Origin of the sequence: Acetobacterium sp. K1/6, assembly GCF_034438075.1 — a bacterium.
GTDB classification, from domain to species: Bacteria; Bacillota; Clostridia; order Eubacteriales; family Eubacteriaceae; genus Acetobacterium; species Acetobacterium carbinolicum.
In genome coordinates this window covers 230,687-279,321 of sequence record NZ_JAXQGA010000002.1, presented here as the reverse complement: position 1 = coordinate 279,321, position 48,635 = coordinate 230,687, and the positions used below count along the sequence as shown (strand labels likewise).

Sequence of the window (48,635 nt, the reverse complement as noted above, 5' to 3'; positions counted from 1 at the left end):
AGTGCCTCAAATAATGATGTCATCAGTATATCAGGTTTAGATCAAACTTGCTATACGTCATCTTTTGAGGCACTTACAGATATGTCGAATGTATACATGGTTTTCCTTCCCTTTTTCAAGTTTAGTTGGATCAGTCTCCGCGAAAAAAAAACAGTTCCGTCGACTTATTTCTTTCACTTCAAAATAAAACATTTTTCGTTTTCCAGCATTTGTTCAATCTTCGACCAATGTTCGAATGGGTAAAATCTTACTTTTAAGTCATTCGATGTAAGTTAGATGTACCTGGAACCAGTAGCAACTGCATTTCAAAAACGGCTCTGGTTCTGATTGACACAATGTCAGTCCTTGAGAGCTCCTTACGCCATCGGTTCGATCCAATCACCGCTTGAAAAATTCATTTCTTAATTTTTCATCATTTTTACTTCTTTGATTACGATACAAATTTAGAATTTTCATGTTTTCAATATCCCAATTTTTGTTTGTAAAATAATTAAGCCATTCTGGCGTACAGCATTGCATCCCTCTCACTCTAAGACTATAATCAAAAGGAACAAATAACTCATTTTTCCCACTTAAAGGGTCAATGATCCATACTTTTAAATTTTCATTCTTTAACATTGCATTATATAAACGCGTATCGATATGGTAGTCACAAAAACTATACCCAACAATTGTTATTTCATCTAACATATCCAATATTTGTTCAAATAAAACCATCTTTTCTTCCCTTGATTTGGGATTTATCGTTTTACTGAACTTATTTCCACCTGTTTTAATTGTGTGACTTAAAAATTGCATTTCACCATTCATATCACTTACAGCTATATCTTTTCCAAACCTCATTGAATTCCCATTGATTTTGTACTCCATTTTATGCATAACTTTTGAAACTCTTTTTAAATAGTCCATTGGTTTATCCGTTTCATTTACGTTTACATAAGCAGTTTTTTTATTACCGTCATAAGTGTATTCATTCAGCGCACCATGTAATTTTAAAATATTTGCCCCTTTACCAAATTTCAAATAATCCATACTGTCTAATTTGAGATTAGCACGATCATTAACACCAAATTCCACAAGATTTACAAAATCATCATTGAAAATTGGAAAATCCGTGCTTGAAACTGCTCCAAATTTGATTGGAATACCAGAATCCAGACATAAAAATTCAATAAGTAGATCGTGATTTAGTGTCATAATCCACAGAGGTTCATCCCCGATAAATTTATCAAACTCTTTGTAAAACTGCTTGCAATTTTCGTAAATATGAAAATTATGTTCATGATATATGTAGAACATCTCTGTCAATACGTCCTCAAATTTACTTAACGCATATTGATAGGATCTAGCAGTCGCACGATCAGTAGTATTTTTTATTAGTTCTTCAATTTCTTTCAAAAATCCTTCATAGTTTAACTCAGGATCTCGCCTATATTTTTCAACTAATCTTACTAAAATTGGAAATGCCATAGGTTCAATTGGATCATCTACTCCATAAGGTTCGTTTTTAGACCATAAATCTATAAAACTTTTCAACCGTTTTTTACTAAAAAAAGAGAAGAAATCTTTAGTCAGAGTTTTGACTAGAGGCATCCCTAAATCATAAGAAAAACCGGCACCTAATAAAAGTCCTTTTCGCATCAAATTACCCTCTTCCAATAAATCGAATATTTCTTTCTATAACTTCTTTCAACAACACCACCGTACTCTCTTCCCCCGCCTCATTCGTCCCAGTTCTCCGCGAAAGGCTTGGACTAGGATGTTTTTTTCATGGTTTCATCTGGTCGATGAGGGCTTTGGCGTCGTCAAAGCCGTCGTAGCCTTCATGAACCGCTCGGTTTCGGGCTTTGCGCAGGGCGTAAAAAATGTCATCAATGGCCGCCGGAATCAGGCCTTCCCGTTTCAGCGTTTTGATCCGGTTGGCGTGGGTATTCTCCCCTTCTGGCGGGGTCACCCCATCCAGCGCCATCATCAGATTGACCATCGTTTCGCCAAAAAGACCCAGCTTAATCAGGCAGGAATTACCGTCGGTATACAGATAGTCCTCGGCCAGACTGCCCATCCCGGCCAGGGCTGGAAAGTGATCATTTAAAAAAGCGTAGTTTGACTTCATCTTACATTACCTCAATGCCTGTGTAATCGGTGCGAATGGATTTATTGTATCATTTAATGGCGCGGTGGGAAAGATTTTTAAGTGTTTGAGCAAAAAATTAAACTCACCGGATTAACACCTGTGAGTTTTAAAAAATGGTTTGGGCTATATCGCTAATTCTAGGATGGTTTTCTTCCGATACTGATTGCTACATGTGCTCCAGCAACTGAATCTTCAACCATTAGGGTCTCGGTATAAAACCGGATTGATGGAGTTGGCGGCGAAAAAGTAATCGAGACGCTAAAAACAATCGCCCCCGACTTGGACAACTATATTATTGAATTCGCCTTTGGCGATATTTACTCCCGACCGGGGCTGACCCTTGAGGAACGGGAACTAATCACCATCACCAGCCTGCTGACCGTTGGCGGCTGCGAACCCCAGCTGGACGTACATATCAATGGCGCCTTAAATGTCGGGATTTTACCAGATAAAATTATTGAAGCATTTATTCAGTGCATCCCCTACACCGGATTTCCGAAAGTTTTAAATGCGGTTGCGGTTGCCAAAAAGGTCTTTCCCGCCCGTGATGCACTTGCCCATGACCAACAAGCTCCTGACATGAGCTAAGCGTACCTAGCTACTGGGGCCTGAAGTAGACCTGGTGGCGACGCTCCCTACCGATCTAAGTTAAGTGTGCCTGGCACCCGGGATATGCGAAGTGGTAGTGAGAAATTTGAACGCTCGGTGAGCAAATTTATATACCCTTTAGCAGAAAAATAGTCATTGTTAATTTGCGTTGCTTGTCGCAACGGGCAAATATCTATTATAATTAAGTAGCAATCAAAGGAGGTATTTGCTATGTTAAACGAAAACATTAAAGCTATTAGAAAATCAAAAGGACTTTCACAAGAAGAACTTGCTATCAAGCTGAATGTGGTGCGACAAACCATCTCAAAATGGGAGCAAGGATTGTCAGTTCCTGATTCTGAAATGTTAATCTCCATATCGGAAGTGTTTGAAACACCCGTAAGCACTTTGCTTGGAGATACTGTTATTGAGTCGAAGGTTGATGACTTGAAAGTAATTTCCGAAAAACTGGAGATTATAAACTTACAGCTTGCACAAAGGAAGACCGCGAGAAGAAAAACACTTCACTGCCTACTTATCTTATTGTGTGCGATCTTAGTAACGATTTTGGCTGTTTTAATAGTATTAAATAGTCCTTACTTAGGTTGGGATTATAATGACCCTGAAACTGCCGTTGTCGGAGTAGCTTTTCACGCGTTTGAATGGCTGTTTGTCAGATTAGCACCAATTGTCCTTATAGGGGCAATCGTCGGAATTTTCTTGACACGAAAGAAAGTATAAAACGACTCTGATTTTTGGATGCAGTTCATACTTCAAAATTCCAATTTGTCAATGAGATTATGAGCATTCGCTTGATATGAGCCTTTTAGCTCTTGCTAAAGCTAATCTTGATTACTTCGAAAGTATGGGCAACCTCGCCATTATCGGCTTGGTTGCCCTCTTTCTATTTTCACCGTCCTTCACAATCAAATCATAATCAGACACTGCCGGGATGATGTCGGCTTCGTTATAGAGAATTCGTTTGACGAGACTTTGCACCGTGGCGACATGGATTTTAGTTTCCCGGTCAATGTCCCGTTCATACTGTTCAAATGCCGCCCGCATTTTAATCGGTACAATCCCATGCCACGTTCTCGAAAACATTGATAACTCCTTTAAGACGATATTTTTTCCAGATCGAAATTCAGACAATGATGACTTCGAAGAAATAGACCAAATATGACCGCCAGTTTCAGAGCAAGGCTGGTTATAAGTTATGTGCGCCTAGCATCATTGCACTAAAGAATTGCATTTTCGAATCATTACTTCGTTACTATTGGCTTTCATTGTCTTAACTACATCAGAAAATCATCCTGCTGAACACAAAGGATCTCAAAGCCACATTTTTTATAAAGAGCCACTGCCGGATTGTTTTGTGTCACACTGAGCGAAACCGTCGTGTGACCGGCTTCACGAAGCCTTTTTAACATCGCGTACTTCCTTCTTTAAGTTAGGGATCCTGACAAGTAGCTTAATATAACATTTACCTCAATGCCTGTGTAATCGGTGTGAATGGATTTATTGTATCATTTAATGGTGCGGTGGGAAAGATTTTTAAGTGTTCGAGCTAAAATTTAAACTCGCGGAATTGAAGGCGGTGTCGACGCCCAAATGGATGGTATGGGCAAAGGAATAACTGCCACCTTGCCAGCCACGATGGATCGGTTCCTTTCTATGGTCGAGCATTGAAAGGCTCCCGGTATCAATCCCATAATGAAAGTACCGGCTTACTCTTTTGGCAGGTGTCCACCCTTTGGCAGAGAGCGATTAAAGACGCATTAAGGCAATTCGATTTGACACATACCCAATATGTCATTCTTGCTAATAAAGACAAATTCCACAACAAACATTGAGCAAGTCATGCTTATGTCGTCAAGCAATAAAATAAACCGTTGTGATGGCGACAGTGTGGTTATGCTTTAAACAAAATATTGAAGCCTAACGGCGGTTTTTAAATAGCGATCAAAACCGCCGCTTTCTGATTATCAATCAGAAAGCGGCGGTTAAATCATGAGTTGCTATTTTTTCCTAGAATCGGCCGATGTTGCGGGCAGTCATAAAGGCTTCGGCATTGGCACTGGTAATATCTCTTGGGGCGATGACATCACCGACCAGATAGAATTCCGGAGCACAAAAATTAAGCGCCAGGGCATCGTCGCGGCGGGGTTTCTGGCCGACCGCGTAGATCACGGTATCGGCGTCCAGCAATTGGTCAGCACCGTCTATTTCACAGAGAACACCGTTTTCCCGAATTTCTTTCACCCTGGTATTGAATTGAATATCCAGATCCCGTTTGATGATTTCAAATTTCAAGCCCAGCATATGCAGGAAATTACCGCCGTCATTGATATGATCGGACAATTCAACAATTTTCACTTTTTTGCCATTGGCTATCAGGTGCAGTCCCAGCTCCACCCCGACCAGACCGGCACCAATGATCACCGTCTGCTCGCCGATGGTGTCAATGGCGGTATAGGCGTCCTGGGCACAGATGACATGTTTGTGATTGATGCCGGGAATCGGCGGTTTAACCGGTTCCGCACCCAGAGCGGCAATGATAATATCGGGCTCGATGGTTTCTGCCATTGCTGGCGTCACCGCGGTATTCAGAAGGACTTCGATGTTGGCATCCTGAATCCGTTGTTGCTGCTGGTTCAGGTAGGCATCCAGATTTTTCTTGAAGGCCACCGCCTCTTCACAGCGGAGCACCCCACCCAGACGGTCGCTTTTTTCAACCAGGATAACCTCATGACCGCGGTCGGCACAGGTCAGCGCTGCCTGCATCCCACCAATACCACCGCCGGCGACCAGCACTTTCTTTTTAACCGCCGTGGGAATGGCGAATTTCATTTCCAGCTCCCGGCCGGTTTCCGGATTCAGGGCGCAATAGGGCTCGCCGTTTGCAAGCTCACTGGAAAAACAGGATAAACAGCGCAAACACTTAATGATCTTATCTTCGTTGCCGCTGCGCAGCTTATTGGGAAAGTCCGGATCGCAAAGCAGCCCCCGGGCCATTTCAACCACATCCGCCTGTCCCGAACGGATAATTTCTTCCATCAGTTCGGGATCATCCAGAGCGCCCACTGTGGCCACCGGGGTTTTGACGTGTTTCTTGATTTCGGCTGCATATTGAACATTACAGCCGTCCGCCGTAAACATGCTGGGATGGGTGATCGCAAACACTTCTTCGACCTCGTGATTACCGGCTGAGATGTGCAGTAAGTCAACGTGGTTTTCCAGCTGTTTGGCGATGGCAATGCCGTCTTCAATTCCGAATCCGCCATCGTAACATTCCGATCCGCTTAAGCGAATTTCAATCGGGAAACCCGGTCCCACTTCTTTACGGATGGCATCACAGACGGCAATGATCAGCCGGGATCGGTTCTCGACATCCTTGCCGCCCCATTTATCGGTACGGGTGTTGGTGATCGGCGAGAGAAACTGGTGCAGCAGCCAGCCATGACCGGCATGAACCGTGACCATTCCAAAGCCACAGCGTTTTGCCAGCCCCGCCCCCTGGGCAAATTTTCTAATCGTCCGTTCAATGATCTCTTCATCCATGGCCTGAATCGTCCGGCCCGCCAGCTCACACTCCACCGGGCCATAGGCAATCCCTTTGGAGGAAGCGCCAAAAAAGGACAGATCCCGATTGGCAAACATGCCGGTATGCTGAAGTTCCAGGGATGCCACCGCGCCATAAGTTTTAACGCCATAAGCCAGTCGGGACAGATTATTACTGATGTTGGGCGTGTCCAGACAGATATGGGTGGCCCCGCCGCGGCCCAGCTCGCCATCGACAATCCCTTCAAAAGAAGTGACGCTGGCCGCCCCGCCCCGGGCTTTTCGTTCATAATAGGCGGCGGCGCCCTCATTGAGATAACCGTCTCCATTTAAATTCTGGTAACCGGTGGGGGAAGCAAAAATACGGTTTCTAAACAGGGTGTTCCCCAGTACAATCGGGGTAAAAAGATTGGGATATTTACAGTTTTTCATACGATCTCCTCTTCAACTCTGAATTATAGCGGCAATAGCTGCGCCATCGTTTGTCAGCGTTTACACGGGTCCTGCTTCAGGGCGCGTAAAAATGCCGACATAAGATTTTTCTAAGCTGATTATACGTCTAGCCCCATCCCCCTGTCTAATAGACAGATCTGATGAGGTGATCAGAATAGCTTATGGAGATTGTCCTGAATTAACTTTGCAATTTTGGGAATAAAGGCATTGCCATTATTTCTTAGCCAGCTCAAATCGACGCAGTCGATATGGTGAGTTCCTTCCAGCTCGACATAACAGATGTTTTTAAAGATTTTTTCAACATAGCCTTGGGAAAAAAACGAGACCCCGCTGTTGGCATCGACTTTCAGAAACATCGCTTCACAGGTGGGAACTTCTTGGGTGATATTGGGTTCATAACCATCGAGCCGACAGCATTTGATCATATTCTCATAACTCTTCCGGCCATAGTCGGGATTGAGCATAATGATCTTTTCGCCAGCAACCGCGGCGGCGCAGACACTTTGCTGCCCGGCCAGGGGGTGCCGGCTGCTGACCAGCAGACCCATCGGCTTCCGACGGATCGGGATGGTTACCACTTCGCTGGATTTCACCAGATCATAGGTGTAGGAGATCACCATATCCATGGAGCGATTCGATAACGCCTCGATGACTTCCCGAAAACTGCTTTTTTCGAAGTTAAAATTGAGATCCGGATAATACGCCTGAATCAAGCTGACCAGCGGTTCAATGATGGTAGCCTCAATGGGACCGGCATAACCGATGTTGATATCCAACTGACTGCGAAAATGAATTTCCCGGGTTTTCTTCTGGATCTGGTGATAGTAATTGACAAATTCCTGACAGGACTGGTAAAAATACGCCCCTGCTTCGGTGAGTTCAAATTTGTTTTTTAAGCGATTGATCAGGATCACCCCCAGGTCATCCTCCAGGCTGGCGATCTGCTGACTGATGCCCGACTGCGACACATGCAGCCGTTTAGCCGCCTTGGTAAAGCTGGCTTCATCAACTACACAGAGAAAATATTCAATCTTTCGGATATCCATTTCTTTCTCCTCTTCTGAAAATAAACTGTAGTCTTACAGACTATTCACTTGTGACGTTTTGGTTTTCTCATCATCAGTTACAATTTTATAACTACTTCGGTCTATAGCTAAAAAATCTAAATACGCCGCCTCGCTGATCGGTTTGGAATAATAATACCCCTGTAAATGGGTGACCCCGAGGTTGTTCAGGTAGGTCGCCATCTCTTTGGTCTCCACCCCTTCAGCGACGATTTTAACATTTAGTTGCAACAGAAGCTTGATGATATTTTCCAGAATAGCAGTGGCCTTACTGTTTTTCCCACTGTTCTCCTGGTCAAAACAGGGCCAGATCAGACTCTTGTCCAATTTTACCAGGTCGTACACCACTTCAGCCATCCGTGACAAATTGGAATACCCGGTGCCAAAATCATCCATCGAAAAGCTGCATCCCATCTGCCTCAGCTTAAGCATGTTCTCCCGGAGCATTTCACCCGATTCCACAAAGGCGGTTTCGGTTATTTCCAGGTTAATAAAACCCGGTGTTATATCATATTTTTTCATAATACCCTGTAACTGACTGGGGAGATCCGGGTGGACACATTGAATACCAGAAAGATTTACTTCAATGTACTCGATGCCCCGATCCTTAAGTGCCTCTTCCCGGGCAAAGGCACAGACTTTATCAAAGACAATCTCCCCCAGTTCCATGATCATGCCTTTTTTTTCGGCGATGGGAATAAACTCTTCCGGGGAGATAAAACCAACCGAGGTGGTGTCGGTTAAGCGAACCAGCGCTTCGGCCGAAAGAAACTGCTTATTTTTGGCATGGTATATTGGCTGGTACACCATTACAAACCCGTCATGCTCGATGGCGTCAATGAGGATATTTTCAATGGTTGAATAGCGTATTTTACTACTGATGACCGCTTCATTTAAAAGATGAATGATTTTTTCCGCTGTGGCATTATTATGTGAGGCCATATAATTCATCATGTCGTAGACCTCATCGCAGGTTTCCTGATTTTTGTAATTATCTGTAAAAATCACATCAATATGGGCTTTAATAACAATGGTGTGCTTTGAAAACTGGATCGGCTTTTTTATCTGCCGGGCCAACAATTCCAACTGTTCATTAATATCGTCAAGAGTGACTTCGGTTAAAAACGTCATCACATTGCTACGAGAGTGATAAAGGCTGAAATCGGCATTATGTTTTATTTTTTTAATCCTTTTTCGGTCACAACCGGGACAGAATTGGAAGCTGTCCTTCATCATCATCCCGATTATCTTGAGGATGTGATTGGTATTCTCATGCCCCACCATGGTTTGAATTCTTCTTAAATCATCCACCACCACGCTCACCAGAATCAATGGCTTCTCAGCTTCTTTTTTTTCATTTAGCACCAGATGAAAGGCCCGTTTGTTAAAGGAGCCTGTTTCCTCATCGATGTATTCTTTGGGATTTTCAAAGGCCAGATAGATAAACAAAATCATCAGGGTGACCGCTACTTCCGAAAAAAGCAGGCCAAAATTAAAGAGTTGAATTCCGCCTCCGGCAACCAGCATCAGAACCCCCAGTTGGATAGCCAACCGATTTTCTTTTTGGATCGTCTTTTTATAACGAACCGTATCCACAAAAATCCATCCACAATAGAAAAGCAGGCTTAATGTGAATCCGACAACCATTGATCCATCGGCATATAATTGCTGATTGCGGAGTTCGTAATTCAAATCCCCAAAGAGTATCATCACCATCGGGAAAGCCAGGGGCAGCATACGCCTCAGAACCTTTTTCCACTTCATCCGTTTCTGATTATTCCCTAAAATTTCAACATACCAGAAAAGAAACACCACAATCATGATCATACTGCCGTAAAAAAGCTGGCTAAACATCCGGTCTACCAGCGGTATAAACGCATCAACGTTGACCGTGGTATAAAGTTTAAGCACATTAAAAACAAGATTTACCGCCGTAAAATAAAGCATCAGCGCAAAACATTTATTTGATAAAAGCGGTAATTTTTTATTTCTTAAAAAATCCACAAAAATAATCGAAAAAAAGAGTATCGTTACGATCAGTAATCGAATATCCAATTGAAACATTACCATCCTCCAGTTTAGTTGTCGTTAAGATTGTATTCTATCATTTACGATATCCTCTTTTCAACGACTTTTGTTATATATCTACCTCATTTAATTTTTATCCCAAAGTATTTTCCGTACTTTTACAACTATGCCACTATACTTTTCACCCATTTCCCCTTATAATGAAAACGTTAAATTATATTTAAATCAAAATAAAGGAGAACAACATGAAAAGAAAAATCATTCTATCAGTCTCCCTGGCGTTTGTCATCTGTTGTCTGGTGGTTGCCGGATGTACTACCGCAAAAAAAGATGGTGCCCAGATTGAAACCTCGGAGGCCATCGTCCCCACGGATTACAGTCAGAGCGCACACTGGCTCAATGTTCCGGCTGAAATAACCAAAGAGGTGGACGTGTTCTACCTGTACCCCTCTGCCTGGGCCAAGGTAAACGCCGATGACCCGATTATCTGTGAAATCGACAATCCAGTCATGCTGCAACAGTCCAAACTGGCCTATGACCGACAAGCCACTGCCTTTGAAACCTCAGCTAATATCTTTGCTCCCTACTACCGTCAGGATGACGCCGGCTCCACCCTGGCGATGGATGTTGAGGAACAACAGGACATCGTTAAAGGCGTGCCGCTGACTGATGCCACTGCCGCCTTTGAATACTATATCGAGCATTACAACAATGGCCGACCCTTTATTCTGGCCAGTCATTCCCAGGGCTCCAACGTAATGATCTATATATTACAGGATTACATGAAAGAACACCCGGACGTTTACAAACGGATGGTAGCTGCCTATGTCCTTGGCTATTCCATTACCGATGACTACCTGGCTGAAAATCCTGACCTCAAATTTGCCTCTGGCTCTGGTGACACTGGGGTCATTGTTTCCTACAATACCCAGGCCCCTACCATTGAAGGCTCTGATGGTGTGGTTCTGCCCACCGCCCATGTTATCAACCCAATTAGCTGGACCACCGAAGAAACGGTCGCACCAGCCTCTGACAATCTTGGTTCCCTCCAATTAAATGCGGATGGGTCTGTGGTCAAAAATGCCGATGGCACCCCCTTAAAGGTCATGAATTTTGCCGATGCCAAGGTCGATAATACCAAAAATGTCCTGATCTGCAGCACCGTTAGTGTCGATCAATATGCACCCGGTGGTGGTACCTTTGGCCGGGGCGTTTTCCATACCTTTGATTTTCCTTTCTACTATTTCAATATCCGGGCCAACGCCGAAGAGCGGGTGGCAAACTACCTGAAAGAAGTTAAATAAGTACTTGTTAAAGTAAAACTAGAAAACTTAGTTCTGTATCTGCAGAATTGAGTTTTTTTATCTTTTCAATGATTTAAGATGAATAATCACTTCCAAATTGGTTATAAATATAACGCAGTACCAATTAAAAACGACCAACTGCAAAAAGAGAGTAACTTGTTAGGAGAATAACCAATGAATAAATATGGAATACTTCGAGAAAAAAAAGGCAATAGTCTGATTGAATTTCCGGATCATTACGTCATCATTGATATTGAGACGACCGGATTCAGTCCCAAAAACTGTGAAATAATTGAAATCGGCGCTGTTAAAGTCCGCAACGATAAAATCACATCCGTCTTTCAAATGCTAATCAAACCAAAGAACCCCATCAGTTCTTATATTACTAATCTGACTGGTATCACCAATAATATGCTCACCGATGCCAACCCCATTGCTGAGGTATTAGACGCTTTCGTTTCCTTTATCGACGACAATATATTAATTGGCCATAAGGTTAATTCTGATGTAAATTTTTTGTACGATCACTGTAAAATAACGATCGGTCATGATCTGACCAACGATTTTATCGATATTATTGATCTATTCAGAGAACGGCAAAGATCGGTTCTCAATCATCAACTAACTTCTCTGTGTGAAAAATGCGCCATCCAGAATACCAATGCTCACCGGGCTCTATCTGACTGCCTGGTCAGTAATAATTTATTCCAGTCGCTAAAATACCACGATGGCTCAATCGCCTGCGTGGAAGAACTGGATACCCTGATACTGGCCTCGGAGTTTAAACATAAACACTCCCCCTACAAAAAAAAATGTCAGAATATGTCAGCCAGCATGGAACGGTTTGCCCGAATTTCTGTTTAATTATAACCTCTTCTTTCGCGTAATCGCCGATTTTATCACGACACCATCGATCTGACGATTAGTAGCGAAATTGTCCAATGGGACCATACCAGCATCAGTGAATTGATCGAGACTGCCGACCGCCTGCTTTACCAGGCCAAAAGATCCGGCCGCAATACGATTCTGCAATAGGAAAAAATAATTCTATAGATCGAAAAAAAGAGAAAGACCAGCGGTCATTTCTCTTTTTTGGTTTATTCAGTTTTAAAATCTGCCTAACGATTCTAGCTGACTAGTTAGCTTTTCGCTGGAATGCTGCCAGATGGCTTTCGGATGCTTTTTTCAGTGATTCAAACACGTTACGAACAGTGTCTGGTAGTTCTTGCGTTAGAAAGCGGTTGTACATGTCAATATTCAAAATCTCAGCCTGGACACCAATGGCGTAGCTTTCTTTCAAGGATGCAGGCAAGACCAGGTGACTGGCTGCGTCGTTAACTGGAACCTCTAAGCAGTTGGCTTCAAAAAGCGGTGTCAGTGCTGCAATATGTTTGGCTTCTGCCTTGACAATGTTAGTGTATGGTCGAACCGATCCGTAGGTTTCAATGATTTTAGCGTACTCTGCTTCGGCAGCATATTCATCCTGAATTGCGTAGGTCAGCATTTCCTCCAGCGTCAAGTTGTCGTCAGCCAGCGCTCCCGCCGACCCGAAGTCATTGCCTTCCGCCATCACAACTCCCATGGAACCCACCAAGGTGAAAGCCAGTAGAAGAACAGTTAATAATTTTGATAAACGTTTCATTTTACACATCTCCTTATGTTTTTTTGGCGTCGGCGAAACGGTTAGTTGCGTCGCTGCGTCTTTTGTTTTCCTGAGATGATAATATTACGTTTCTGTGTCAATCGGGTGTCAGACCCCATTCGGCACTTTAAGGATCAGATATTTTCAGTTTCGTTTAAGAAAATCTAAAACCTGTAAACATCATCAATTGGGTTATGTAAACTGCAATCACACTTTTATTTCATTAAAACCCGCCACATGAAAAATCAGAAGTACTTATTTCAGACTTCCCTTTTATTCTTATTTTAAGATCATGTTTGAGTTGTTTTTTTTAGGGTATTATAATATAAGAAAAACAATTTTCAGGAGGTAGAAACATGGATAACGAAAAAAAAGGCGTTTACGGCAATGCCGAGGAACTTGGTGCAAAAGATAAAAATATCAAAAGTGGTGTAGATCCTATTTATGGGGAAGCTGAGGAAGCAGCAAAGGCGAATCGCGAAGATGTTCACACATTCATGGCTGATCCAGACGGTCACAACCCAAAAGTTGACAAGCAAATAAAACATTCCCCAGTAGAATCCGATCAAACCGAAGGTATTTATACACAAGCTAGCGAATTAGCGGAAAAAGAAAAAGTGGTTGAAGAAAACGAAGATGGTATTTATAGCGAAGCTGAAGAACTGGCAAAAAATAATGCTGGAAATATGCATAATTTCATGGCCGATTCAGATGGCAAAAAATAACAACTGATTTAATCTGTGTGTACATCCAGTTTTAGCCGATAGTCACAAAAATATTCACATTATATTAAGGATCCTTTTGATAATCGTCACAGTTTTTTCAACGGTGACGATATACATCAAAAGGATTTTTTTACGTTAGCCCGTCCCTTAACTTTTATCAATCCCAAGACAAAATGACAAACACTCACTTAACCCCGGAACATCTTCATCGCCCGTTCCACATCAGCCTGCATGGCAACCCGGGCAATCTCGGCAATTTCATCAAAGCGCAGGTCCCGACCGGGGTTTTGATCAGAATAGGCTTTAACCGCTTGACCTCCAGCCAGGGACATATATGTAAAGTAATTGATTTTTGAAATCCCGGATACGATGGCTTTGCGGAAGTCAGCCGCACATACCCCGGAACCACCATGCATCACCAATGGTACCTCCACCAATTCGTGAATCGCTGCGATCCGATCAAAATCCAGACAGGGTTCGGCTTCATAAACGCCATGGGCAGTGCCAAAGGCAATCGCCAGTGCATCCACCCCAGTGGCCGCCACAAAGGCGTTAGCCATCGCTGGATCGGTGTAGCATGCTTCCGGGGTCAGGGCTTCTTCCTCGGGATCTGGAACGCCCCCGCCTTCTGGTCGTAGCACCCGGCCCAGCTCAGCTTCCACCGATACCCCCAGATAATGGGCCACCCGGACAATTTCCCGGGTGTTGGCCAGATTTTCCTCATAGGGCAACCTCGAGCCATCATACATCACTGAGGTAAAACCCATTTTCATGGCGTGAAGCAGGTAACCCAGATCTTCGCCATGATCCAGATGAACGCAGACGTTTACCTTGGCCTGATCGGCGAACCGGATCATTACCGGACCGATCATTTCCAGGGGAACAAGGCTTTCATGAATCTGGGCATGCATGATGATCACCGGCTGGTTCAGGGTCTCTGCCGCAGCGATCACCGCCTGAACACTTTCCAGATTGGGTGTATTAAACGCCCCGATGCCGCATCCTTTGTGATTGGCATCCGCTAAAATTTTACTGAGATTAACACGCATGATTTTCCTCCTTAATACTTCGACAAGCCACCACATCTACCCCGGTGCCGCAGATATCCGCAATGACTACATCCCCCATCTGGCAGGAGCCGGTGAGCTTCGTTTTGCGGATCGCGTCCATGGCTAGAGCCATGGCTTTTTTGGGGATGGGGCCGGCCGTTTTTACTGGTAATAGGCAGGCTTTGTCACCACATTTCACCATAACTGTACTGGTTAATGTTCTTTCTGGCGTGGTAATCTCCTTTTGCGCAAACTTTTTACCCCGCTTACAGCCTTCTCCCTCCACTCTGTCCATAACGCCCTTTTTTAGATGAACCGTAATAACGCATTCCTTGGGACAGGTGGTGCAGCAAACTTTTATTTCTTCTTCACTTTTAATTTCACTTTTAATTTCACTTTTATAACGACTCATTGTTTCACCTCCCGGACCGATACGATTATCGGTAGCGCTACACTATTTTGATCGCTCATAGCCTTTAATCCATTTATTTCGTCTGGGTTTAGCTGTACCTCTTCCATCACACTGGGCTTAAAGGCTCTGGGTTTACCTTGATATATAATTTTTTTACCGGATTGAATGATAACTTCGGCATTTTCTAGCGGTTTTCGCACCCGGAATAAAATTCGTGCCGCTTTTTTAGTCGGGCTGGTCAGTTTAGCTGGCACGGTATAGCCGACATTTTCTCCGGGTCCCAGCGGAATAGTTGATTTATTTTTGGCCGATCTGTTTTCACCAGCCATTGCCTCTACCTTTTGCTGCAAAGCATAGACAGCGGCAGCAGCTCCGGCAGCTTCGGCTTCCAGGGTGACGTTATCCACCAGATCGTGAACGTGAAGGACATTTCCGCAGGCAAAGATTCCTGGCTGGTCAGTTTCCAGCTCTTCGTTAACCAACGGACCGTTAGTCCGGGGATTTAGACTGACTCCGGATTTTTGGGATAGCTCATTTTCGGGAATCAGACCAATGGATAGCAGCAGAGTATCACAGGGGACTACTTCTCGGGTTTCTTCAATCACCTTAAAGTTTTCGTCAACCTTAGCCACCTCAATAGCTTCCAGATGAGGATGGCCGATAATATTAGTTACCGTGGTTGACAAATGGAGGGGGATATCAAAATCATCCAGACAGTTTTTAATGTTTCGGTATAGTCCGTTAGCATATGGCATCAGCTCATACACCCCCAGAACCTGCATACCTTCAAGGGTCAACCGTCTCGCCATGATCAGACCGATATCACCGGAACCCAAAATGACAACTCGTTCCCCGGGTTTACGGTTTTCGATGTTTACATACCGCTGCGCCAGTCCGGCGGTGAGGACTCCAGCCGGTCTTGAACCAGGAATTTTAATCGCACCCCGGGTCCGTTCCCGACACCCCATGGCCAGCACAATGGCCCCGGCACAGAGAAGCAGCATGCCATCTTCATTCATCGCTTTAACCTGACGATCCTGGGATAAATCAATGACCATGGTTTTTAAATATACATCAATACCGGTAGTTGCCACCTGATTAATAAACAGCTCGGCGTATTCCGGGCCGGTGAGCTCCTGCTTAAAATAGCTGAGCCCAAAACCACTGTGAATACACTGATTAAGAATGCCTCCCAGTTCGTCGTTACGTTCGATAATGGCAACGGTGGCACCCTTTTCTTTGGCTTTCAGGGCCGCCGCCATACCAGCCGGACCACCACCAATGATGACGACATCATAATTTAACTGTTTCATTTCACACCTCCCTTAACCGATCCACAGAGCTGTTGTGAGCCCCGATCTTCCAGACAGATGTCAGAAACTGGCAGCCCCAACTCCCGGCTCAGAATAGAAATGACCTTATACTGACAGAAGCCGCTTTGGCATCTCCCCATCCCGGCCCGAGTCCGGCGTTTAATCGCATCCAAGGTGCGGGCCGGAATGATCCCGTGGATGGCATCGACGATTTCACCTTCGGTGACCGTTTCACAACGACAGACAATCCGTCCATAGGCAGGATTCTTTTGGATCAGGAAATCCTGTTCGTCAATGGACAGTGTGCCAAAGACAGGTTTTTTCTCCCGAAAAGGATTATAATCCGGTTTTAGTTTCATTTCAAGTCCGGCATCATCCAACAGATCACGGACCGTTTCGGCAATCGCCGGTGCTGAGGCTACCCCCGGGGACTGAATTCCAGCGGCATGAATAAAACCTTTGACAGTTAGCGACTCGGCAATGAAAAAATCATTATTGTTGTTCAGCACCACTGGCCGCAGCCCAGCAAAGGTGCGGATAATTTTACCGGCGTCGAGTTCCGGTAAAATCTTATGCACTCCATCAATCAAAGCCTGAATTCCGGGGGCATAGTTGTTGAGTGCCTCCTTGTCATCCATCATGGTCGCGGTAGAACCAACAATGGTATTGCCATGAACCGTGGGAATACAGGCAATCCCCTTGGTATCCGGTCCGGGACAGGGGAACATCACCGTTTTGGGCTTATTGACCATATCCTTGTCCAACACCAGCAGATCCCCATGCCGCGGCTTCATCTGGTATTCAGAAATCCCTGCCAACCTGGCCACATCATCAGCATGGTTGCCAGCTGCGTTGACGATATAGGAGCAGGACAATTGTTGATCGGGAGTGTTAATCAGAAAACTGCCGTCCTCTTTTTTTTGTATCGCGGTTACTGGCTGACTCGTCAAAATCGCCACACCGTTGGCTTTAGCATTTTCAGCAAAGGCGATCGCCACCTCAAAGGGGTCCACCACGGTGGCTGTAGGAGCATAAAGAGCATACCTGGCATTGGCAGCCAGGTGGGGCTCACGGCTTCGCATTTGGTCGGCATTGATAATGGCCAGATCCCGCACCCCGTTTTTGATACCGAACTCCAGCTTGTGTTTTAATGCCGCTTCATCGGCATCGGTAAACCCGATCACGAACATACCCGGATTGATAATACCAAAATTTAAGTCCCTGGCCAGTTTGGGATAAAGATTGGCTCCCCGGACATTGATCTTTGCTTTCAGACTGCCTGGAGTGGGATCGTAGCCGGGGTGAACGACCCCGCCATTTCCTTTGGTAGCACCAATACCGATATCGGTGCCCCGCTCTAACAGGGCGGCTGTCAGTTTATATTTTGAACATTCATGGGCAATGGCCGTACCAGTGATACCGCCCCCAATGATGATGATGTCATAATGATTCATTCTCTTTTCCTTTCGTAAATGGTGTGTGTTTTTTACGCCGTTGTTTATTCTGCTTCGTAGGGGCAGGTACTACCGCCCGCAGTCGTCCGTCTTGCAACCCATGTTCCGTTTAAATACCCTACCGCATTAGCATTCCTCCGGTCGCATCGATGGTTGTGCCAGTGAGATAAGATGCCGGTTCCGAGACCATAAAGACTGCGATGTTGGCCACATCTTCCGGCTGAGCCACGCGACCAATGGGGATCCGGCTTTCGTAATAACCGGGGTTGGCTTCTAAGTTGTCCCTAATCATATCGGTGTTAACTATCCCCAGGGCAATGCCGTTAACCGTAATCCCTTTAGACGACAGCTCCCGGGCCATGGAAATGGTCAATGCTACCATCCCCGCCTTGCTGGCAGCGTAGTGGGCATGGCCAGTGGTAGAGCCGTTAAAGGCCGCCTGAGAATTAATATTAATAATCCGCCCGGGTCGCTTCTTTTTTAGATTGATTTTGGCAAAATATTGAGAGGTGAGAAAAGGCGCTGTCAAGTTCACATCCATGGTCTCTTCCCAGTCCGATAAGGGGATATCCTGAATCCATCCGGTTAACCAGATCCCAGCGTTATTGATCAGTATATCCAGATCTCCCAGCAGCGCTTCGGCCGCCTTCATCATTTTCCCCACATCATCGGCATTATTCATGCTTACCCCCAAAGGATAGGCGTTTACCCCCATGGATTTAGCTTCTTCTACCACTTCCAATAGTTCTTTCGATTTTTTTCGGGCTGTTACCACCACATTAACGCCTTCTGCTGCTAGCCCCAGAGCAATCGCCCGTCCCACTCCCCGGGAACCCCCGGTGATGATGGCGTTTTTTCCTTTTAATTTTAAATCCATTTCTTAGTCTCCCGTTTTTTTACATATTTGTCCATTATGGGTTCGTAGGGGCGGGTAGTACCCGCCTGCAAGCGTTTATCTTGAGATCAACGTTTCCGGGCGATTGATAATGACCTAGGGGTCAGACCCTCGCCCCTACGAAGCGATGCATAACGTTCCTTGGTAATTGCTGAATGGCCTTCTTTAATACTCGTCCCAGATCCCATCCAGCGCATTGATAACCTTCAGATAGCGGTTGTACTTCTTTTCATAAAGGGCCTGTTTAGTGGGGTCGGGAACCGCAGTAAAGGCAATTTCCACCATCACATCCGAAGCCGCCTTGAAACTTTCATAGGCGCCAGTGGCAACCCCGGCACAAATCGCTGCTCCCAGTGCCCCCAGTTCGGTACATTCAGTGACTTCAATAGGCACCTTAAGAATATCTGCAAACATCTGCACCCAAACCCGGGATTTAGCCACCCCACCGGCTATGCGGATACTCTTTGGGGCACTACGATATTTAAGCAACTTTTCAATATGATACTTATGACTAAAGACAATCCCTTCGTAAACGGCTCTTAGCATATTATCCCGGTTGTGATAGCTGGACAATCCGACAAAACAGGCCTTGGCATTGATGTTGACATTGCTGGCGTATAAAAAGGGTAGGAAGACCACGCCACAATCTTCATCGGCCACACAGTTGACACAATGGTTGGAATACTCATAGACATCCTGCTCTTTGAGATCAATATCCCGAAGGATTTCAGTTAAAAACCATTCCAGATTACTGGCCGAGGTCGGGCTGCCTTCCAAGATCATCCAATAACCGGGGATCGGATAAATGGAGGTCATAAACAAGTCCTTGTCCACTACCGGTTTTTTACTGATATATTCATTGATGCTCCAGGTCCCGGCCACCACGCACATTTTATCCTCATCGGTGATTCCCACTGCCATTGCTGAGGCGTGAATATCCATACAGCCCCCGGCCACTGGGGTTCCTTCAGACAGTCCGGTCAGTTCGGCCACTTCCTTGGTGATCGCGCCGCAGACTTCCCCTGAATAACGCAGTGGCGGCAATTTATCATAAATGCTTTCAAGCCCCATGTCTTTGAGCAGATCCCGGTCATATTTCACATCCCGGACATTCATCAGACTGGAACCGGACATATCAGCAATTTCCCCATAAGCTTCTCCGGTTAACCGGAAACGGATATAGTCCTTGCACATAAAAATCCAACGGGTTTCTTCCAGTACCTCGGGTTTATGATCCATAAACCATCTTAGCAGAGTAGTGGGCTGTCCCGCAAAAACACTCTGCATGGTTTTAGGCAAGATCTTATCATGGGTGCCGTCTTTCTGCCATTTAATAACGTATTCCCGGCCCCGGACATCGGTGGAGATCATGCCATTGGTAGTCTGGCTACCATCAGCCCGAACCAGATAGAGGCCGTTCCCATGACCAGTGGCGGAGAGCCCGATGATCTCACTGCCATTGATACCGGCTTTGGCGATCACCCCTTTAATCGCTTTGACATTGGCCTGCCACATTTCTTCGACGTCACGTTCGGTGAAGCCCGGTTCCGGCTGGTACATGGCTGTTTTGGAGCTAGAAATTGCCACCTCGTTTCCTTTTAAATCGTAAAGTGCCGCTTTAATCATGGTGCCGCCATTGTCAAGACCCAGTAAATATTTTCCCATTTTGTAGCCTCCAATTATATTTTTAAATTTAGAACGATTTGATTGTTTAACCTTTGCGGGCAACTGCTATTGCCCCTACAGTATGATAAATTTCGTTTTGTTTCCCTTCCTCAATACCCCCTTTTCTCACGAAAAAAAGTCCTGCTTAATAAATGTGATATAATTTATCACATTTATTAAGCAGGACTCACACAATTACCATCCGGCACATTCTATTTTGTTTTAATATCCTATATCAAAAATCACGTTACCACAGCGACTTGTCGCTGACCGTCAAACCCTTAAAACCACATGCTTTAATCTTTCCCATCATTTCCCGGTCCCGGACAAATCCGCCTGCTAATAAGGGAATTTTTGCCGCCGCAATCAGTGTTTGATAACAATCCAGAGCCATGATCGCCGGTAGCAGCTCAGCTCCGTCAACCCGTGAACATTCAATAATTTTAAGCGCGGTCTCAAAAGATCGCGAATCATGAAGAAAAAATCGCTGAAAAGTAACGAGACCACATTGTTTTGCCATCCCCAGCTTACCGCTGTCGGTTGACATGACCCCATCCACATGGTAATAGTTTTTTAATAGCTTCATTCCCACGTGATCTTTTCCAAAACCACCCAGCAACTCCAGATTGATCAGCGCCTTCTTATCTTTTGCATGTACCAGTTTAACCAGCTCCTGCAGATTGGCAATGTGGGCTTCAGTGAGTAAAACGACCTGAACATCACTATTAAGCGCAATTTCTAAATCACCCAGCCTGCGAATCGAAGGAATAACCTGGAATTCTGTAAAATCAATCCAACTCATTTTATCTCCTCATTGACTAGATCATAGCACAAGGGGAATGAAACCGTCAACATTTTTTTAAGCAGTAACATTATCACTTGCTTAAAAGCACTGATCATTATCGATCGTCTACGTCCTTAGAGTAGCGACCATCCGGTCTGAGTTTAATAATAAATCCAGAGCATCCAGCGGACTGTTCACGACAATATCCGCTGCCAGCAGTGACTTTGCAAAACAGCCTTCAGTTCCGATCACAGCGATGGAAAGCCGGCTTTCTAAAAACATTTCCCGGTCATTGTTGCCGTTTCCGATGGCAACATTAGTCGCTCCACCGATCGACTCAACGAAGGCTTTTTTCTTTTTTGAAATATTATCTTTTGAAAAAATCTCAATGGTCACCGGCAGATCTCCGCATTGCTTTCGCACCAGACCAAAGGTATCAGCGGTAAGAATATACACGTCCACCCCCAGCTTTGTAAGAGCCACCAGTCTTTCTTTAAGCCCCTTCACCAGAAAGCCATCGACTGCCAGGGTACCGTTATAATCAAAGGTCACATGCTCAACTGTGATGGTCTCATAGCCGGGAATTTTTAGATTTATCATCACTAACCTCTCTTTCTCATCATTTGTCCGTAAGTACAATCACAGTGGCCACTTTCTTCTCGCAGTCTTTCTTAAGTCGACTGCACAAAGCCAAAAAGGCGGCGGTACTAACACCCCGAGGCGGGGTGTTGACAATAATCAATTGGGGTCGCCGGATTCGTGCCATGCCATATTCCAGGCGGATGTATTCAGCGCCACTAAGATCTTTAATAGAAGTATTCATCTTGTCCTCAAGACCAATCATGCTTGCCAGTGCATTTAGGTTGATCCGATTCTCCCGGAGATGTAAAAGCAGCGCAACCAACACTGTCTTGACCCGGGTTTTGCTAACCCGCAAATGCGAATTTTCAAAGATCATCACATATTCCTGCTTTCGCAATCGTTTTAACTGATCCTGCTTGTTCCTGGTAAATGTGACCCGGTTAAAAATCAACCGCTCATCGGATTCTAAAGACTGACCCATGATTTTTTTTAAAAAAAAGCTCTTCTCTTCTTGGGTAATAAAGTTTTCTTCCTGATAACCGTTCTTTTCCACCGCAAAGATCGGCTTTCCACCTTTTCGGATCTGTAACAAAGAAAAATCACGATAATTATCCAGAGATTTACCGGATTTTTTAAAGACATCCAACATTACCAGGGTCATTTCATTGACCAGAGCAAAATCTTCCACTGAAAAAAAACCATTTTGTTTGTTAACCAGCTCCAAGGCGCCAAAAACCTCCGATTCATCAATTCCCAACGGCACCGCAATTTCAGAGGTAATGGTCAAACCCATAGCTCGCTTCAGACTACCAACCTGTAGCCGGTAGTGACGGAAATCTTTGATATATAGTGGCAATCCAGCAAAGACTGATTGGGCTGCAATCCCCTGTCCCGGGCGCAGTTTCAGTTGATAAAGATCTTCTGCCCGGGGGCCTTTAATAATTAATGGATAAATAAATGACCCCCGGGTATCTTCATCTCGAAGCCAGATAATTGCCGCTTGAGCCTCGGTTACCAATAGGATTTCGTCCAGGGTAGTGCTTAATAGCCGGGGCAGTGAGATGATCTTGTCAATGTTTTCCTGGAACTGGGCCAAACATTCATCGTGGGTCAAACGCTTTTCAGTGGCATAGTCGTTAAAAAATCGGGTTTTCAGTCGGCTATTGGTTTCCCGGATAACCCGGGTACCTTCCAGATTTCCAAATTCGTCAAAACTAACCTCAGCAAAGCCATGAATATCAATAAAATGTCGGTTTGCATAGCGGTTCAGAGGAGCCGTACGGCTGATATAAGACACATAGCTGGCCTTTCTAGTGGGGTCATTGGCATGAACAATATACTCAAATCGATCTGTTTTTAAGGCCGCCTTCTGACTGTCACTCATGGTGTACCAACAATAGGGCTGGGCATTAACGCAATAAGCATTAGTGTTTTCGTCAAGCCGATTGATATAAACGTAGGTGGCCAGATTACCACCTTTAGAATGTCCGAAAAGATTACGTTCCCCCAGAATCCCGGTCATATAGTAGTCGAAAAAATCGATCGCTTTATGATGATGAGCGGTGACCACGCCCAACGAAGCAATCAGACATCCGCCCCAGTCCAGAACAATACTGCTGAGATCCATCTGTTCACAACCGCTAAAAACCACCGCCCCGTTATTTTCGCAGTCTTCCATGGCAATGCCAACAAAGCTGGATTTAATCTTATCGTCGGAATTACCGTAGCAACCATAATTATCATTACGATAACCAGTAATAATAACATCGTCCAGGTTATCGCTGGATGCGTAAATTCGCTTAAAATGAGCCTGCCTTCTTCTTTTGTATTGGCTCCCATGCCGAGAGCGACTAATAAAACCAGGATACGTCGAACAGCCACACTGCTCTATCAGATCGATATATTCATCCAATTTTATCGGGGTTTCCCGGGTAATCTGATTTTTATACTGGGATGGCAAATGAAAATAAACCAGTTCCAGCAACAAGTATTTTTCAATATCCAGCAACTTACTCATTTTCAGGCTCATGGTGTTCCTCATTTCTAATGATTGCACTTAGTTAAACAAATCATATCACAATGACTTTCAGAATAAAAGATAGGATTTCTATTTCAAGAGAATATTTCTATACAGGAGATATCAATAAAAAGAAGAAATATTTTTATTCTATGTTGCATTTGCAACCGTCAAACAGAAAAACATGTAGTATCATTATGTTATCGTCAGTTTAAAAAAACGCAATAGTTTGGATAAATATTTAGTTAAACGGATGTTTAAATAAATAAATACGATTAAATCGTTATTTTTCACTATCTATGGGTAATTTATAAGAGAAGTGATTTTACAAAGGTTATTCCCCGTTGATACGGGTTAACAAATAAAATAGTTACGAGAGAGGTAAAAAATGAAAGACATGTTTTGTTTTCAATGTGAACAGACTGCCAAAGGAACCGGATGTGAGGTCAAGGGAGTCTGTGGTAAAACAGCGCCAGTTGCCGGTCTCCAGGATAAATTAGTCGGTGCCTGTATTGGGCTGTCTAAAGCCGTAAAAAAAACAGCGGCTACCCCGGCCACCGACGCCTGTATCAAAAAAGCATTATTCACTACTGTTACCAATGTCAGTTTTGATGATGAGAGTCTTAAAGTAATGGTAGACTGTGTTGACAAAATGAAAGCTGATCTGGATCCAACCGCCGAAGATTATGATATGGCAAAACTCTGGGATGATAATGAAGATATTCGATCCCTGAAAACGCTGATCCTTTTAGGTGTTAAAGGAGTGGCTGCCTATGCTCATCATGCCGCAATCCTGGGTTACAACGACCCTGAAGTCGATGCCTTCTTCTATGAAGCACTCGCTGCTGTCGGCTCTGATCTGGGCATGGACGTGTTACTGCCACTAGTACTCAAAACCGGCGAAATTAATTTAAAATGCATGGCATTGCTGGATAAAGCTAATACCGAAACCTATGGCACCCCGGTACCAACAGAAGTGCCATTAACCATTGAAAAAGGACCTTTTATTATCATCACGGGTCATGATTTACATGATTTAAAATTATTGCTGGAACAAACCGAAGGCAAGGGCATCAATATTTATACTCACGGTGAAATGCTGCCAGCCCATGCTTATCCAGGACTCAAAAAACATACCCACTTAAAAGGAAACTTTGGGACAGCCTGGCAAAACCAGCAAAAAGAATTCGCTGCTGTACCAGCCCCGGTTCTTTTCACCACCAACTGTATTATGCCAGTGAAAGAAAGCTATTCTGACCGTATTTTCACCACCGATGTGGTTCAATACCCCGACATGATCCATGTTGGCAAAGAAAAAGATTTTGCCCCAGTGATAAAAAAAGCGCTGGAACTGGGCGGATACCCGGAAGATAAGGAAATGACCGGCATCAATGGCGGTAAAACACTATTAACCGGATTTGGTCATGGCACTGTTTTAGGCGTTGCTGACAAGGTTATCGCGGCTGTTAAAGCTGGCGATATCAAACACTTCTTCCTGGTTGGAGGCTGTGACGGGGCTAAAACCGGACGTAACTACTACACCGAATTTGTTGAAAAAACACCGGCTGATACGATTGTCTTAACCCTGGCCTGTGGTAAATACCGCTTCAACGATCTTGATCTGGGCACCATCGGCGGCTTGCCACGACTGATGGATATGGGCCAATGCAATGATGCTTACTCGGCCATTCAGGTGGCTGTGGCTCTGGCTGGCGCTTTTGATTGCGATGTTAACGAATTACCGCTAAGCATGGTCTTATCCTGGTACGAACAAAAAGCGGTTTGTATCTTACTGACCCTGTTACACCTCGGCATCAAGAACATCTTATTAGGACCATCACTACCCGCTTTTATTTCACCCAACGTTTTAAACGTGCTGGTTGAAAACTACAACATCGGACCAATCACCACCCCAGAAGCTGATATGGCAAAATTACTGGGTTAAAACCAACTCGCTATTGAAAAAGTGTGGTCGGTACCATCGGGTTTTCTTTATACTACCGTACCGATCAATTGTTAACATCATCAACCAAATTAAAAGTCTGTCAAAACTCCCCTGAAAAGGGCCTTTGGCAGACTTCACTCTTTACCGCAATGATTACCAAAAAACTTGAAGGAGGACTTGTTTATGGGTTACCAAACTACGCCAGAGAAAATCAATGCTATTTTTTCTGACCTTTCAAAAGACTTCATTATTTATGCCCCCAAGCGGTTTGTCGGCGATGGCACCTTTACCGATATCGACACCATTCGTTACGGCGAAATCGCAGATCTATCTGAAATCGAATTTGCCGAAAAATCAGACTACTCTTTTAAAGAGGTCTTACTCCCCATCTCTGAAACACTTTTTTATTTTACTGAAAATGAAATAAAGGAGTCTGATGTGCCCCAAAAAGGGGCGATTGTGTTTTTACGTAGCTGTGATCTGCACGGTCTTAAACGAATGGATACCATTTATCTGGAAAACGGCGCTGTCGATAGCTATTACAAAAGGCTGCGGGATCAGACCAAATTTATTTTAATCGGCTGCGAAAATTCCTTTGAAAACTGTTTCTGCGTTTCGATGGGCACCCAGAAAAGCGACGACTATGACGCTTACATAAAGGTTGATGGTGAAACCGTGCTGGTTGACAGTCACTGGGATCTCCTGGACACCGCTTTGGCCGGTGCAACACCATCATCAGTGATTCCTGATTCTGTCACCGCCAATGACACCGTCGTGACGATTTCCGAAACGGTTCCCCAGACCCTGTTTGACGCTCCATTCTGGGAAGATTACGGCAACCGTTGCATTGCCTGCGGACGATGCAACTTTGTTTGTCCCACCTGTACCTGCTTCACAATGCAGGATATTTTCTACACCGACAACGGCAAAGCCGGCGAACGGCGGCGGGTTTGGGCTTCCTGTCATGTTGATGGCTACACTGATATGGCCGGCGGACATGCGTTTCGAAATGACAAGGGCCAACGGATGCGCTTTAAGGTGATGCACAAGATAAACGATTATAAACGACGCTTCGGCACCCATATGTGTATTGGCTGCGGCCGCTGCGACGATGTCTGTCCGGAATATATTTCTTTTGCCAATTGCATCAATAAACTGAGTGATTTGGTAAATGATGCTGCAAAGGAGGAAATTTAAATGACTGCGACAACAACTGCGTCTCATACAACGAATTCAGATAATCCTTATCTTCCTTTCCTTTCGGAAATCGTCGACGTGATCAAACATACTGAAATTGAGTTTACCTTCCGGATGACCTATCGCGGCGAGGTCAAACCGGGACAATTTTTTGAGGTATCGCTACCCAAGTTTGGCGAAGCCCCCATTTCGGTCAGCGGCATCGGTAATGGCACGGTTGATCTGACCATTCGTAAAGTCGGCAAGGTTACGGATGAAATCTTCGAAAATTATGTCGGCGATACCCTGTTCCTTCGGGGACCCTATGGCAATGGCTTTGATATCACCAACTATATGGGCAAAGAAATTATTCTGGTTGCTGGCGGCACCGGTCTTTCGCCAGTGAAAGGGATCGTCGATTATTTTTCGGCCCATCCCAACGACTGCAAAAGTTTTACCCTGTTAGTAGGTTTTAAATCGCCCAACGATGTCCTCTTTAAAAAAGACTTCAAAGAGTGGGAAAAAAACATCAATGTCATTATGACCGTGGATACCCCGGTCGATGGCTATTGCGGCAAATGCGGACTGGTTACCCAATACATTCCGGAAATCCCGATTAAAAACACTGACGAAGCGATCGGGATTGTGGTGGGACCACCGATGATGATGAAATGCACGATCACCGAGCTTTTTAATGTCGGATTCAAAGAAGAAAATATCTGGATCTCCCAGGAGCGAAAAATGTGCTGTGGCATTGGTAAATGCGGTCACTGTAAAATCGATGATACCTATATTTGTCTGGACGGTCCGGTTTTTAACTACACCAAGGGAAAATTTTTAAAGGATTAGGAGGAGTGCCATGTTAGATCTAAATACCAAGAAGATAAAGAAGAATGCCTATCGCGTCACCAAGGTCCGTGGGGAAACCGCCTCACGAGTCCGGGTTCCCGGCGGCTTATTAACGGCGGAACTGCTGCCGCTGATTCAAAACATTGCAAAAACCTATGGCAATGGCCGCATCCATTTAACCACCCGTCAGGGCTTTGAAATCCCGGGTATTAAATATACCGATATGGACGCCGTCAATGCGCTGCTACAGCCGATTATTGATAAATTGGATATTAATCAGGAAATCCCAGGCAAAGGCTATACCGCAGCCGGCACGCGCAATATCTCTGCCTGTATCGGCAGTAATACCTGTCCATTTGCCACCTATAATACCACTAATTTTGCCAAGAAAATGGAGCAGGAAATCTTTCCCAATGATCTCCATTTTAAGGTCGCCTTCACCGGCTGTGCCAATGACTGCATCAAAACCCGGATGCAGGATTTTGGGATCATCGGGATGACCGAACCCCAGTATCAAAAAGAACGCTGCATGGGTTGTCTGGCCTGTGTTAAAGCCTGCCAGAAAAAATCGGTGGATGCTTTGTCAGTAGAGAATTACCGAATTGTCCGAAACACCGAAAAATGTGTCGGCTGTGGCGAATGTGTGATCAACTGCCCAACCCGGGCCTGGACCCGCAGCCCGGAAACCTACTACCGATTGGCGATTATGGGACGAACCGGAAAACGAAACCCCCGGCTGGCCGAAGATTTTCTGGTTTGGGCGACCGAAGACGCGATTGTCAAAATTATTAAAAATACCTATCGATTTGTAGAAAACTACATCAATCGGGAAGCACCCGGCGGCAAAGAACACATCGGCTACATCATCGACCGCACTGGCTTTGAAGAATATAAAAAGTGGGCTATGGAAGGCGTGGAACTGGATCCCCGCACCATCGTCAAAAGCCCGGTTTACTGGGGCGGTATTCACTACGATTGAAACAAGGGTTTCGGCAACTGCCGTACCGACCAATTGTTAATCTGTTGTTCGCTACGGAATCGGACACTAATAAAAAATTAGAAATTTCTTATTAGTCGCGGGCAGTCGCCAACTACAAGCAAGCTTGTGATTGGCTCGTTGCCTTCACGCAGGCTATCGCCGTGTCGGCTCTGATGCGCACAACTCGATATTGTCGGTACTGGGTTTGTTTGTAAAAGATAAGAACGTAATAAAAACGACTTAATCAAATCATGATTAAGTCGTTTTTACGTTGAATCGATCAGCTTCTAGGCTTTGGCGATTTCTTTACCAAAGTCGATGGCTGATATCTGCTCAGTATCATCGGGGTTCCACTGATTTTTCAGACCCTCGTTGATGATTTCGAATCCGGCGCCTTCCAGCCATTCATTTAACACCTTAGTTGACTCACCGCTCCAACCATAGCAGCCAAAGGCGGCAGCTTTTTTGTTTTTAAACTTAAGCTCCTTCATCAGATGAACAAAGCCGGCGATGGAGTGAAGGATACTGCCACCAATGGTCGGCGAACCAATCAGCACCGTCTTTGCTTTAAAGACTTCGGTAATTAAGTCATTCTCATCACTTTTTGACAGGTTGAAGACTTTTACTAAAACATCTGGATCGGTCAGGCTAATCCCCTCGGCAATATTTTCGGCCAGATTTTTAGTACCATTCCACATCGTGTCATAGATTATCGTGATCTGGTTTTCCTGATAATCTCCTGCCCACTGGGCATATTTCTCAACGATTTGCATCGGATTGTCATTCCAGATGACGCCATGGCTGGTGGCGATCATATCAATGGTCAGATTAAAGGCAATAATTTCGTCTAATTTCTTTCGCAATATGGCACTAAAGGGGGTTAGAATATTGGCATAGTATTTTATCGCTTCCTGATACAAATCGCATTGATCGACCAGCTTATTAAACAGTTTTTCGGTAGCATAATGCTGGCCAAAGGCATCATTGCTAAAGAGAATATTGTCTCCGGTCAGATAGGTGGCCATGCTGTCCGGCCAATGGAGCATCCGCATTTCCACAAAAATCAATTCTTTACCATTGCCGACGTCCAGCTTGTCTCCGGTTTTCACGACATTGAAGTTCCAGTCCTGATGATACTGACCCTTTAAAGACTTTACTGCGTTTTCGGAACAGTAAATGGGAACATCTGGGATTCTCGCCATCAGTTCCGGCAGGGCTCCGCTGTGATCCACTTCCCCATGATTAGCGACAATATAGTCGATCTCATTCAAATCGATTACCTGCGTTAAGTTTTCCACAAATTCTTTGGCATAGGGTAACCAGACCGTGTCGACTAAAACAGTCTTTTCTTCCTCGATTAAATAGGAATTGTAAGTGGAGCCATGATTGGTTGAAAATTCATTGCCATGAAACTGTTGCAGCTCCCAATCGACTTTACCTACCCAGCTCACGTTATTTTTAATTCGTTTTTTCATTTTAATCTCCATTCCGCCGCTATCATTTACTTATAAGCGACATATAATGTATATACCCTTACATGTCGAAAATAACTTTATTGGAGAAAAAAGCTGTATTATGTATGAAATCCAAACAGCCAACTAGTCTTTTTCATTTTCTGCAAACAACAAGCCATTTTTTAACGCTGTTTTAATCGCCGCATTTTTCCCATTAACCTCCAGCTTTTTATAAACATTCTGAAGATGGGTCTTAACCGTACCCGGAGCGATATAAAGCCGTTTAGCAATTTCTTCGCGCTTTAGACCTTCAGCGGTAAGCCGCAATACTTCTTGTTCTCGTAGAGTGAGACTGACTCTGGACAATTCCTCATTTTTCAGATTCTTTAGATAAACTTCACTAACTGATAGCAGCCAGCGAATAAATTGATCTTTAGGCTGTCGATCATTGATTTCTCTCAACATCACAATGAGAAAGGGTGCATTTTCCACAAAGGGCATAATGATTCCATCCAGATAAGCTTCTCCCAAAATCTTATTAAGGGCATTAATTCCTGCTTCAATGCCATATAGATTATATTTGGCAATGGCTTTAAAGATTCCGTTATGGATTATTCCCAACTGATTATGATAGATCGAAAAATATTCTATAAAACTCTCGGAAAGAATTTCAAGTTTAACAAAATTCCGGGATGCGGCGACCGCCTTGCCATAAACCAGATAATTTAAAGCCACCCCCTGATAAAGCAAATCAGCAGTGGTCATATCCCCCACCTGAAGCCAGTAGGGAATCATCTCTGTCTGTTCCAGATTGGCATAAACATAGCCCTTGCAAATGTCCATGGTGGTATTGTAAATAGGATTCCTGACCTCCAGAATTTCTTTTTCCAAATCACGAAGACGATTCAGGGCAGCAGTAATTCTTCCTTGTAAAATCATCAGCCGAATCAGTACAAAATTGCCACAAATAACAATACTGTGCTGATCTTTGGTCCGGGCTTTAAAGATTGCCTTTTCACCATTAAGTTCGGCCTCTGCCCAATTACCAGTTTCCAGACTGTATTCGGCCCGGGCCTGATATTCAGATCCGGTTCCGCAGCCACTGGTAAATTGAGAATAAACCGGAACCTTCTCGACAATCAGTTGGACTGTTTTTTGATACCGACCCGGTTCTCTGAAATAATTATAACTCAGATGGGGGGATCCAAAGGTAAATTCATTTTCTTTTCTCATAATGTAGGATTGTTCCCCATCCAATAGCTTGATAATCAAATCATTGGTGACGGTGGATTCTTCAATATGATTAAATACCGTAAACCGCTTAACGATGTTGATTTCAGCCAGAATCCGATTTCGGTAAGTCTGATCAATGCCATCCTGTTTATTATAAAACTGCTCTAACTGATCCAATTGTCTACGACTACCAATCGCTGTGCGCTCATTTCCGTGGAACAAACAAACAAGAATATGCAGTAAATAGGCCATCGGATAGTGATACAACACGTTAAGCGGCGTTTTTTCAAACATCTCCTGCGAGCCCTCAAATACCGCCATTTCAGAGCTGATGTTTTGGGGATTATTCAAATGCTCAAGAATCCGTCTAATTTCTCCTGCGCGATAAAAGCTCGCATAAGCCTTTGGAAAATTCAATTTGTCTAGATACCATTCACCCAAACGGATGTACAGCGCCTTTTTTTCATCGGCTAAGAGATTTTGTTTTGACCTTAAAAAATCAAGCAATACAAAATGAATTTGATAGGTTTTATTTACTTCATCAAAATAAATAAATGAATTTTCTTTCTTCATTTTTCTCAAAATATCAGCCGTCTGCGATTCGCCGGTTATAAACTGGGCCTGTTCGGCAGTAAAACGATCCATAATTGAAAGTTTGATTAAATATTTTTGGGTCAACGCATCATAAACACTAAAAAGCGTTAAACTGATGAGCTCATCGATGGTCATATTCATCCCTACTGGAATCCCTTTTTCCAAACCAAGCAGCAGCATATAGGTCAGAGTAATCCAACCACCTGCGTATTCGGTTATTTTTCGCAAGTCTTTCTCCGATATTGTTTCCATCATCATGATGCAATAATCCCGGACTTCGACTTCCGTGAACTTTAAAACTTCCTGGGTGATCCAATTGCAAAATCCCTTGGCCACAAGTTCTGCGCTGTTTAAATTCCCTGTATTTCGGGTGACAATAATAAGATAAAAGTTTTCAATTCGCTCGGTCACGATCAGCTCAATCAACCGATTCAAGGGCTCATAATCCGTCAGATGGTAGTCATCTAAAACCATGAATAAGGGCTCATCTGTGATTACCGTGTTTAATACCGATAACACTTGATCCATCTGGGGTACGTCCACCGGAAAGCCCAGCTGCTTTAATGTCTCGCCGGTATCACGATCCCATTTGCTAATTTCATCGCAGACTTTGCTCCATTTATAATCAGCAGAACCATTCTCAGGTTGAAACGTAACCCAGATGGATTTTATTTCTTTCGTTTCCAGAAATTCTCTAACTGCCGTAGTCTTTCCATAACCCATCGGTGCTTCCACAATGGTTAGTGGATAATCATAAACTCGTGCTAAACGATCATTAATGCGTTCTCTTTTTAAGAATTGTTTTTTCACTCTAATGTCTCATTTCCTAGTTTCAATTCTATGTAAATTGGTAATTAGAATAATCTCTATGATTCATTATAGCCGGATTTTTGACACCTGTTAAGTTTTTTTTAAAGACATTCTCGAATTTATGGTTCAGACCAGGAAAGCTGACCCTGCTAGCCCTCGATATTGATAATGTGCTCAGCCCAATCTTCATAAAACGCGGCTTCATGTGAAACGAGAATCAGACTACCAGTCCATTTGATCAGCTCGCTTTTTAGTACCGCTTTAGCATCGGCATCCAGATGATTGGTGGGCTCATCAAGAATCAGAAAATTCGCATTGGTCAGCATCAGGATACAGATTTTTACCTTGGCCTGTTCCCCGCCACTAAGGGTCGCGACCCCCTGAAGCATGCTTTTGGCTTTTAAACCGCACTGCGCCAGATAGCGCCGCAATTGGCTCTGAGACAGCTTGGGATACACATCAGAAACGACTTGAATAGGGGTCAGAGTGGGGTTGTCCCAATTGAGATCTTGCTCAAAATAAGCGATTTTAATATTATCCGCAAACTTGAATTTTCCCGAAATCGGTGGAATCTGTTTGACCAGGGTTTTTAGCAGAGTGGATTTTCCAATCCCGTTAAAGCCGGTGATGACGGTTTTCTGACCCGACTCGATTTTAAAATTCATTTTGGCTAGCAACGGGTAATCATAGCCAATCTCCAAATCCTTGACCGTTAAGGAGCGCTGGGCTGAGATGTGCAAGGAAGTCAAACGAAAATTGGGTTTTGGCACTAATTCTGGCGGCGGAATCCGATCGATTCGATCCAATTGCTTCTGCCTGCTCTTAGCCATGCTGGCGGTGGAAGCCCGAGCCTTGTTTTTGGAAATATAGTCTTCAAACTTTTTAATTTCTTTTTTCTGGGCTTCAAATTCACGAATATAGCTTTCCCGTCGCAGCCCTTTTAAGGTGATAAATTTGGTGATGTTGCCGCTGTACTTTTTGATGGTGGAAAACTCGATGTCACAGACACAGGTGGTGATCTTGTCGAGAAAATCAAAGTCATGGGAAATCACCAGAAAGGTGCCCTCATAAGCTTTTAAATAGTCGGTCAACCATTCCACATGTTCCTTGTCCAGAAAGTTAGTCGGTTCATCTAAAAGCAACACATTAGGTTCTTCCAACAGCAGCTTGGCCAAAATAACCTTGGCCCGCTGTCCCCCACTAAGCTGTTCCAGGATGCTATCCATCCCCAGTGCTGTAATCCCCAGCCCATCAGCAATTTTTAAGATCCGGCTTTCCAGTTCATAAAAACCGGAATTCTCAAGCAAACTTTGCAGGTCCGAGGCTCTGTTCATGGCCTTTTCACTGCAATCGCTGCCCATGTCTTCATAAATTTTGGTCAGCTGGATTTCTGTTTCGTAGAGCTCATGAAACGATGTTTTTAAATAGTCAAACACCGTCACATCCTGATCAATTTTAGCATGTTGATCGAGATACCCGACCTTGATCCCTTTTTGCCAGCGAATCTCCCCACCATCGGGAATAATTTCTCCGATTAGGGTATTTAAAAGGGTGGTCTTCCCCGTTCCGTTGCGCCCGACAATCCCCATATGCTCCCCTTTGAATAATTCAAAAGAAGCCTCCTGATATAAAATTTTATCACCAAACGTATGTGATAGATTAATAACGTCCAATAGTCCCATTCGTATTTCTCCTCGTTGCGAATTTTTAGCAAAAATAAAACAGAGAGCCATTTTATACTGACTCCCTGTCATTATAAAAGGCCATAACGAACATTGCGTTATGGCCTGAAAACTTTCCTGTTGATTATCGGTTTAAGCACATCAAAATAAAGCATAGCAATGTAATAAACAAATATCGTAGTACCGACAATTGTTATATCGTGTTGTGTGCCTCAAGGCGAACACGGCGATAGCCTATACGACTTGCGCGCATACAACTGATTAACAAGTAGTTGGTACGGGAGTTTGCCGTTACACTTAAAATAAGTTGCTATCCCATAAAAACGCTTAGACCGATGAGAATAAAAGTTTTAGTTTAGGCTCTAAACAATGTCTCATCGAAACTTTCATTGCCAGAGCTACTTCAATAGTTAAAATCATTTTGTTACACCTTCTGCACCTATTTTATCAAAACCGGTTGAACTTGTCAATTGACACTTAAAAAACCAGCACTGTCCTTTAAGGATGGTGCTGGTACTCTCTCAGTATAATGCTATAAGAACTTCCATAAAAATGAATACCCTAGTACCGACAATTGTTGCATCGTGTTGTTTGCATCAGAGCGGACACGGCGATAGCCTGAGTGAAGGCAACGAGCCAATCACAAGCTTGCTTGTAGTTGGCGACTGCCCGCGACTAATAAGAAATTTCTAATTTTTTATTAGTGTCCGATTCTGCAGCAAACAACTGATTAACAATTGATCGGTACGGTATCTCAATCGAACGCCTGATTACATCAGTTTGCTGATGTTTTTGGTAAAGGCTACCACGTCGTCAAGCGGCAGGCCGGCAATTAGTCGGGCCTGATTGTAAAGCAACTCGGTGTAGAGCGCAAACTGGTCATCATCTACTTCATAATAGCTTTTCAGTTTTTCATAAACCGGATGGTTTTTGTTGATTTCCAGCACTTTCTTCGCCTTCACATCACCGCCCTGAGGCATGGTGTTTAAGGTCATTTCCATTTCGATGGAAAGATCTCCTTCAGTGGAAAGATAAGCCACGTCATCTTTTAAGTGGGCCGTGGTTTTTACCTTCACGACTTCATCTCCAATCAGGTCTTTCATTTTTGCCAGAAGTTTTTCATCCACTTCAGATGTTTTTGTATCATCATCGACTTGATTTTCTTCCGGCGCTTCCAGTCCCAGATTCTGGCTGGAAACTGAACGGAATTCCTTGTCCTGATACTGTTTTAAGGTCTGGGTGACAAATTCATCAATGGTCTCGGTTAAATAGAGAATCTCATAATTTTTGTTTTTAATAATGGAAACCTGGGGCAGCTTTTCAAGCTGACTAACCGATGAACCAGTGGCATAATAAATGTATTTCTGATCTTCCGGCATCCGTTCTACGTATTCTTTAAGAGTAACCATCTTGCCTTCTTTGGATGAATAAAAGAGCAGGAAGTCCTGAAGTTTTTCCTTATCCTGTCCCCATTTGTCATAGGTTCCGACTTTGATCTGATTACCGAAAGCGGTAAAGAATTTTTCATAGGTTTCGCGTTCGTTGGCCAGCATTTTTTTGAGTTCTTCGGAAATTCGGGTATCGATTTTACGGCTGATTAAGCGTAGCTGACGATCCTGCTGAAGCATTTCCCGGGAAATATTTAATGAGATATCCTCGGAGTCCACCACCCCTTTAACAAAACTGAAGTAATCCGGCAACAGCTCACTGCATTTTTCCATAATCAGGACGCCGTTGGAATAGAGCTCGAGCCCCTTTTCATAGTCTCTGGTGTAGTAATCAAAGGGGGCCTGACCGGGGATATAAAGGATCGCTTTATAGCTCATCGCCCCTTCAATACTCAGGTGAACATGAGCCAAGGGGGCATCAAAGCCTAGTCGCTTGTCGTGGTAGAAATTGTTGTAATCCTCATCGGTCAGCTCATTTTTATTTTTTCGCCAGATCGGGATCATCGAATTCAGAACATCATCTGCCAGATAGGTTTCGTATTCCGGATTTTCACTGTCCTTGGTGTCTTCTTTGACTCGGCTCTTTTCCTCCACCATCTTAATCGGGTAACGGATGAAGTTGGAGTAATGCTCAACCAGCTGGCGAATGCGATAGGGTTCCAGATAGTCATCGTAGTTATTATCTTCCGAATTCTCTTTGAGATACAGGGTAATTTTTGAACCATGGGTGGTGCGGGTTCCGGGTTCAATGGTATAGCCATCAGCTCCTTCAGAAACCCATACAGATGACGTTTCCTCGTCAAAGGATTTGGTTTCCACCTCAACCTTGTCAGATACCATAAAGGCTGAATAGAAACCGACCCCAAACTGGCCGATAAGATCAAAATCTTCTTCCATTTCCTGATCGTCCTTAAAGTCGCTGGAACCACTTTTGGCAATGGTACCCAAGTTGTCTTCCAGTTCCGCTGCGGTCATCCCGATTCCGGTATCTTCAATGGTCAGGGTCCGGTTATCTTTGTTGGGATGAATACGGATGTAGTAGTCGTCCTTATTAAAGGTTTTATCTTTGTCTGTTAATGTTTTGTAGTAAACCTTGTCGATGGCGTCGGACGCATTTGAAATCAATTCTCTTAAAAATATTTCTTTGTTGGTGTAAATTGAATGGATCATTAAATCCATCAGACGCTTGGATTCTGATTTAAACTGCTTTTTTTCCATAACATACCTCTTCTTCATGTCGTAATCGTATTAGCACTCTTTCTTTGTGAGTGCTAACAATATTGTAAGTAACTTTATGAAAAGTGTCAACACTTTTAATGATTTTTTAAGACTAAATGGTCATCAAATTAATTAATCCTTTAAAACGATAAAAAATCAAAAAAATGCCCGGCTAATTCTCGCAGCCGGACATTTGTTATTTTGTTTTTACAACTTAAATTCGGTGGTAAAACGTCTGATCGCTTCTTGTGTGTTTTCCTTGCTGCCAAAGGCAGTCAGTCTGAAATACCCTTCACCGCTGGGACCAAAACCCACACCCGGTGTTCCAACAATGTTGACCTCACTGAGAAGTTTGTCAAAAAAGGCCCATGAGTCCATGCCTTCCGGCGTTTTTAGCCAGATATAAGGGGCATTAATCCCGCCAAAAACTTCAATTCCAGTACTGGCAACGCCTTCACGAATCATTTTGGCGTTATTCATATAATATGCTACTAGCGCTTTGATCTGCTGTTGACCAGCTTCGCTATAAACAGCTTCCGCGCCTTTTTGGATAATATAAGGAACGCCATTAAATTTGGTACAGTGTCGGCGATTCCACAGTTTATTAATTTCAACCGGTTCGCCCGCTTTGGTATAGCCCATCACTTCTTTGGGAACTACTACATAGGAGCAACGGGTTCCGGTGAAGCCAGCATTTTTGGAAAAGCTTCGGAATTCGATGGCTACCTCCTTGGCACCATCAATTTCGTAAATGCTGTGTGCCACATCGTCTTCCTGAATATAGGCTTCGTAAGCAGCATCGTATAAAATAATAGCCTGGTTGGCTTTGGCATAATCCACCCATTTTTTCAGCTCAGTTTTATTAATCGTGGTTCCGGTCGGGTTATTGGGGAAACACAGATAAATCAGATCCACCTTTTCGGTTGGCAATTGCGGCACAAAGCCATTTTCGGCGGTGCAGGGAATATAGACCATCTCGCTCCACTTACCGTCAGCACCTAACGTTCCACTGCGGCCAGCCATGACGTTACTGTCGACATAAACCGGATAAACGGGATCAGTGATCGCGATTTTAGTATCTTGACTAAATAGTTCCTGAATATTGGCAGTATCACTTTTGGAGCCGTCACTGACAAATATTTCATCAATCGCTAGATCGACACCCCGGGTTTTAAAATCAAACTCGACAATTTTTTCCAGTAGAAAATCATAGCCTTGTTCCGGACCGTAGCCCTTAAAGGTTTTTTCATCGGCCATTTCATCAACAGCGGCGTGTAGACCGGTGATGACTGCTTCAGGCAGCGGTTTGGTCACATCACCAATTCCCAGTCGAATGATGTTGGCCTCCGGATTAGCGGTTTTATAGGCTTCCACCCGTCTCGCTATTTCTGAAAAAAGGTAGGAGCCTGGTAATTTAAGATAATTTTCATTAATTAATGCCATGTTATTTTTTTCCTTTCGTTATCGTCTCTTGACTATTTAATAAAGGTCTTTTGCAAGAACCGTACCGACAAATGTTAATCTGTTGTATGCTGCAGGATCGGACAGGTCTATGACCTGTTCGCCCTGATGCAGACAACATGATGTAACATTTTTCGGTACTCCGATTTTTTTTAATATTAGCGTCACTATTTAAAACTACTTTTTCCACTTGGAAAAATCCAGGGTGGCGAAGTAATCGTCCGGGGTTTCGGCCCGACGGATCAGTTCGGTACTACCGTCTTCTTTAAGCAGCACTTCAGCAGATCGTAGCTTGCCATTGTAGTTATAGCCCATCGCAAAACCGTGGGCACCGGTGTCGTGAAGCACAACCAGGTCACCGATATCAATTTTGGGAAGTTCTCTGTCAATGGCAAACTTGTCATTGTTTTCGCATAAGCCCCCGGTGACGTCGTAGATATGATTAAGGGGGGCATCTTCCTTACCCATCACCGTGATATGATGATAGGCACCATACATGGCCGGACGCATCAGGTTGGCGGCGCAGGCGTCAAGACCAATGTATTCTTTGTGAGTATGTTTCTCATGCAGGGCGGTGGTGACCAGATGTCCAAATGGTCCCAGGACAAAGCGACCCAGTTCGGTGTAAATATCAATATCACCCATTCCGGCCGGCACCAGAATTTCTTCAAAGGCTTTTTTCACACCTCGGCCGACTTCATAAATATCGGTAGGTTGCTGATCGGGCAGGTAAGGAATCCCCACGCCTCCCGAGAGATTTATAAAGGCAATATGAGCGCCGGTTTCCTGATTCAATTCCACGGCGGTCTGGAAAAGAATTCGTGCCAGGGCCGGGTAATATTCATTGGCGATGGTATTGCTGGCTAAAAAGGCATGGATCCCGAAATGTTTAACCCCTTTACTTTTTAGAGTTGCAAATCCTTCGGTCATTTGTTCCCGGGTAAACCCGTATTTAGCGACCTGAGGGGTATCCATAATAGCGTTATCAATAACAAAGTCACCGCCGGGATTAAATCGGCAACTGATGGTTTCCGGCAATCCTGCTACCTCTTCCAAAAAGTCAATGTGGGTGATATCGTCCAGAGTAATCAAAGCGCCCAGTTTGCTGGCCAAAACAAAGTCTTCTTTCGGCGTTACATTGGAGGTAAACATAATATCCGCTCCGGAAAAACCAACCGTATCGGACATCATCAGTTCGGTATAAGATGAGCAATCTACCCCACAGCCTTCTTCTTTTAGAATTTGTAAAATAGTTGGGTTGGGGGTCGCCTTGACGGCAAAATATTCTTTGTAGCCCTTATTCCAGGAAAAGGCTTCCTGCAAGTTTCGCACATTTTCGCGAATCCCCTTTTCATCATAGAGATGGAAGGGGGTGGGGAATTCTCTTACGATTTCTTCTAATTTTTCTTTGTTTACAAAGGTCTTTTTCATCTTTAATTTCCTTTCGTCATTTCAATCAGTTTTATTTCATTTTTCATCGAGTCTTTAAATAAATCAACCAGATTCCGCTTGCGGGAATAAAGACAGGTGGAATGTTCACCGTTATTCATATCGCCGGTGAGGACATTGGTTGAATCAACAATCAGTCGAATCTGCTGGAGCGGTTGATCAGCAATATAGACAGTGGCTCCTGCCAGCGACAAGGACCCATCGGTGATGATCACCATCTTGATGTCGCGATTAATCGCTTCTTTTATATCTGGCAGTACGGTTTTTAAAACCTGACCGGGTACTGAGATGTAGATCCGCTCCTGGGCTTCCAGAATCATATTGCGCAATTTATTGAGGATGTTGCTTTCCCCTTTAATGGTAATATAGCCTTCCACCGCATCCCGTTTTGTGGGAATGGTAACAATCAGATCCTGCTTGGCTTGCTGTAGTTTTCTGATCTTATTTTCGCAGAATTCGGAAATAGCGACCGGGGTATAGCGGATGGTTGCTTCCTCGATGACATAAGCCCCGCCCTTTTCCACCAGCGACGCCAGCGATGTATAGGCGTTAGATCGTGAAATACCCGTTATCTTTGCCACCTCATAGCCATTTAAGTCACCTTCAGCAAGCAGGGTTAAATAAATCGAAGCCTCATGCCTTGTCAGTCCAAATTGTGTCAGTCGTTCAACAATATCCATCACTCCATCAGTCCTTATTTTAATAAACCATAAATTGTTGCCATAATCTGCCGATCGGAGCCGATTTAAAACTGCTACGCTTCAGATCTACTACTGTTTTACTTAGTGTTCCTACTTAGTAAGTCTACACTAGTTTAGCAATTTTGTCAAGAATGATTATAAAAAAACAGCATCGAAATTGGATGCTGTTTTTTTAACTATTATTATTTATGGACCAACATATAAATCATTGGCGAAGGTTCCCACATAGGTGGTCCCATCCGCCATGGTCAAGGTTCCTTTGCCATCCATTAAGCCTTTTTTAAATTCGCCCACATAGGTATTACCATTATCTGTCTTGGTCCCATAACCATCGAGCTTGCCATATTTCCATTCGCCTTCAAATCTTGTTCCCTCATATCCGATAGCAGTCCCCTGGCCATGAAGCTTGCCGTCTTTCCATTGGCCCTCGTAGATTACATCCTCTGAGTAAACAAACTTGCCGTAACCATTGGGCACGCCATTTTTCCATTCTCCTGTATACACCCCACCGCCATAGGTATGCGTACGGATACAGCCGCTGGTAACCAATAATAACAGACTTATCACTGTTAATATGGCAAATAATTTTGATCTCATCCTTTTGTTCATCCGATCCCCCTGTATAATTTTGCATCCTTTTCATATGCCTCAGCTTATAAAGAATTGTGATTTTATTATACCGCATAAGTCTGACATAATAAATATTAAAACAGTAAAGATCAACATTTTTTTAGAATAATTCCGAAACTGGTGCCGAGGCAAGCTTTCTTCAGCTTCCAATTATAAACAAGGTTCGCGTTAGCACCATATAAAGCCCGGTTCCAGCGATGATGCTAAGAAAAATATTTTTTTTGATGCGATGAACAAGGATCACCATCGCGACACTTAACAGCTCCGGCAAACCGAAGGGGTAGGCGATCAGGCTGATGTTTCGCAGACAAAAGACAACAAGAATAATCATAATCGCGGCCGGCAAAACAGTTCCCAGATAGCGGACTATATCGGGTAGCTCTTTCTTACCACCAAAAAACAAGAATGGCAGAGCTCGGGTAAAAATAGTAACCAGCGCCACAACCGCCAGAGCTTCCACGGTGTCAACCCAATTAATACTCATGGCTGATTTCCTCCGTTTGTCCAGCTAAGCCAGCTTCCAATTCTGGAACACCACTCTTTTTTTGATTATTTGATTTGGCTTTCATCATCATCAACACCAGGACACTGACTGTCAACGCTGGTAAAATAAACTGACTGGGTCCCAGGATAAAGTAAAAGACCAATGCACTGGTTAATCCAGTGATAGCCGGTAAATGAGAATCCATCACCTCCCATTGATTCATACAAACCGTAATAAAAAAAGCTGTCGCTGAAAATTCGATACCAGCCAGATCATAGGGTAATAGCTGACCAAACAGGGCTCCAGCCACACAGCTGAGAATCCAAACCAGATGAAGAATCAGAGTAATGTAAAAATCGGTCTTCCTGATATCCACTTCATCCGGATAGGTAATACTGCAAAGAATGGAATAAACCTCATCCGTAAGCGTTAAAACCATATAGGGGTATCGCCGACCCATCTTGCGGAACTGATCAATGAAGGCAATACCGTAAAAAATATGTCGGGCATTAACAAAAAAGGTCATCAGTGCAATGGTTCCTAATGAGGCTCCCGCGGTAAGCAGCGAAACCAAAACAATTTGCATCGATCCGGCATAAATAAAAACACCGGACAGAAATGACCAACCGGCGCTGTAGCCAGCCTCATCCATTAAAACTCCAAAAGCAATGCCAATAAACAGATAAGGAAAAAAAACCGGTAACACCTGTTTAAAGGCAAAAATAAAACTTTTCACTATGACTTACTCCCTTCACCCGCAGTTTAATTTGAGCCTTATTTTATCACGCAAAAATACGCCACACAATAAATTAAATGTATGGCGTACAAATTAAAAATCTTACAGCTGATCGAGAAGGTTTTTTTAAAATTATCATTCCCTGTTCCAGTTCGGCCAGGGTTTCCGGAGCACAAACAGACATCCGCACAGCACGGATGGGCACGTTATTTCCAACGGTAAATCGCTCAGCGCCGTAAATTCGAACCCCCTTTTCCATTGCCAGTGCTTCAAAATCCGATCCACTAATGGTTCCCGGCAACTCCAGCCAACGAAATATTCCCGTTTCATTACCATGACAGGTGAAGTCCCGTAAGTAGCAGTTTACCAACTTATTGCGCTGTCTGGCATTCTGCTGGTGACTTATTATAAATTGATCCAGCTGTCCGGAAACGATAACCCGGGCCGCCAGCACTGCCATTAACGGCGACACCGATATATTTAGATTATACAGCGCTTTTGACACCGGCTTTCGATAAGCCAAAGGCACTGACACATAGGCCATACGTAAGCCAGGGGCCAGCGTTTTTGACATGCTGGCGATATAGATGGTATGGTCCGGTGCAAAAGAGGCCACCGCCGGCAGAATATTTTGACTAAGCAAATGGTAGGCACCGTCTTCGATGATAAAGATCCCCTGATCTCTGGCGGTTTGGGCCAAAGCCCTGCGCCGATCAGTAGACATGGTATGAGTGGTCGGGTTGTGATTGTCCGGAATCAGATAAACACCTTTGATATTTTCATTACGGCAGGCATCAAGCAGTGCTTCATCGTCCATTTCCCCATCACGATGACGGATCGGGGTTAGCTGGATACCAAGCATCGAAGCAGTCGTTTTAAGCCCGGAATAGGTGTGGGGATCGGCCCCAATTTTATCGCTGTGACGGCACAGCCCAGCAAGAATGGCCGTAATGGCATTTTGGCCGCCATTAGAAAATAAGATACTCTCCGGTTCTGGACAAAAGCCTCCTTTTTCCATTAGCTTAATCGCTGTATCTTTTAACCAGATATTGGCATTAGGGCGGCTGTAATTTAGCAGTTTATCGGCATCCGCTTCGTTGAGTATTTCTTTTAAACAACCGATTAATGGTCCAAAGGTGGCGGTATCTGGGAAAACTGCCCCCATCTCAATCAAATTTCGTGGTTTATCATCCGGCAATAGGTAAGCATTTGCCAGCGCATCAAAGGAAACAAAGGTGCCGCTTCCGACCGTGGCACTGAGGAGGCCTTTTAATTCACAGACCTTACAGGCTTTGGACACGGTGCTGACGTTAATATCAAGAAAATCTGCCAATTCCCGCTGGGGCGGCAGTTTTGTTCCGGGCAGCAGCTGACCCTCTTTAATATCCTGCTCCAACTGGCGGGCCAGGGAGAGATAAAGCGGTTTAACCTTATCGTTTAACGTCGGTTTCCAGGACATCGGATAATCTTCAAATGAATTGACCGGCATGATCTTCGTCTCCTTTTAAACTAATAATTATCCCATTCTATCGAAAACACCTGCCGACGTCAAGCCGACAGGTGTTTTAGACTTTTTAAGATTATTGTTCTATTTGTTGATAACGGTCTTGAGTTTTTCACAGGTTTTTTCCAAATCTCTGGTCAATACCGCGAGATCCTCTCGCTTCTCATCCAGAAAGGACCCCTTTATCCCGATCCCCGGAATAGCCAGTAGATTGCCTAACTCATTATGGATGTCGTCCAGATTGTCTTTTAATTTATTGATCTGATTTTTGGTATCAATCCGATTTTTAATGCCATCTACCATTACGGTTTCATTATCAAGATCGTATTCGGAAACATCCTCGACTACGGTGCAATCAAATCCCAATGTGTTTTTTGCTGTATTGGCAAAGCTTTTCTTCGCTTCTTCTTCGCCGTGAACCAGGAAAATTTTCTTGGGTTTTTCTTTAAATCCGGACAACCACTTCAGTAGATCATTTTTGTCGGCATGGGCAGAGAATCCTTCCAGAAAATAGATTTCAGCATTTACTCGGATCCGTTCTCGCAAAATTCTAATATATTTTTCCCCGCTGGTGATGGCCCGTCCAATGGTCCCCTCGGCCTGGTACCCGGCAAAAACAATACTTGATTGGGGTTTCCAGAGGTTGTGTTTTAAATGATGTTGTACCCGGCCAGCATCAGCCATGCCGCTGGAAGAAATAATGATCTTAGGTGATGTATTCTCGTTTAAGGCCTTAGACTCATCAATGCTTTTTGTAAAACTTAAATTTCTGAAATAGAAAAGTTCATCCCCTTTTTTGATCCGTTCCTTTATATAGTCATTGAAGTAATGGGCATTTTTGCGGAAAATTTCAGTCGCATCGGTGGCCAGTGGACTGTCAACATAGACCTTGACCTTATCAAGCTGATTCTGATACAGCTCGTGGTTATCATAAAACACTTCCAGCTCATGAATCAGATCCTGGGTTCGACCCAGAGCAAAAGCCGGTACTACCACGGTCCCCCCCCGAGCAACGGTTTTAAAAACGATATCAAGAAAACGCTTCCCGCTTTCCCACCGGGTTTCATGGGTGCGATCCCCATAAGTCGTTTCCATGATTAGATAATCTGCCTCAGCGATCAGAGTCGGATCATTTAACATCCGTTGATTACTTGCTCCAATATCCCCTGAGTAGACCAGCTTAGTGGTTTTTCCGCCTTCCGCAATCCAAATCTCGATGATTGCAGCCCCCAGGATATGGCCTGCTTCATTAAGCCGGATCCTGATCTGGGGATTAACCTGAAAACACTGTCCGTATGCCACCGGGAAAAAATACTGGATGCAGCGGGCGGCATCTTCCTGGGTATAAAGAGGCGAAACCAGCGGCTGTCCGGAACGTGCTGTTCGCCTGTTGATCCATTTAGCATCCGTTACATGAATCGTGCCGCTATCCTGAAGCAAGATATCAGCGATCTCGGCTGTTGCCCCGGTACTGTAAATCTGCCCGCTGAATCCCTGTTTAACAAGTAAGGGAATCCGACCACAATGATCAATATGGGCATGACTCAAAATGATAAAATCGATCTCTTTCGGGTTGAAGTCAAACGCCTGATTATTTAGCTCTTCCAGAGCTTCGCTGCCCTGAAACAAACCGCAGTCCAGGAGGAATTTACAGTGCTCGGTAGTCACAAGATGGCAGGAACCAGTGACAGATAGTGCTGCTCCTAAAAATTTAATTTTCATTTTCTTTCTCCTGTTCTTTTTTTCAATTAAAACAATCGCAAATTTTTTAACTCAATAGCCTTGCGTATGCCAGCCATCAATCTTTATCATCTTTTCTATCTTTTAACCCTTTACTTTATAGATATCCAAATTACTAAAATTTACGCAGATTATGACGATAAAAATACCTGGAGCAAAATTAAGTGTCACTTTTTTGACCAGATCTTATTTTTTAAGCCTTATTGAAGTAAGTTGGCCCTGATCGAATTAATCATCCTCTACACTGATCGAAAGCAAATGATTGATAAATTGCTGAGCAGTTCGACCAGAAATCCCACCATGCTGTAGTTCCCATTTATTGGCTTCCTGAGAAAGAACTTCTTCAGATATCTCAAGACCTTCTCGCTTGGCCAGCTCCGCCACAATTTTAAAATACTGTTTCTGACTGGGACGTTCGTAAAAAATACTGACCCCAAAGCGATTCACTAGCGACAGTTTTTCTTGCATCGTGTCTGACCGGTGGATATCCCCGTTTGCTTCCAGATCATTTCGGTCATTCCAGGTTTCCCGAATCAAATGGCGTCGATTTGAGGTAGCATAAATCAAAATATTATCCGGTTTTGTTTCCACACCGCCTTCAATAACTGCTTTGAGAAACTTATATTCGATCTCAAATTCCTCAAAGGAAAGATCATCCATGTAAATAATAAACCGATAGTTCCGATTTTTTATCTGGGCAATGACATTTGATAAATCTCGAAATTGATGCTTGTAGATTTCAATCATCCGCAGTCCCTGATGATAGAATTCGTTGACGATAGCTTTGATACTGGTGGACTTCCCGGTACCACTATCCCCGAACAACAACACATTGTTTGCTTTTCGCCCTTCGACAAAGGCCTTGGTGTTTTCGACAAGCTTTTGTTTCTGACTTTCGTATCCAACCAGATCTGCCAGCATGACCTTATCCATGTTATTGATCGGATTAAAAATTACCCCGGTGTTATCGGCTTTGGGAGTAATCCGAAAGGCTTTATTCAGGCCAAACATACCCACCCCAAAGTCTTGATAAAACCGTGTAATCTCATCAAAAAATAGCTGTTCATTTGCTGATGCCGCCAGTTTTAGGCTCAGTTCTTTCACTTTTTCACTGACGTTCTGATTGTACATGAATTCCGGCTTTCGGATAGCCTGGTAATCTGAAATCCGGGTAAAGCAATCAATCCCCAATACGGACTCCAACTCAGTAAAATCGAAATCAAAAAGATCCTTAAAAATTTTACAATCGTTCTGAGCAAAATAATTAACACTACCTTCTTTTTTCCCCACCTTTTCACAGGTCAGACTGAATGGATTTTCATTGGTGATCAGTAAAAAGGTCAGATAGTGATGCCAGAGGTTGCGGTCAAATCCAAAATCTGTAGCTATTTCCAGCAGCGTTTTTATCTGGCGATAACTCTCAGCAATCAGTTCTTCCTTAGAATCCTCATCTTTGTAAAAACGTTCATAGAGCTGTCCCATTTGTTTAAGTAAATTTTTCTGATTTGAGTCGGTAAAAAGTATCAGTTTGGCAATTAATCGATTCATGCTGATCTCCCTTCTATAAAAAGACCACCTCATCACAAGGTGGTCTTTTTGTCTTTATTTTCCTGATTGACTTAACGCAGCGAAAACTGGTCGATCATCTGTTTTAACAAGATCGATTGGCCAGACAATTCTTCACTGGCAGCGGCACTCTCTTCGGCTGTTGCCGAATTCTGCTGCACAACCTGAGCAACCTGCTCAACACCCATATTAATCTGAGCGATGCCGGTGGCCTGTTCATTGGAGGCCGTGGCGATGTAGTCGACTAAGTCATTGACTTGGGTAATACCGCCAACAATTTCATCTAACGCACTGGCCGTTTCATCGGCAATTTTTGTACCGACCGCCACCTTGTTGATGGAACCTTCTATTAAAACGGTTGTTTCTTTGGCAGCTTCAGCACTACGGGCAGCCAGGGTGCGAACTTCTTCAGCTACCACAGCAAAGCCTTTGCCATGCTGTCCGGCCCGGGCTGCTTCCACTGCCGCGTTAAGCGCTAAAATATTGGTCTGGAAGGCAATATCGTCAATCACCTTGATGATCTTGGAAATATCTTCGGATGACTTGTTAATTTCCACCATTGATTGCTGCATCTCTGTCATCTGAGCGTTTCCTTTGTCAGCATTTCCCATCACATTTGTCGCCAATTCTCTGGCCTTGTTCGCATTGATGGCGTTGTTCTTCGTTTGGTCAGCTATTTCTGCTATGGATGCGGTTAGTTCCTGGATCGAGCTAGCCTGTTCGGTAGAACCCTGAGCCAGGGCCTGACTGCTGTCAGATACCTGATTGGCCCCGGCATTAACCTGTTCGGATGCATGATTGATATCTCCAAGCAACGAGTTCAAAGTTTCAATGATGGTATTGAGGGCATCAGAAATCGCATTAAAGTCACCGCCAAAAGCTCTGACATTCTCTAAATTAAGATTCCCATTGCTGATGGCTCCGGTAACGGTGGAAATTTCTGTCACAATCGTTTTAAAGTTGCTACCCATTTCATTGACAGCCTGTTTTAAGACATCAAAACTGCCCTGATAATAACCTTCAACCATCACATCAAGATTGCCACTAGCGATGGCATCCATCACATTAGCGACTTCTTCCATCGGCTTTGCCATAACACCAAGTATGCCATTCATGCCACTGATCAGTTCGTTCCAGGAGCCGCTGAATTTGGTTTCATCGGCCCGAACATCCAAATCTCCCTGCATTGCGGCCGTCGTCAAGATGATAGCATCACTAATGAGACTGTCGATGGAATCTTTCACTTCATGTAAATTTGTTTCGATGGCTTTAAACTGTTCATAAACCTCCTGAGTGTGCTCATCCG

At 44.0% G+C, this 48,635-nt stretch carries 41 protein-coding genes (1 of these 41 cut by a window edge); 10 read left to right on the top strand and 31 right to left on the bottom strand.

Annotated elements, in window-relative coordinates:
• Positions 1-378: 378 nt before the first annotated feature.
• Both U2P91_RS03120 and U2P91_RS03115 read right to left on the bottom strand, forming a co-directional pair.
• Positions 379-1,641: a hypothetical protein gene (locus U2P91_RS03120; RefSeq protein ID WP_111886750.1), complete on the bottom strand. Its 1,263-nt coding sequence runs from the start codon at positions 1,639-1,641 to the stop codon at positions 379-381.
• Positions 1,642-1,768: 127 nt separating this feature from the next.
• Positions 1,769-2,113 (bottom strand): DUF4145 domain-containing protein, encoded by a 345-nt coding sequence (locus tag U2P91_RS03115; RefSeq protein WP_111886749.1) that lies wholly within the window; start codon positions 2,111-2,113, stop codon positions 1,769-1,771.
• 243 nt (positions 2,114-2,356) lie between these two features.
• On the opposite strand from U2P91_RS03115, the gene U2P91_RS03110 reads away from it, so the two are divergent.
• Positions 2,357-2,722, top strand: coding sequence for a carboxymuconolactone decarboxylase family protein (locus U2P91_RS03110; RefSeq protein WP_111886748.1), 366 nt, complete (start codon positions 2,357-2,359; stop codon positions 2,720-2,722).
• Positions 2,723-2,953: 231 nt separating this feature from the next.
• Positions 2,954-3,463, top strand: a complete 510-nt coding sequence (locus U2P91_RS03105) for a helix-turn-helix domain-containing protein (RefSeq protein WP_111886747.1) — start codon at positions 2,954-2,956, stop codon at positions 3,461-3,463.
• Positions 3,464-3,574: 111 nt separating this feature from the next.
• Here U2P91_RS03105 and U2P91_RS03100 read toward each other — a convergent pair whose 3' ends face one another.
• The 5 genes from U2P91_RS03100 to U2P91_RS03080 all read right to left on the bottom strand — a co-directional run bounded on the left by U2P91_RS03100 (position 3,575) and on the right by U2P91_RS03080 (position 9,864).
• The gene (locus U2P91_RS03100) at positions 3,575-3,826 is read right to left on the bottom strand and encodes a hypothetical protein (RefSeq protein WP_111886746.1); all 252 of its coding nucleotides are present in this window, start codon (positions 3,824-3,826) and stop codon (positions 3,575-3,577) included.
• A 191-nt stretch (positions 3,827-4,017) separates the two neighbouring features.
• On the bottom strand, positions 4,018-4,152 hold the full coding sequence (locus U2P91_RS03095) for a GNAT family N-acetyltransferase (protein ID WP_111886745.1): 135 nt from the start codon (positions 4,150-4,152) through the stop codon (positions 4,018-4,020).
• A gap of 598 nt (positions 4,153-4,750) precedes the next feature.
• Complete coding sequence (locus U2P91_RS03090) at positions 4,751-6,715, bottom strand: NAD(P)/FAD-dependent oxidoreductase (RefSeq protein ID WP_111886744.1); 1,965 nt, start codon at positions 6,713-6,715, stop codon at positions 4,751-4,753.
• A gap of 170 nt (positions 6,716-6,885) precedes the next feature.
• On the bottom strand, positions 6,886-7,782 hold the full coding sequence (locus U2P91_RS03085; RefSeq protein ID WP_111886743.1) for a LysR family transcriptional regulator: 897 nt from the start codon (positions 7,780-7,782) through the stop codon (positions 6,886-6,888).
• A gap of 33 nt (positions 7,783-7,815) precedes the next feature.
• Positions 7,816-9,864 (bottom strand): EAL domain-containing protein, encoded by a 2,049-nt coding sequence (locus U2P91_RS03080; protein ID WP_162624379.1) that lies wholly within the window; start codon positions 9,862-9,864, stop codon positions 7,816-7,818.
• A gap of 209 nt (positions 9,865-10,073) precedes the next feature.
• Here U2P91_RS03080 and U2P91_RS03075 point away from each other — a divergent pair, with 209 nt between their 5' ends.
• From U2P91_RS03075 to U2P91_RS17945, 3 genes are all read left to right on the top strand, one after another.
• Positions 10,074-11,132, top strand: a complete 1,059-nt coding sequence (locus U2P91_RS03075; protein WP_111886741.1) for a DUF3089 domain-containing protein — start codon at positions 10,074-10,076, stop codon at positions 11,130-11,132.
• 174 nt (positions 11,133-11,306) lie between these two features.
• Positions 11,307-11,996 carry a PolC-type DNA polymerase III gene (locus U2P91_RS03070; protein WP_111886740.1) on the top strand — a complete coding sequence of 230 codons (690 nt, stop codon included), beginning with the start codon at positions 11,307-11,309 and terminating at the stop codon, positions 11,994-11,996.
• A 45-nt stretch (positions 11,997-12,041) separates the two neighbouring features.
• On the top strand, positions 12,042-12,167 hold the full coding sequence (locus U2P91_RS17945; RefSeq protein ID WP_111889654.1) for a diguanylate cyclase: 126 nt from the start codon (positions 12,042-12,044) through the stop codon (positions 12,165-12,167).
• A gap of 100 nt (positions 12,168-12,267) precedes the next feature.
• On the opposite strand, the gene U2P91_RS03065 is transcribed toward U2P91_RS17945, so the two are convergent.
• The gene (locus U2P91_RS03065; RefSeq protein ID WP_111886739.1) at positions 12,268-12,774 is read right to left on the bottom strand and encodes a ferritin-like domain-containing protein; all 507 of its coding nucleotides are present in this window, start codon (positions 12,772-12,774) and stop codon (positions 12,268-12,270) included.
• 356 nt (positions 12,775-13,130) lie between these two features.
• Between U2P91_RS03065 and U2P91_RS03060 the strand changes: the two genes are divergently transcribed.
• Positions 13,131-13,499, top strand: a complete 369-nt coding sequence (locus U2P91_RS03060) for a hypothetical protein (RefSeq protein ID WP_111886738.1) — start codon at positions 13,131-13,133, stop codon at positions 13,497-13,499.
• Between the two features lie 188 nt (positions 13,500-13,687).
• Here U2P91_RS03060 and U2P91_RS03055 read toward each other — a convergent pair whose 3' ends face one another.
• The 9 genes from U2P91_RS03055 to U2P91_RS03015 all read right to left on the bottom strand — a co-directional run bounded on the left by U2P91_RS03055 (position 13,688) and on the right by U2P91_RS03015 (position 23,682).
• Entirely contained in the window at positions 13,688-14,548 is an 861-nt protein-coding gene (locus U2P91_RS03055) for a class II fructose-bisphosphate aldolase (RefSeq protein ID WP_111886737.1), read from the bottom strand.
• Positions 14,538-14,960: a DUF1667 domain-containing protein gene (locus U2P91_RS03050; protein ID WP_111886736.1), complete on the bottom strand. Its 423-nt coding sequence runs from the start codon at positions 14,958-14,960 to the stop codon at positions 14,538-14,540. The genes U2P91_RS03055 and U2P91_RS03050 overlap by 11 nt, the downstream gene beginning before the upstream one ends.
• Positions 14,957-16,273: an NAD(P)/FAD-dependent oxidoreductase gene (locus tag U2P91_RS03045; RefSeq protein WP_111886735.1), complete on the bottom strand. Its 1,317-nt coding sequence runs from the start codon at positions 16,271-16,273 to the stop codon at positions 14,957-14,959. Before U2P91_RS03045 ends, U2P91_RS03050 begins: the two co-directional genes overlap by 4 nt.
• Complete coding sequence (locus U2P91_RS03040) at positions 16,270-17,727, bottom strand: NAD(P)/FAD-dependent oxidoreductase (RefSeq protein ID WP_111886734.1); 1,458 nt, start codon at positions 17,725-17,727, stop codon at positions 16,270-16,272. Before U2P91_RS03040 ends, U2P91_RS03045 begins: the two co-directional genes overlap by 4 nt.
• 118 nt (positions 17,728-17,845) lie before the next feature.
• Positions 17,846-18,604 carry an SDR family NAD(P)-dependent oxidoreductase gene (locus U2P91_RS03035; RefSeq protein ID WP_111886733.1) on the bottom strand — a complete coding sequence of 253 codons (759 nt, stop codon included), beginning with the start codon at positions 18,602-18,604 and terminating at the stop codon, positions 17,846-17,848.
• A 183-nt stretch (positions 18,605-18,787) separates the two neighbouring features.
• Positions 18,788-20,287 carry an FGGY-family carbohydrate kinase gene (locus U2P91_RS03030; protein WP_322518994.1) on the bottom strand — a complete coding sequence of 500 codons (1,500 nt, stop codon included), beginning with the start codon at positions 20,285-20,287 and terminating at the stop codon, positions 18,788-18,790.
• A gap of 247 nt (positions 20,288-20,534) precedes the next feature.
• Positions 20,535-21,089: a glycerol-3-phosphate responsive antiterminator gene (locus U2P91_RS03025; RefSeq protein ID WP_111886731.1), complete on the bottom strand. Its 555-nt coding sequence runs from the start codon at positions 21,087-21,089 to the stop codon at positions 20,535-20,537.
• Between the two features lie 108 nt (positions 21,090-21,197).
• Complete coding sequence (locus U2P91_RS03020) at positions 21,198-21,671, bottom strand: HAD family hydrolase (protein WP_111886730.1); 474 nt, start codon at positions 21,669-21,671, stop codon at positions 21,198-21,200.
• 19 nt (positions 21,672-21,690) lie between these two features.
• Positions 21,691-23,682 carry a GAF domain-containing protein gene (locus U2P91_RS03015; RefSeq protein WP_162624378.1) on the bottom strand — a complete coding sequence of 664 codons (1,992 nt, stop codon included), beginning with the start codon at positions 23,680-23,682 and terminating at the stop codon, positions 21,691-21,693.
• A gap of 376 nt (positions 23,683-24,058) precedes the next feature.
• On the opposite strand from U2P91_RS03015, the gene hcp reads away from it, so the two are divergent.
• The 4 genes from hcp to asrC all read left to right on the top strand — a co-directional run bounded on the left by hcp (position 24,059) and on the right by asrC (position 28,619).
• Positions 24,059-25,615 carry a hydroxylamine reductase gene (hcp, locus tag U2P91_RS03010; protein ID WP_111886728.1) on the top strand — a complete coding sequence of 519 codons (1,557 nt, stop codon included), beginning with the start codon at positions 24,059-24,061 and terminating at the stop codon, positions 25,613-25,615.
• A gap of 183 nt (positions 25,616-25,798) precedes the next feature.
• Complete coding sequence (asrA, locus tag U2P91_RS03005) at positions 25,799-26,812, top strand: anaerobic sulfite reductase subunit AsrA (RefSeq protein ID WP_111886727.1); 1,014 nt, start codon at positions 25,799-25,801, stop codon at positions 26,810-26,812.
• Complete coding sequence (gene asrB, locus U2P91_RS03000) at positions 26,813-27,640, top strand: anaerobic sulfite reductase subunit AsrB (RefSeq protein WP_111886726.1); 828 nt, start codon at positions 26,813-26,815, stop codon at positions 27,638-27,640.
• A 10-nt stretch (positions 27,641-27,650) separates the two neighbouring features.
• A complete protein-coding gene (asrC, locus tag U2P91_RS02995; RefSeq protein ID WP_111886725.1) occupies positions 27,651-28,619 on the top strand; it encodes a sulfite reductase subunit C in 969 nt (322 codons plus the stop codon).
• Positions 28,620-28,906: 287 nt separating this feature from the next.
• Here asrC and U2P91_RS02990 read toward each other — a convergent pair whose 3' ends face one another.
• The 14 genes from U2P91_RS02990 to U2P91_RS02925 form a co-directional block, all read right to left on the bottom strand.
• Positions 28,907-30,094, bottom strand: a complete 1,188-nt coding sequence (locus U2P91_RS02990) for an anaerobic nitric oxide reductase flavorubredoxin (RefSeq protein ID WP_111886724.1) — start codon at positions 30,092-30,094, stop codon at positions 28,907-28,909.
• 123 nt (positions 30,095-30,217) lie between these two features.
• A complete protein-coding gene (locus U2P91_RS02985; protein WP_111886723.1) occupies positions 30,218-32,710 on the bottom strand; it encodes a LuxR C-terminal-related transcriptional regulator in 2,493 nt (830 codons plus the stop codon).
• Positions 32,711-32,859: 149 nt separating this feature from the next.
• Positions 32,860-34,392 carry an ABC-F family ATP-binding cassette domain-containing protein gene (locus U2P91_RS02980; RefSeq protein ID WP_111886722.1) on the bottom strand — a complete coding sequence of 511 codons (1,533 nt, stop codon included), beginning with the start codon at positions 34,390-34,392 and terminating at the stop codon, positions 32,860-32,862.
• A gap of 770 nt (positions 34,393-35,162) precedes the next feature.
• Complete coding sequence (htpG, locus tag U2P91_RS02975; RefSeq protein WP_111886721.1) at positions 35,163-37,058, bottom strand: molecular chaperone HtpG; 1,896 nt, start codon at positions 37,056-37,058, stop codon at positions 35,163-35,165.
• Between the two features lie 207 nt (positions 37,059-37,265).
• Positions 37,266-38,501 carry an LL-diaminopimelate aminotransferase gene (locus tag U2P91_RS02970; protein ID WP_111886720.1) on the bottom strand — a complete coding sequence of 412 codons (1,236 nt, stop codon included), beginning with the start codon at positions 38,499-38,501 and terminating at the stop codon, positions 37,266-37,268.
• A 195-nt stretch (positions 38,502-38,696) separates the two neighbouring features.
• Entirely contained in the window at positions 38,697-39,950 is a 1,254-nt protein-coding gene (locus U2P91_RS02965; RefSeq protein WP_111886719.1) for a diaminopimelate decarboxylase, read from the bottom strand.
• Positions 39,951-39,952: 2 nt separating this feature from the next.
• Complete coding sequence (locus U2P91_RS02960; protein WP_111886718.1) at positions 39,953-40,648, bottom strand: TrmB family transcriptional regulator; 696 nt, start codon at positions 40,646-40,648, stop codon at positions 39,953-39,955.
• 207 nt (positions 40,649-40,855) lie between these two features.
• Entirely contained in the window at positions 40,856-41,278 is a 423-nt protein-coding gene (locus tag U2P91_RS02955; protein WP_111886717.1) for an MORN repeat-containing protein, read from the bottom strand.
• 160 nt (positions 41,279-41,438) lie between these two features.
• On the bottom strand, positions 41,439-41,783 hold the full coding sequence (locus U2P91_RS02950; protein ID WP_111886716.1) for a branched-chain amino acid transporter permease: 345 nt from the start codon (positions 41,781-41,783) through the stop codon (positions 41,439-41,441).
• Positions 41,773-42,519, bottom strand: coding sequence for an AzlC family ABC transporter permease (locus U2P91_RS02945; protein WP_242988571.1), 747 nt, complete (start codon positions 42,517-42,519; stop codon positions 41,773-41,775). Before U2P91_RS02945 ends, U2P91_RS02950 begins: the two co-directional genes overlap by 11 nt.
• Before the next feature lie 73 nt (positions 42,520-42,592).
• Complete coding sequence (locus U2P91_RS02940) at positions 42,593-44,008, bottom strand: PLP-dependent aminotransferase family protein (RefSeq protein WP_111886714.1); 1,416 nt, start codon at positions 44,006-44,008, stop codon at positions 42,593-42,595.
• A 99-nt stretch (positions 44,009-44,107) separates the two neighbouring features.
• Positions 44,108-45,745 carry an MBL fold metallo-hydrolase RNA specificity domain-containing protein gene (locus tag U2P91_RS02935; protein ID WP_111886713.1) on the bottom strand — a complete coding sequence of 546 codons (1,638 nt, stop codon included), beginning with the start codon at positions 45,743-45,745 and terminating at the stop codon, positions 44,108-44,110.
• Between the two features lie 246 nt (positions 45,746-45,991).
• Positions 45,992-47,311, bottom strand: a complete 1,320-nt coding sequence (locus U2P91_RS02930) for an ATP-binding protein (RefSeq protein ID WP_111886712.1) — start codon at positions 47,309-47,311, stop codon at positions 45,992-45,994.
• Between the two features lie 71 nt (positions 47,312-47,382).
• Positions 47,383-48,635, bottom strand: the 3' portion of a protein-coding gene (locus tag U2P91_RS02925) for a methyl-accepting chemotaxis protein (RefSeq protein WP_111886711.1). It continues 1,057 nt past the right edge of the window; 1,253 of the gene's 2,310 nt are visible here — the last part of the coding sequence; the start codon falls outside the window, past its right edge; the stop codon is at positions 47,383-47,385.

Excerpts from the sequence above, each read along its gene's own strand:
- U2P91_RS03120 (WP_111886750.1), bottom strand. The coding sequence starts at position 1,641 with ATGCGAAAAGGACTTTTATTAGGTGCCGGTTTTTCTTATGATTTAGGG.
- U2P91_RS03115 (WP_111886749.1), bottom strand. The coding sequence starts at position 2,113 with ATGAAGTCAAACTACGCTTTTTTAAATGATCACTTTCCAGCCCTGGCC.
- U2P91_RS03105 (WP_111886747.1), top strand. The coding sequence starts at position 2,954 with ATGTTAAACGAAAACATTAAAGCTATTAGAAAATCAAAAGGACTTTCA.
- U2P91_RS03100 (WP_111886746.1), bottom strand. The coding sequence starts at position 3,826 with ATGTTTTCGAGAACGTGGCATGGGATTGTACCGATTAAAATGCGGGCG.
- U2P91_RS03095 (WP_111886745.1), bottom strand. The coding sequence starts at position 4,152 with ATGTTAAAAAGGCTTCGTGAAGCCGGTCACACGACGGTTTCGCTCAGT.
- U2P91_RS03090 (WP_111886744.1), bottom strand. The coding sequence starts at position 6,715 with ATGAAAAACTGTAAATATCCCAATCTTTTTACCCCGATTGTACTGGGG.
- U2P91_RS03085 (WP_111886743.1), bottom strand. The coding sequence starts at position 7,782 with ATGGATATCCGAAAGATTGAATATTTTCTCTGTGTAGTTGATGAAGCC.
- U2P91_RS03080 (WP_162624379.1), bottom strand. The coding sequence starts at position 9,864 with ATGTTTCAATTGGATATTCGATTACTGATCGTAACGATACTCTTTTTT.
- U2P91_RS03075 (WP_111886741.1), top strand. The coding sequence starts at position 10,074 with ATGAAAAGAAAAATCATTCTATCAGTCTCCCTGGCGTTTGTCATCTGT.
- U2P91_RS03070 (WP_111886740.1), top strand. The coding sequence starts at position 11,307 with ATGAATAAATATGGAATACTTCGAGAAAAAAAAGGCAATAGTCTGATT.
- U2P91_RS03065 (WP_111886739.1), bottom strand. The coding sequence starts at position 12,774 with ATGAAACGTTTATCAAAATTATTAACTGTTCTTCTACTGGCTTTCACC.
- U2P91_RS03060 (WP_111886738.1), top strand. The coding sequence starts at position 13,131 with ATGGATAACGAAAAAAAAGGCGTTTACGGCAATGCCGAGGAACTTGGT.
- U2P91_RS03055 (WP_111886737.1), bottom strand. The coding sequence starts at position 14,548 with ATGCGTGTTAATCTCAGTAAAATTTTAGCGGATGCCAATCACAAAGGA.
- U2P91_RS03050 (WP_111886736.1), bottom strand. The coding sequence starts at position 14,960 with ATGAGTCGTTATAAAAGTGAAATTAAAAGTGAAATTAAAAGTGAAGAA.
- U2P91_RS03045 (WP_111886735.1), bottom strand. The coding sequence starts at position 16,273 with ATGAAACAGTTAAATTATGATGTCGTCATCATTGGTGGTGGTCCGGCT.
- U2P91_RS03040 (WP_111886734.1), bottom strand. The coding sequence starts at position 17,727 with ATGAATCATTATGACATCATCATCATTGGGGGCGGTATCACTGGTACG.
- U2P91_RS03035 (WP_111886733.1), bottom strand. The coding sequence starts at position 18,604 with ATGGATTTAAAATTAAAAGGAAAAAACGCCATCATCACCGGGGGTTCC.
- U2P91_RS03030 (WP_322518994.1), bottom strand. The coding sequence starts at position 20,287 with ATGGGAAAATATTTACTGGGTCTTGACAATGGCGGCACCATGATTAAA.
- U2P91_RS03025 (WP_111886731.1), bottom strand. The coding sequence starts at position 21,089 with ATGAGTTGGATTGATTTTACAGAATTCCAGGTTATTCCTTCGATTCGC.
- U2P91_RS03020 (WP_111886730.1), bottom strand. The coding sequence starts at position 21,671 with ATGATAAATCTAAAAATTCCCGGCTATGAGACCATCACAGTTGAGCAT.
- U2P91_RS03015 (WP_162624378.1), bottom strand. The coding sequence starts at position 23,682 with ATGAGCCTGAAAATGAGTAAGTTGCTGGATATTGAAAAATACTTGTTG.
- hcp (WP_111886728.1), top strand. The coding sequence starts at position 24,059 with ATGAAAGACATGTTTTGTTTTCAATGTGAACAGACTGCCAAAGGAACC.
- asrA (WP_111886727.1), top strand. The coding sequence starts at position 25,799 with ATGGGTTACCAAACTACGCCAGAGAAAATCAATGCTATTTTTTCTGAC.
- asrB (WP_111886726.1), top strand. The coding sequence starts at position 26,813 with ATGACTGCGACAACAACTGCGTCTCATACAACGAATTCAGATAATCCT.
- asrC (WP_111886725.1), top strand. The coding sequence starts at position 27,651 with ATGTTAGATCTAAATACCAAGAAGATAAAGAAGAATGCCTATCGCGTC.
- U2P91_RS02990 (WP_111886724.1), bottom strand. The coding sequence starts at position 30,094 with ATGAAAAAACGAATTAAAAATAACGTGAGCTGGGTAGGTAAAGTCGAT.
- U2P91_RS02980 (WP_111886722.1), bottom strand. The coding sequence starts at position 34,392 with ATGGGACTATTGGACGTTATTAATCTATCACATACGTTTGGTGATAAA.
- htpG (WP_111886721.1), bottom strand. The coding sequence starts at position 37,058 with ATGGAAAAAAAGCAGTTTAAATCAGAATCCAAGCGTCTGATGGATTTA.
- U2P91_RS02970 (WP_111886720.1), bottom strand. The coding sequence starts at position 38,501 with ATGGCATTAATTAATGAAAATTATCTTAAATTACCAGGCTCCTACCTT.
- U2P91_RS02965 (WP_111886719.1), bottom strand. The coding sequence starts at position 39,950 with ATGAAAAAGACCTTTGTAAACAAAGAAAAATTAGAAGAAATCGTAAGA.
- U2P91_RS02960 (WP_111886718.1), bottom strand. The coding sequence starts at position 40,648 with ATGGATATTGTTGAACGACTGACACAATTTGGACTGACAAGGCATGAG.
- U2P91_RS02955 (WP_111886717.1), bottom strand. The coding sequence starts at position 41,278 with ATGAACAAAAGGATGAGATCAAAATTATTTGCCATATTAACAGTGATA.
- U2P91_RS02950 (WP_111886716.1), bottom strand. The coding sequence starts at position 41,783 with ATGAGTATTAATTGGGTTGACACCGTGGAAGCTCTGGCGGTTGTGGCG.
- U2P91_RS02940 (WP_111886714.1), bottom strand. The coding sequence starts at position 44,008 with ATGCCGGTCAATTCATTTGAAGATTATCCGATGTCCTGGAAACCGACG.
- U2P91_RS02935 (WP_111886713.1), bottom strand. The coding sequence starts at position 45,745 with ATGAAAATTAAATTTTTAGGAGCAGCACTATCTGTCACTGGTTCCTGC.
- U2P91_RS02930 (WP_111886712.1), bottom strand. The coding sequence starts at position 47,311 with ATGAATCGATTAATTGCCAAACTGATACTTTTTACCGACTCAAATCAG.